52 protein-coding genes, 19 tRNA genes, 2 rRNA genes, 1 pseudogene and 2 riboswitches are annotated in these 57192 nt (G+C 48.7%); of the genes and pseudogenes, 35 read left to right on the top strand and 39 right to left on the bottom strand.

Going from position 1 to position 57192, the window contains the following annotated elements:
- The first annotated feature begins 702 nt into the window (after positions 1–702).
- The 19 genes from ACFSB2_RS18250 to ACFSB2_RS18160 all read left to right on the top strand — a co-directional run bounded on the left by ACFSB2_RS18250 (position 703) and on the right by ACFSB2_RS18160 (position 2406).
- Positions 703–778: transfer RNA gene (locus ACFSB2_RS18250), tRNA-Lys, on the top strand.
- Between the two features lie 8 nt (positions 779–786).
- Positions 787–861 (top strand) — tRNA-Thr (locus ACFSB2_RS18245).
- A 1-nt stretch (position 862) separates the two neighbouring features.
- Positions 863–938 (top strand) — tRNA-Thr (locus ACFSB2_RS18240).
- A gap of 21 nt (positions 939–959) precedes the next feature.
- Positions 960–1035: transfer RNA gene (locus tag ACFSB2_RS18235), tRNA-Trp, on the top strand.
- An 8-nt stretch (positions 1036–1043) separates the two neighbouring features.
- Positions 1044–1118: transfer RNA gene (locus ACFSB2_RS18230), tRNA-Gln, on the top strand.
- A gap of 2 nt (positions 1119–1120) precedes the next feature.
- Positions 1121–1197: transfer RNA gene (locus ACFSB2_RS18225), tRNA-Arg, on the top strand.
- A 12-nt stretch (positions 1198–1209) separates the two neighbouring features.
- Positions 1210–1286: transfer RNA gene (locus ACFSB2_RS18220), tRNA-Pro, on the top strand.
- Positions 1287–1312: 26 nt separating this feature from the next.
- Positions 1313–1395 (top strand) — tRNA-Leu (locus ACFSB2_RS18215).
- A gap of 6 nt (positions 1396–1401) precedes the next feature.
- Positions 1402–1477 (top strand) — tRNA-Ala (locus ACFSB2_RS18210).
- A gap of 3 nt (positions 1478–1480) precedes the next feature.
- A tRNA-Asn gene (locus ACFSB2_RS18205) sits at positions 1481–1555 on the top strand.
- 5 nt (positions 1556–1560) lie between these two features.
- Positions 1561–1636: transfer RNA gene (locus tag ACFSB2_RS18200), tRNA-Thr, on the top strand.
- A gap of 3 nt (positions 1637–1639) precedes the next feature.
- Positions 1640–1714: transfer RNA gene (locus ACFSB2_RS18195), tRNA-Glu, on the top strand.
- Between the two features lie 73 nt (positions 1715–1787).
- Positions 1788–1862 (top strand) — tRNA-Gly (locus tag ACFSB2_RS18190).
- Positions 1863–1866: 4 nt separating this feature from the next.
- Positions 1867–1940: transfer RNA gene (locus ACFSB2_RS18185), tRNA-Gly, on the top strand.
- Position 1941: 1 nt separating this feature from the next.
- Positions 1942–2016: transfer RNA gene (locus ACFSB2_RS18180), tRNA-Val, on the top strand.
- Positions 2017–2065: 49 nt separating this feature from the next.
- A tRNA-Glu gene (locus ACFSB2_RS18175) sits at positions 2066–2140 on the top strand.
- A 7-nt stretch (positions 2141–2147) separates the two neighbouring features.
- Positions 2148–2241: transfer RNA gene (locus ACFSB2_RS18170), tRNA-Ser, on the top strand.
- A gap of 3 nt (positions 2242–2244) precedes the next feature.
- Positions 2245–2321 (top strand) — tRNA-Asp (locus ACFSB2_RS18165).
- 8 nt (positions 2322–2329) lie between these two features.
- Positions 2330–2406, top strand: a tRNA-Ile gene (locus tag ACFSB2_RS18160).
- Between the two features lie 343 nt (positions 2407–2749).
- Here ACFSB2_RS18160 and ACFSB2_RS18155 read toward each other — a convergent pair.
- Positions 2750–3514, bottom strand: a complete 765-nt coding sequence (locus ACFSB2_RS18155; protein WP_377944521.1) for an SDR family oxidoreductase — start codon at positions 3512–3514, stop codon at positions 2750–2752.
- 215 nt (positions 3515–3729) lie between these two features.
- On the opposite strand from ACFSB2_RS18155, the gene ACFSB2_RS18150 reads away from it, so the two are divergent.
- Positions 3730–4284, top strand: a complete 555-nt coding sequence (locus ACFSB2_RS18150) for a TetR/AcrR family transcriptional regulator (protein WP_377944520.1) — start codon at positions 3730–3732, stop codon at positions 4282–4284.
- A gap of 336 nt (positions 4285–4620) precedes the next feature.
- On the opposite strand, the gene ACFSB2_RS18145 is transcribed toward ACFSB2_RS18150, so the two are convergent.
- Together ACFSB2_RS18145 and ACFSB2_RS18140 are read right to left on the bottom strand one after the other, a co-directional pair.
- Complete coding sequence (locus tag ACFSB2_RS18145; RefSeq protein WP_377944519.1) at positions 4621–5307, bottom strand: class I SAM-dependent methyltransferase; 687 nt, start codon at positions 5305–5307, stop codon at positions 4621–4623.
- 85 nt (positions 5308–5392) lie between these two features.
- Positions 5393–6499 carry a MerR family transcriptional regulator gene (locus ACFSB2_RS18140; protein ID WP_377944518.1) on the bottom strand — a complete coding sequence of 369 codons (1107 nt, stop codon included), beginning with the start codon at positions 6497–6499 and terminating at the stop codon, positions 5393–5395.
- Positions 6500–6612: 113 nt separating this feature from the next.
- Here ACFSB2_RS18140 and ACFSB2_RS18135 point away from each other — a divergent pair, with 113 nt between their 5' ends.
- Positions 6613–6774 carry a hypothetical protein gene (locus ACFSB2_RS18135; RefSeq protein ID WP_377944517.1) on the top strand — a complete coding sequence of 54 codons (162 nt, stop codon included), beginning with the start codon at positions 6613–6615 and terminating at the stop codon, positions 6772–6774.
- Between the two features lie 27 nt (positions 6775–6801).
- On the opposite strand, the gene ACFSB2_RS18130 is transcribed toward ACFSB2_RS18135, so the two are convergent.
- Both ACFSB2_RS18130 and ACFSB2_RS18125 read right to left on the bottom strand, forming a co-directional pair.
- Positions 6802–8016 carry a Ger(x)C family spore germination protein gene (locus tag ACFSB2_RS18130; RefSeq protein WP_377944516.1) on the bottom strand — a complete coding sequence of 405 codons (1215 nt, stop codon included), beginning with the start codon at positions 8014–8016 and terminating at the stop codon, positions 6802–6804.
- 259 nt (positions 8017–8275) lie between these two features.
- Positions 8276–8527, bottom strand: coding sequence for a DUF2164 domain-containing protein (locus ACFSB2_RS18125; RefSeq protein WP_377944515.1), 252 nt, complete (start codon positions 8525–8527; stop codon positions 8276–8278).
- Between the two features lie 264 nt (positions 8528–8791).
- On the opposite strand from ACFSB2_RS18125, the gene ACFSB2_RS18120 reads away from it, so the two are divergent.
- The gene (locus tag ACFSB2_RS18120) at positions 8792–10162 is read left to right on the top strand and encodes a sugar porter family MFS transporter (RefSeq protein ID WP_377944514.1); all 1371 of its coding nucleotides are present in this window, start codon (positions 8792–8794) and stop codon (positions 10160–10162) included.
- A 76-nt stretch (positions 10163–10238) separates the two neighbouring features.
- On the opposite strand, the gene ACFSB2_RS18115 is transcribed toward ACFSB2_RS18120, so the two are convergent.
- The 10 genes from ACFSB2_RS18115 to ACFSB2_RS18070 all read right to left on the bottom strand — a co-directional run bounded on the left by ACFSB2_RS18115 (position 10239) and on the right by ACFSB2_RS18070 (position 19629).
- Positions 10239–11807 carry a HAMP domain-containing protein gene (locus ACFSB2_RS18115; protein WP_377944513.1) on the bottom strand — a complete coding sequence of 523 codons (1569 nt, stop codon included), beginning with the start codon at positions 11805–11807 and terminating at the stop codon, positions 10239–10241.
- 23 nt (positions 11808–11830) lie between these two features.
- Positions 11831–12871, bottom strand: a complete 1041-nt coding sequence (locus ACFSB2_RS18110; RefSeq protein ID WP_377944512.1) for an alpha/beta hydrolase — start codon at positions 12869–12871, stop codon at positions 11831–11833.
- Between the two features lie 8 nt (positions 12872–12879).
- Positions 12880–13848: an ATP-binding protein gene (locus ACFSB2_RS18105; protein ID WP_377944511.1), complete on the bottom strand. Its 969-nt coding sequence runs from the start codon at positions 13846–13848 to the stop codon at positions 12880–12882.
- Between the two features lie 16 nt (positions 13849–13864).
- Entirely contained in the window at positions 13865–14590 is a 726-nt protein-coding gene (locus ACFSB2_RS18100) for an SDR family oxidoreductase (protein WP_377944510.1), read from the bottom strand.
- The gene (locus ACFSB2_RS18095) at positions 14580–15416 is read right to left on the bottom strand and encodes a 6-carboxytetrahydropterin synthase (RefSeq protein WP_377944509.1); all 837 of its coding nucleotides are present in this window, start codon (positions 15414–15416) and stop codon (positions 14580–14582) included. The genes ACFSB2_RS18100 and ACFSB2_RS18095 overlap by 11 nt, the downstream gene beginning before the upstream one ends.
- Before the next feature lie 16 nt (positions 15417–15432).
- On the bottom strand, positions 15433–15993 hold the full coding sequence (gene folE / locus ACFSB2_RS18090) for a GTP cyclohydrolase I FolE (RefSeq protein WP_377944524.1): 561 nt from the start codon (positions 15991–15993) through the stop codon (positions 15433–15435).
- Between the two features lie 75 nt (positions 15994–16068).
- A riboswitch (cyclic di-GMP riboswitch) is annotated at positions 16069–16151 on the bottom strand.
- Positions 16152–16181: 30 nt separating this feature from the next.
- The gene (locus ACFSB2_RS18085; protein WP_377944508.1) at positions 16182–16481 is read right to left on the bottom strand and encodes an STAS domain-containing protein; all 300 of its coding nucleotides are present in this window, start codon (positions 16479–16481) and stop codon (positions 16182–16184) included.
- 16 nt (positions 16482–16497) lie between these two features.
- Positions 16498–18513: a flagellar assembly protein A gene (locus tag ACFSB2_RS18080; RefSeq protein WP_377944507.1), complete on the bottom strand. Its 2016-nt coding sequence runs from the start codon at positions 18511–18513 to the stop codon at positions 16498–16500.
- Between the two features lie 15 nt (positions 18514–18528).
- Positions 18529–19314 (bottom strand): PP2C family protein-serine/threonine phosphatase, encoded by a 786-nt coding sequence (locus ACFSB2_RS18075; protein ID WP_377944506.1) that lies wholly within the window; start codon positions 19312–19314, stop codon positions 18529–18531.
- A 3-nt stretch (positions 19315–19317) separates the two neighbouring features.
- Positions 19318–19629, bottom strand: a complete 312-nt coding sequence (locus ACFSB2_RS18070) for an STAS domain-containing protein (RefSeq protein ID WP_377944505.1) — start codon at positions 19627–19629, stop codon at positions 19318–19320.
- 142 nt (positions 19630–19771) lie between these two features.
- Positions 19772–19855, bottom strand: a riboswitch (cyclic di-GMP riboswitch).
- Positions 19856–20141: 286 nt separating this feature from the next.
- Between ACFSB2_RS18070 and ACFSB2_RS18065 the strand changes: the two genes are divergently transcribed.
- A complete protein-coding gene (locus tag ACFSB2_RS18065; RefSeq protein WP_377944504.1) occupies positions 20142–20927 on the top strand; it encodes a hypothetical protein in 786 nt (261 codons plus the stop codon).
- A gap of 217 nt (positions 20928–21144) precedes the next feature.
- Here the strand turns inward: ACFSB2_RS18065 and ACFSB2_RS18060 are convergent, their stop codons facing one another.
- Positions 21145–21438 (bottom strand): hypothetical protein, encoded by a 294-nt coding sequence (locus tag ACFSB2_RS18060; protein ID WP_377944503.1) that lies wholly within the window; start codon positions 21436–21438, stop codon positions 21145–21147.
- Between the two features lie 448 nt (positions 21439–21886).
- Here ACFSB2_RS18060 and ACFSB2_RS18055 point away from each other — a divergent pair, with 448 nt between their 5' ends.
- The 3 genes and pseudogenes from ACFSB2_RS18055 to ACFSB2_RS18045 form a co-directional block, all read left to right on the top strand.
- Positions 21887–22075, top strand: a complete 189-nt coding sequence (locus ACFSB2_RS18055; RefSeq protein WP_377944502.1) for a DUF5131 family protein — start codon at positions 21887–21889, stop codon at positions 22073–22075.
- A 112-nt stretch (positions 22076–22187) separates the two neighbouring features.
- A complete protein-coding gene (locus tag ACFSB2_RS18050) occupies positions 22188–22409 on the top strand; it encodes a DUF5131 family protein (protein WP_377944501.1) in 222 nt (73 codons plus the stop codon).
- A gap of 35 nt (positions 22410–22444) precedes the next feature.
- A pseudogene (locus ACFSB2_RS18045) lies at positions 22445–22561 on the top strand (ATP-binding protein); the annotation flags it as partial.
- 93 nt (positions 22562–22654) lie between these two features.
- On the opposite strand, the gene ACFSB2_RS18040 reads toward ACFSB2_RS18045, so the two are convergent.
- A complete protein-coding gene (locus tag ACFSB2_RS18040; protein ID WP_377944500.1) occupies positions 22655–23128 on the bottom strand; it encodes a hypothetical protein in 474 nt (157 codons plus the stop codon).
- A 300-nt stretch (positions 23129–23428) separates the two neighbouring features.
- Here ACFSB2_RS18040 and ACFSB2_RS18035 point away from each other — a divergent pair, with 300 nt between their 5' ends.
- The gene (locus ACFSB2_RS18035; protein ID WP_377944499.1) at positions 23429–23602 is read left to right on the top strand and encodes a hypothetical protein; all 174 of its coding nucleotides are present in this window, start codon (positions 23429–23431) and stop codon (positions 23600–23602) included.
- Between the two features lie 66 nt (positions 23603–23668).
- On the opposite strand, the gene ACFSB2_RS18030 is transcribed toward ACFSB2_RS18035, so the two are convergent.
- The 4 genes from ACFSB2_RS18030 to ACFSB2_RS18015 all read right to left on the bottom strand — a co-directional run bounded on the left by ACFSB2_RS18030 (position 23669) and on the right by ACFSB2_RS18015 (position 28311).
- Positions 23669–24688, bottom strand: a complete 1020-nt coding sequence (locus ACFSB2_RS18030; protein WP_377944498.1) for a zinc-dependent alcohol dehydrogenase — start codon at positions 24686–24688, stop codon at positions 23669–23671.
- 159 nt (positions 24689–24847) lie between these two features.
- Positions 24848–26176 (bottom strand): MFS transporter, encoded by a 1329-nt coding sequence (locus tag ACFSB2_RS18025; RefSeq protein ID WP_377944497.1) that lies wholly within the window; start codon positions 26174–26176, stop codon positions 24848–24850.
- A gap of 220 nt (positions 26177–26396) precedes the next feature.
- Positions 26397–27389 carry a hydroxyacid dehydrogenase gene (locus ACFSB2_RS18020; RefSeq protein WP_377944495.1) on the bottom strand — a complete coding sequence of 331 codons (993 nt, stop codon included), beginning with the start codon at positions 27387–27389 and terminating at the stop codon, positions 26397–26399.
- Between the two features lie 313 nt (positions 27390–27702).
- Positions 27703–28311, bottom strand: coding sequence for a biotin transporter BioY (locus tag ACFSB2_RS18015; protein ID WP_377944494.1), 609 nt, complete (start codon positions 28309–28311; stop codon positions 27703–27705).
- A 208-nt stretch (positions 28312–28519) separates the two neighbouring features.
- Between ACFSB2_RS18015 and ACFSB2_RS18010 the strand changes: the two genes are divergently transcribed.
- Positions 28520–29353: an energy-coupling factor ABC transporter ATP-binding protein gene (locus ACFSB2_RS18010; RefSeq protein ID WP_377944493.1), complete on the top strand. Its 834-nt coding sequence runs from the start codon at positions 28520–28522 to the stop codon at positions 29351–29353.
- A complete protein-coding gene (locus tag ACFSB2_RS18005; protein WP_377944492.1) occupies positions 29337–31007 on the top strand; it encodes an ATP-binding cassette domain-containing protein in 1671 nt (556 codons plus the stop codon). Before ACFSB2_RS18010 ends, ACFSB2_RS18005 begins: the two co-directional genes overlap by 17 nt.
- Positions 31008–31044: 37 nt before the next feature.
- On the opposite strand, the gene ACFSB2_RS18000 is transcribed toward ACFSB2_RS18005, so the two are convergent.
- The 5 genes from ACFSB2_RS18000 to ACFSB2_RS17980 all read right to left on the bottom strand — a co-directional run bounded on the left by ACFSB2_RS18000 (position 31045) and on the right by ACFSB2_RS17980 (position 35550).
- On the bottom strand, positions 31045–32031 hold the full coding sequence (locus tag ACFSB2_RS18000; RefSeq protein WP_377944491.1) for an NAD(P)H-quinone oxidoreductase: 987 nt from the start codon (positions 32029–32031) through the stop codon (positions 31045–31047).
- Positions 32032–32214: 183 nt separating this feature from the next.
- Positions 32215–32898, bottom strand: coding sequence for a phosphoadenylyl-sulfate reductase (locus ACFSB2_RS17995; RefSeq protein WP_377944523.1), 684 nt, complete (start codon positions 32896–32898; stop codon positions 32215–32217).
- Positions 32899–33056: 158 nt separating this feature from the next.
- Positions 33057–33659, bottom strand: a complete 603-nt coding sequence (gene purN, locus ACFSB2_RS17990) for a phosphoribosylglycinamide formyltransferase (RefSeq protein WP_377944522.1) — start codon at positions 33657–33659, stop codon at positions 33057–33059.
- 67 nt (positions 33660–33726) lie between these two features.
- Positions 33727–34920: an MFS transporter gene (locus ACFSB2_RS17985; protein ID WP_377944490.1), complete on the bottom strand. Its 1194-nt coding sequence runs from the start codon at positions 34918–34920 to the stop codon at positions 33727–33729.
- A 48-nt stretch (positions 34921–34968) separates the two neighbouring features.
- Positions 34969–35550, bottom strand: a complete 582-nt coding sequence (locus ACFSB2_RS17980; RefSeq protein WP_377944489.1) for an NADPH-dependent FMN reductase — start codon at positions 35548–35550, stop codon at positions 34969–34971.
- A gap of 252 nt (positions 35551–35802) precedes the next feature.
- Between ACFSB2_RS17980 and ACFSB2_RS17975 the strand changes: the two genes are divergently transcribed.
- Complete coding sequence (locus tag ACFSB2_RS17975; RefSeq protein WP_377944488.1) at positions 35803–36933, top strand: glycosyltransferase; 1131 nt, start codon at positions 35803–35805, stop codon at positions 36931–36933.
- 46 nt (positions 36934–36979) lie between these two features.
- Here the strand turns inward: ACFSB2_RS17975 and ACFSB2_RS17970 are convergent, their stop codons facing one another.
- Together ACFSB2_RS17970 and ACFSB2_RS17965 are read right to left on the bottom strand one after the other, a co-directional pair.
- Positions 36980–38506, bottom strand: a complete 1527-nt coding sequence (locus ACFSB2_RS17970; protein ID WP_377944487.1) for a glycosyltransferase — start codon at positions 38504–38506, stop codon at positions 36980–36982.
- Positions 38507–38595: 89 nt separating this feature from the next.
- Complete coding sequence (locus tag ACFSB2_RS17965; protein ID WP_377944485.1) at positions 38596–39429, bottom strand: undecaprenyl-diphosphate phosphatase; 834 nt, start codon at positions 39427–39429, stop codon at positions 38596–38598.
- Between the two features lie 137 nt (positions 39430–39566).
- Here ACFSB2_RS17965 and ACFSB2_RS17960 point away from each other — a divergent pair, with 137 nt between their 5' ends.
- Positions 39567–40034 carry a DinB family protein gene (locus ACFSB2_RS17960; RefSeq protein ID WP_377944484.1) on the top strand — a complete coding sequence of 156 codons (468 nt, stop codon included), beginning with the start codon at positions 39567–39569 and terminating at the stop codon, positions 40032–40034.
- 359 nt (positions 40035–40393) lie between these two features.
- The gene (locus ACFSB2_RS17955; protein ID WP_377944483.1) at positions 40394–41068 is read left to right on the top strand and encodes an HAD family hydrolase; all 675 of its coding nucleotides are present in this window, start codon (positions 40394–40396) and stop codon (positions 41066–41068) included.
- A gap of 55 nt (positions 41069–41123) precedes the next feature.
- On the opposite strand, the gene ACFSB2_RS17950 is transcribed toward ACFSB2_RS17955, so the two are convergent.
- Together ACFSB2_RS17950 and ACFSB2_RS17945 are read right to left on the bottom strand one after the other, a co-directional pair.
- Positions 41124–41900, bottom strand: coding sequence for a class I SAM-dependent methyltransferase (locus tag ACFSB2_RS17950; RefSeq protein ID WP_377944482.1), 777 nt, complete (start codon positions 41898–41900; stop codon positions 41124–41126).
- Positions 41901–41919: 19 nt separating this feature from the next.
- A complete protein-coding gene (locus tag ACFSB2_RS17945) occupies positions 41920–43134 on the bottom strand; it encodes an ABC transporter substrate-binding protein (protein ID WP_377944481.1) in 1215 nt (404 codons plus the stop codon).
- A gap of 186 nt (positions 43135–43320) precedes the next feature.
- Here ACFSB2_RS17945 and ACFSB2_RS17940 point away from each other — a divergent pair, with 186 nt between their 5' ends.
- Complete coding sequence (locus ACFSB2_RS17940) at positions 43321–43812, top strand: hypothetical protein (protein ID WP_377944480.1); 492 nt, start codon at positions 43321–43323, stop codon at positions 43810–43812.
- Between the two features lie 4 nt (positions 43813–43816).
- Here the strand turns inward: ACFSB2_RS17940 and ACFSB2_RS17935 are convergent, their stop codons facing one another.
- Positions 43817–44839 carry an aminoglycoside phosphotransferase family protein gene (locus ACFSB2_RS17935; protein ID WP_377944479.1) on the bottom strand — a complete coding sequence of 341 codons (1023 nt, stop codon included), beginning with the start codon at positions 44837–44839 and terminating at the stop codon, positions 43817–43819.
- 114 nt (positions 44840–44953) lie between these two features.
- Between ACFSB2_RS17935 and ACFSB2_RS17930 the strand changes: the two genes are divergently transcribed.
- On the top strand, positions 44954–45367 hold the full coding sequence (locus tag ACFSB2_RS17930; RefSeq protein ID WP_377944477.1) for a VOC family protein: 414 nt from the start codon (positions 44954–44956) through the stop codon (positions 45365–45367).
- A 116-nt stretch (positions 45368–45483) separates the two neighbouring features.
- Here the strand turns inward: ACFSB2_RS17930 and ACFSB2_RS17925 are convergent, their stop codons facing one another.
- From ACFSB2_RS17925 to ACFSB2_RS17905, 5 genes are all read right to left on the bottom strand, one after another.
- A complete protein-coding gene (locus tag ACFSB2_RS17925) occupies positions 45484–47121 on the bottom strand; it encodes a type 2 periplasmic-binding domain-containing protein (protein ID WP_377944476.1) in 1638 nt (545 codons plus the stop codon).
- Between the two features lie 95 nt (positions 47122–47216).
- A complete protein-coding gene (locus ACFSB2_RS17920; RefSeq protein WP_377944475.1) occupies positions 47217–48110 on the bottom strand; it encodes a carbohydrate ABC transporter permease in 894 nt (297 codons plus the stop codon).
- A 21-nt stretch (positions 48111–48131) separates the two neighbouring features.
- Positions 48132–49091 (bottom strand): ABC transporter permease, encoded by a 960-nt coding sequence (locus tag ACFSB2_RS17915; protein ID WP_377944474.1) that lies wholly within the window; start codon positions 49089–49091, stop codon positions 48132–48134.
- Positions 49092–49785: 694 nt separating this feature from the next.
- A complete protein-coding gene (locus ACFSB2_RS17910; RefSeq protein ID WP_377944473.1) occupies positions 49786–52215 on the bottom strand; it encodes a glycoside hydrolase family 95 protein in 2430 nt (809 codons plus the stop codon).
- A 41-nt stretch (positions 52216–52256) separates the two neighbouring features.
- A complete protein-coding gene (locus tag ACFSB2_RS17905; RefSeq protein WP_377944472.1) occupies positions 52257–54920 on the bottom strand; it encodes a glycoside hydrolase family 2 protein in 2664 nt (887 codons plus the stop codon).
- A gap of 324 nt (positions 54921–55244) precedes the next feature.
- On the opposite strand from ACFSB2_RS17905, the gene ACFSB2_RS17900 reads away from it, so the two are divergent.
- On the top strand, positions 55245–56090 hold the full coding sequence (locus ACFSB2_RS17900) for an AraC family transcriptional regulator (RefSeq protein WP_377944471.1): 846 nt from the start codon (positions 55245–55247) through the stop codon (positions 56088–56090).
- A 129-nt stretch (positions 56091–56219) separates the two neighbouring features.
- Here ACFSB2_RS17900 and ACFSB2_RS17895 read toward each other — a convergent pair whose 3' ends face one another.
- From ACFSB2_RS17895 to ACFSB2_RS17885, 3 genes are all read right to left on the bottom strand, one after another.
- Positions 56220–56603 (bottom strand): VOC family protein, encoded by a 384-nt coding sequence (locus ACFSB2_RS17895; protein WP_377944470.1) that lies wholly within the window; start codon positions 56601–56603, stop codon positions 56220–56222.
- A gap of 175 nt (positions 56604–56778) precedes the next feature.
- Positions 56779–56895: ribosomal RNA gene (rrf, locus tag ACFSB2_RS17890) — 5S ribosomal RNA — on the bottom strand.
- Between the two features lie 204 nt (positions 56896–57099).
- Positions 57100–57192, bottom strand: a 23S ribosomal RNA gene (locus ACFSB2_RS17885); the annotation flags it as partial.

The raw sequence follows: 57192 nt of genomic DNA, 5'->3' as shown, positions 1-57192 counted from the left end.
CCTCGCCGCTCTAAAGGAGCACAATTCCTAGGGTCAATGCGATCACGTTATACCATCCTCATAGCCGCTTCGGCAAGGTTCCTGCTGCAGTGCACCTCTTGTACCACTCACTTCAAAGCTGATCCGAGCGCGATCCCACCGCTCCCTATAATACGTTCAACTCCCTTGCTTACATCAGCTTGTTCCGAAACCACCATCGCGTGGTTTTGCTAATAGGTGGTCGATGTTTTGTCTGTAAAACATCGATAATAAGCATTGGGATGCGAGCGTGTATGCGTTACACGCCAACCGGACTTTTTCCCAGATCACTGCTATTTCTACTGTTTGGATGGTTTACACTTGAATCGTTGTAAGCGCTTTATAAACCTATTATACTTTGGTCAACGAATGATAACAACGATTAATCCCCTAGAGGGGGACACCATCATTGAAGATACACGTTCATTGACAGGGGCTTGTCGCATTCCTAATCAGTCGGTTCCTTCCGCTATTGGAGTATCTAAACCTAAAATCACGGTCGCCCCTGATCAAAGAGCTCGGTGCTCAAAACATAAAAAGCACCTGCATTAGATGTAGAGAAATGTATTTCTGTACTTGTCATTCATCATAATTCACTGCAATAAAAAAGTTTTTTTGTTTATTTTCTTGACTTGTGTTTCTAGACATGATAAATTGCTATCTGCCTCACTCAAGAGGCAATGCGAGCCATTAGCTCAGCTGGTAGAGCACCTGACTTTTAATCAGGGTGTCGCTGGTTCGAATCCAGCATGGCTCACCAAGTTTCACGCCACCTTGGCTCAGGGGTAGAGCGGCTCACTCGTAATGAGCAGGTCGTCGGTTCAAATCCGACAGGTGGCTCCAGGCCAGCGTAGCTCAGCAGGTAGAGCAACTGACTTGTAATCAGTAGGTCGCAGGTTCGATTCCTGTCGCTGGCTCCATTGGTGACCGACGAGTACTATAGGGGCGTAGTTCAGCTGGTAGAACGGCGGTCTCCAAAACCGCATGTCGTGGGTTCAAGTCCTGCCGCCCCTGCCATATACCTTTGGGGAATAGCCAAGCGGTAAGGCAACGGTTTTTGGTACCGTCATGCGAAGGTTCGAATCCTTCTTCCCCAGCCATTGTGCCCGTAGCTCAGCTGGATAGAGCGCTTGACTACGAATCAAGAGGTCGGGAGTTCGAATCTCTCCGGGCACGCCAGTAAAATAACATCGGAGCATAGCGCAGCTTGGTAGCGCGCCTGCCTTGGGAGCAGGAGGTCGTGGGTTCGAATCCCGCTGCTCCGACCAGTTTCACCTCATCAACTTTATAACGTCCCGGAGTGGCGGAATTGGCAGACGCACACGACTCAAAATCGTGCGGGAAACCGTGCCGGTTCGAGTCCGGCCTCCGGGACCATGCCGTGGGGGTATAGCTCAGCTGGGAGAGCACCTGCCTTGCAAGCAGGGGGTCATCGGTTCGAATCCGTTTACCTCCACCACTTTCCTCGATAGCTCAGCGGTAGAGCATCCGGCTGTTAACCGGAGGGTCGTAGGTTCGAATCCTACTCGGGGAGCCAACTTTGCTCCTATAGCTCAGTCGGTAGAGCGCATCCATGGTAAGGATGAGGTCACCAGTTCAAGTCTGGTTGGGAGCTCCATTCGGCCCCATGGTCAAGCGGTTAAGACACCGCCCTTTCACGGCGGTAACGCGGGTTCGAATCCCGCTGGGGTCACCACTGTTCTTGATTTGCAGAACAGAGTTTTTCTTGACAAACTATGGATTATCCCGTAACATTTTGAACGTTCCATGCGGAAGTGGCTCAGGGGTAGAGCATCGCCTTGCCAAGGCGAGGGTCGCGGGTTCGAATCCCGTCTTCCGCTCCAATTTGCGGGTGTAGTTTAATGGTAGAACGTCAGCTTCCCAAGCTGAGAGCGAGGGTTCGATTCCCTTCACCCGCTCCAGGCGGCTATAGCTCAGAGGGAGAGCACCACCTTGACACGGTGGGGGTCATAGGTTCAATTCCTATTAGCCGCACCATTTGTCTGACGCGTCGTTTTATCTGCAACAAACTGCCCGCAACGCGTCAGGCCCTATCGTCTAATGGTTAGGACGCCGCCCTCTCACGGCGGTAATAGGGGTTCGAATCCCCTTAGGGTCACCAATATCATGGAGTGATGGCCGAGTAGGTCGAAGGCGCTCGCCTGCTAAGCGAGTATACGTCTTAACAACGTATCGAGGGTTCGAATCCCTCTCACTCCGCCATGTGGAACTGTGGTGTAGAGGCCTAACATGCCTGCCTGTCACGCAGGAGACCGCGGGTTCGAATCCCGTCAGTTCCGCCAAAATATAGGGGCCCATAGCTCAGCTGGCTAGAGCGCACGACTGATAATCGTGAGGTCGGAGGTTCGAGTCCTCCTGGGCCCACCAGCACATAAAAGCAACCACTTGAAAATGAGGTGGTTGCTTTTTTTCATGAACGGTTCGGACCACGTAACCGCAGATGGTACCGTGTCCCCCGCGTAATGTAGATAGATAAGTGGACGGCCCATTGAAGCGCAACAATTCTTCAACAGCCGAAGGCACCAAACTGAGGTCAGCTTCAAGATCCAGTCCACCTACCGGAAACGGCACCTTAACAACCAGGTCGGCCAACCTCATCTATGTAAATAACTCAAATACATTTTCCGTTAAGTTGCCGTTGTCACCACATACAGATTGAACGCTGACGTATTATGTCCTGGAGTGTTCATCAGTATCATCCTTCCTCGAATTAATAAGCTGTCCAGCCCGCATCTGCGGTGATTACTGTCCCATTTACAAAACTGGATTCGTCTGACGCAAGGAAAAGCGCTACCTTCGCAATTTCACTAGGTTGTCCCGTACGTGGGTTAATGTTCATACCGAGCATGGCCTGCTGTACACCAAGCGCTGACATGTCAATGTTCGCCAAATCGGCCGAGATGTTCGTTTCGACTCCACCTGGTGCAATTGCATTGCAACGAATCCCCATTTTTGCATATTGATATCCCACGTTTTTCGTGAGACCTACAACCGCATGTTTAGACGCAGTATAAGCAACTCCTGCACGAGAACCGAACAAACCTCCCACTGAAGCGGTATTGACGATCACACCCTTGCCTTGCTGAATCATAATAGGGAGCGCCTTGCGAATTGCACGCATTGGCCCAGTTACGTTAACTGCGAAGACGCGTTCCCACAGATCATCCGTCACGTCTGCTGCAGCTGTCATTTTGTCCATAATACCTGCGTTATTAATCAAGACATCAAGAGAACCGAATGTATTGACAGCCGTATCAATGAGGTTTTGAATATCTTCCTCTTTGGCTACGTTCGTAACCACGTCGATTGCCGTTCCCCCAGACGCCTTAATCTGTGCTACCACCTGATTCAAGGAGTCTGCAACTATATCAGCTAGAACAACCCTTGCACCTTCCTGAGCAAATAACTTTGCGATCTCTTTTCCCATTCCAGAACCTGCACCTGTTACAACAGCAACTTTATCTTGAAGTTTCATTCCAAGTCATCCTTTCGATTTTAACGTATCTAAAATTGGTTCCATGACAATCCTGCGAAGTGAAACAAACGGCCAAATTACAGGACACAATGTCTATAATTACTGTACGGCTGGAACGAGATCACCTCAATCGGTAACGTAGTGCCCGAATGTTGTTTAGTGAACAAAAATCAGACACAATGTTGAAAAAGTATCAAGTTTTCGGGGGGATGAGTATGAAAAAAGTTGACCCGCGTGTGAAACGAACAAACAGGCTGCTTATAGATGCGCTAATCGAATTGGTCGCTGAGCAAGGATATGATGCGGTAACCGTTCGCGAAATTGTAAAGAGAGCGGAGGTCAATCGTTCTACATTTTACCTTCATTTTCGTGACAAACAAGACATTCTCAACTGCATGGAGGATCATATATTGAATGAGTTAGGGGAATCAGTGAGAAACCCAACATTTACGTACGAATCGGCATTGCGTAATTATGAAGCGTCAAAAACACCAATCTATTCGACCATTGCATTGTTCAAACATGTTGAGAAATACGCGACACTATACCGAAAAATGCTCGTTGAACGGGATTTCCGCGCAAGAGTGACGCAAGTGATTCGGAAAGAGGTGCTTCCTCTTACTCCGGGAGATTTAGAAGCTGCCTTCGCATCTCACGGCATCATCGGAGTGATTTTGTACTGGTTAGAGGGCGGTATGAAGGAATCGGTCCAGGAGATGAGTTTATGGCTCACTCGGTTCAGCTTGTATCCATTACGCCATTTTGAGTGACCAAACATCGAATCCACGAATTCGGGCGACCAATTGAATACAACGCCAAAAAGGAATATTTCGGGCGAATCATACACCAAAATACCACCGTTGGAGAAACGGTAATATCGCAGTCAGAAGAATTAGGTGAAACTCCCCCGCCTACTCTTCTGATTTCAAACCTGAAACCACCATGGAATGTACAAGGGGCGTCCCTCGGCCGTTTTCACCACTTTTGGAAAGCCCCCTGCACTTGAGAATGGAGTTTCTAGCCGCCACTACTTGACAGCATGCACCTTGACTTGGCTGTTCGACGAAACCCAAATGTGGTTTTTGCTTACGCTTCAGATATCACTCCTATTTTTTCAACCACCAAATTCCTGCGCATTCAGGCAAATGAACTAAGTTTTCCGCGACTACTCTATCCGCTAATGCGTCCCCAAAGAAAAACCGTGTCAGTGCATCCGCCTCTTGCAAATCCTTGAAATCATAATCCAACCGCACCCATTTATATGAAAATCCATATGTATTTTCAAGTAATGAATAATAGCGCTTTAAATAAATTGGCGGTGTAGGTGCCTCATAGCCAGTACCCATTGTTTCAAAGATAATAATGGTCCCATCTTTACGAAGAACGCGATGCATCTCCTGCATGACCTGTTCAATGTTTTGCTCGTTGTTTGGGACATTTGAACTCCCCAAATAAGAAATACTCCATCCAGCTATCACAAGGTCTGCACCGTGATCGACCGCTGGTATCTTGCGATGATCCGCGACTTGCAATCTATAATTGGACAATTGGGCAGCCTGTAACTTACGTTGATTAATTTTTAGCATCTGAGGCGAAGTATCCGTTGCAAGAATTGAATTCGCATATGGAGCCAATATTGTAGTCAGTCGGCCTGAACCTGCCCCCATGTCGATCACGTCAAGTCCTTGAGTCGGTATGATTTCTCGTATCACGCTCCATAAACCTGGCTGTTTAGAAACCAACTGATCATATCGCTCCGCCTGTTCTCGATAAACCTCCATAGAATCTGACACTTTAAACCCTCCATGTAATTCGTTATCGGCAAGTCAATCTTGCCTTACGAGGAGTCTAAAGTATGACGTCACGAGAAGGTCAACATCACATTGGTTTATATGCCAACAACAAATATACCGACTCATGAACTCGAATCAATTGAGTGGTATAGAACTGTTGCGTGAACCACTCTGTCAAGCTTGTAATGTACGCAAAGCTATGTGATTCTACGGATCGAATCCCCTTTTCGTCCTTTTCAGTTTTTAATCGCTCCAATACTGCGATTCGCTCTACTTCGTTTACAAACATGTGATCAGCAATACACACCCTACCACCATTGACAAGCAACCTGTCCATTTCCCGGAGTGATAAGAACTGTTGCTCGAAAGTAAGTAGATGAAATGCGTAACTGGAGACAATAAAGTCAAACTGATGATCAAAGAATGGGGCTGCCATCATGTTGCCCAGTTTCGTATGAATTCCTGGATATTTGCTGCGGCACTGCCTCAGCATTTCAAATGATTGATCGACCCCATACATCTTTGCGCCTTGTGCAACACATTTTGCCGATAAGTTTCCTGTTCCAATCGCAAGTTCCAAGCCGCGCTCGTTTTTGCTCGGACAAAGGTAACCGATAATACTGTCCAACACGGCCTCGTATCCCGAATATGGAATCCAAGGTTCTGTCACGGTCAACACATGTTCATCGAAAGAGGCTGCATTTGCATTAAAGTCCCAATAAGTGTGGGTCGACTCCCTGATCCTTCGGAGTTGTTTCAATCCATTCGATAGGGTCATCATCCCTTCATCGGCCAATTCCCTGCCTTCATAAAACCTTTCGACAAGTTGTTCGGTGGACCGTATCGTGCGGGATAATTCAATCCACTTTGCATATAGGGCTGACCGCTGCATTTCCAAATAATTGGCCACTATATCTTTATGGTTACTTTCCATTTCATCTAGAAGTGTACCGATATCCGCTAGAGACATGCCGATTTCCCGTAAAAGCAAGATGGTTTGAAGACGCAATATGTCACTTTCAGTGAAAAGACGATAGTCATTATTCGGGTCTTTCGCTGGATGAATTAACCCTTGTTCCTCATAAAAGCGTATTGCCCTCGCAGATATGGACAACCGCTTCGCGAGTTCTGCGATATATATGTATTGTTTTTGCGGCACTTGCCCCACAGGTCTCATTTCACCTCTTTTCACTAACATGATAATCCCAGGGACACGGATCAGCCACTTCACTTTTTCATTCTCTGGTCATTTGCCCAAGCTATTCCTACATATGGATTATCAACATGATTTAACGAGGTGACATCATGAAAACGTACGACTTTAGAGCTTTCATCAACGGACAACTGGTGCCGATAAAGAAGCGTAGGCCTCTCTTCTCTGTCTTCCAGTATTCTTCGCCCACTTTTATCGTCTTTACGATGGATCCAGCCATCCAGAATGCAGTGTTCGCGGTCACATCGACCTAGTCCACTGCATTCGTCCCTCCGTAACGCCTATTTTGCAGCCATACCAATGCGTTTAATATAGACTTTCACATGTGCTTGGAATGGTGTTCTTGCGAATTGATCATCCCATTTTTCGTGTGAATTACCCATCTCATGCAACCAGTAACCAGGCGCTTCTCCACGTACAATTTCGCCAAAACCAATAGGATCAGAATGAAGCTTTTGTAGTTTCTCTACAACCTTCATCTGACCATCTGTAAGTACTTTTGAACCTTCGTCTGCAATTTCGTTAATCACTTTCATTTGATCAAGCGTTTGATTTCCCGTCTTTTCTTCGATCTTTGACATCACAACCGTGTAAGCTTCGAACGCCGGATGCCCGTTTACCATGTGATATTTAAGCGTTGTTCGCCGATCCAGTCCACTGATGATCGCGCTATGTTGTGGATCCCCTGGCATTGGAAGCGCCAAGCCATACCCAGATTTATGCTCATTTTTAATCTCCATATAGACGGCCGTCTCAATTGAATCAAGTGTACCCACCATTCGCTCACCTTTAAAAATCGCCAATCCTTCTGTCTCTACTTGATCTTTAGCTGACCCAATGACCTTGATGAATGGAAGAACTGGATCCTGCCCTTTTGACGACAGTGTGCTCCAATAGTTTCCCAGAAAGACATTCGGCATTTTACCAAGCGTTGCTGCGTGTTCCATCGTGCTAACCAAATACAAAGTCGGCACCCGTTCCAATTTTGGAGCGGCCTCCATCGCATTACTTGCATCGCCATATGATATGAGCATCCAGCAAAGCCGTCTAATTTCCGCATTTCTGCGGAAAAAGTCCTGAATATCGTGCATACCTACGGAGCGCGCAATTTTTTGATTGACAGTGATCACACGTAGTTGACCCAGAAAGATCTTGTCAGCAAGCTGCTGTTGCAACTTGTTCATCGCATCGTCTATGGTTTTGCCTGTTGTACTCACCACCCAAACCGGGCGCTGTGAGCTCCCGCCAGTGCCACTTTCTCCCGGCCCCAATGTAATGCGCCCAGGTATCGCAATTTGAGCGGTGAGCCGATAACCACGCAAATCACTTTTCGCATTCGGCCCTGTAATGCCCAAAGGAGGTTCCCCATCCATCGGATCAATGGCCAAACCAAGAATCGTGCCTCTGTCCTCAATCTCTAACCGATCCCAACAGCCGGTGATCAACGGAAACATGATCACACAAACACTTCCGAGTATCCATCTTTGTTTTTTCATCATGAAACGCCTGAAGAATTTCAAGAATCCGGTTACATCCATACGGCACACCACATGACCACTACCTATAAGAAAATTGATGTGGATATGATGACCTTTACATCAGTAAAAAATCCTCGAAAAGAAAATAATCAAAACAATGGTGCGCCCTAAAAAACACAGACTTGGAATTTGCTTTGAAGTCCTACTTTCCATGCGTCTGATAAGATGACGGGTGAGGAGTACCTCCTTTGAGCACAGGGCACATTGCAACATGGTGTCAAAGGCGTTCTACCGGTTGTTCAAGCGCATATATCTCCTCATCGACGCGTTCCATCTGTTGCATCACAACACTTCTTGCATCACTGATCGCCTGATTATAAATGACGGGCCCCAGTTGCTTGAGCATAAAATCCAAGAGGTTTTCTGCAGCAAGTGTGCCTATTCGCTCGGATTTTTCAGTTTCAAAATACGCCTGAATATTGTTGATGAACAATTCCTTCTGTTCCCTAGGGATTCGCAGTACCAACATGTTTACCACCTCCGACTGAAGTTACTATTTCATCAATTTTTCTCAATATTCCTTCTTCCACTTGGTAATCAAATTGAGTTGAATTACTTGATAGCATCTGATACCATCGTTAGTATGTTGATCAAATAAACTAATGTATGCGCGTTCTTAGGTGAAGACGATTTCATGCTGGTCGCGGCTCTTTGTTATCTTCGGGCGGCTGACGGGCAATGATAAATCAGAGTAAACCGCATTCATTACGCAAGGCAAAGGAGTTGACATACGATGAATCGCGGCATCAGTAACGGTATGATTTATTTTTTTGGAGCACTGGGCGGATTGTTGTTTGGCTATGATACCGGGGTCATTTCAGGTGCCATTCTCTTTATCGAGAAATCGCTTCACCTCAATTCCTTTACAGAGGGGCTCGTGGTCAGCGGTATTCTCGTTGGCGCCATCATCGGTTCTGCCATCAGTGGGCCTTTAACGGATAGGATAGGGCGCAAAAAAATCGTCATGATTTCCGCTGTTATTTTTTGCATTGGCGCGATTGGCTCGGCGCTCTCCAGTGACATGATTTCATTGGTCTTGTTCCGAGTCGTGCTCGGACTGGCGGTTGGCGGGGCCTCTACAATGGTGCCCATGTATCTGTCTGAAATGGCACCGACAAAAATCCGCGGCGCACTGTCGAGCCTAAACCAGTTGATGATTGTCATCGGCATATTGCTGGCCTATATCGTCAACTACATCTTCAGTCCCATCTCTGGCTGGCGCTGGATGCTCGGTTTGGCCTTCGTGCCAGGCGCGATTCTGTTTATTGGCATGTGGTTTATGCCTGAGAGTCCGCGTTGGCTTTTGAAACAAGGGCGAGAACAAGACGCGCGCAGCATTTTGACGCATCTGCGCAAGGGAATTGGGGTAGAAGCGGAAGTTCGCGAAATCAAAGAGGCCAACCAGAAGGAAGCTGGCGGCTGGAAGGATCTCAAGGCGCCGTGGGTACGGCCTGCTGTTTGGGTTGCCATTGGTCTAGCGGTTTTTCAACAGTTCATCGGTTGTAATACAGTCATTTATTATGCGCCGACAACCTTTACGGATGTTGGACTAGGTGTATCAGCCGCCATTTTGGGCACAATCGGCATCGGGTCCGCCGAAGTCATCATGACCATCATCGCAGTCCGACTGATTGATCGCGTTGGACGCAAGCGGTTACTTGTGATTGGCAGTGTCGGTATGGCTGCATCATTGTTTGTCCTTGGGATAGTCAACATGCTGTTTCATTCGTCAGCAGGCGCCGGATGGACGACGTTGGTATGCCTCGCGGCCTACATCTCCTTCTTCTCGATTAGTTGGGGTCCCGTAATGTGGGTGATGCTGTCCGAAATTTTCCCGCTCAGCGTCCGCGGCATGGGCATGGGGATTGGCGCGGTGTTCAACTGGGCTTCGAATCTTGTTGTATCCTTGACATTCCCGTGGCTGCTCGCCAAGTTAGGCATCAGCGTCCTGTTTATCAGTTATGGCGTGATGGGTATCTTGGCGCTCATTTTCGTCATTGGCGCCGTGACGGAGACGAAAGGTCGGAGTCTCGAACAAATTGAGCTTGACTTGAGAAACAGAAATGAGCTGAAAAACAGGTACCAGACAGCCGTTGGAAAATAATCGGCGTGATCGTGCAAAATGCCCCTTGTGAGGACAGTTGGGTTCCTCACGAGGGGCTTTCGCTTGATAATGTGGTTTAGAGTTTGAATTTGGACAGTTCTCGTTGCAACTTGTTCGCAATGCCTGACAGTTGACTTGAATCATCATGCAGTGATTTTAACAGATCAGATAATGTCAGCGTCATATCCGTGGTGGCCTCTGTTCGCTTCTTAATTAGATTCCTGATGCGCTCCATCTCATCAAGTAATCCCCCGTTGTCATGTTGAGCATGATTCGCCAACTCAGATTCAACGCGCTCCAAGAAATACAGTACATCATCCGTCGCCGCTCTTCCCTCTGTCGTTTCTTGCATGGACATCGTATACATCTGCTCGACTGATTTGCCGGTGTCGGCTTCCAACATAATTGAAAGGCGTTGCGTCTTTGTAGCTTGTTCGCCAGTGTCCTTTAACACCGCCTGTAAAGTTTCAACCATGCGGTTCGCGCTTTCTGACAACTCACTTAACTCCCCGCCATTCTTCACTTCGCTCCTGGCTGTAAAATCTTTGGTCTCCAACCGCTTAATTTGCGCTTTAATTATCTGAATGTTTTCATAGATCCGATTAAAATATCTCACCGTGATCATAAAGAGTGCAATCAATCCGATAAGCCCTAAAACAATAAGAATGACTGAAAGACGATAAATCGATTGACTCAATTTATCATAGTTCAAAGCCACATACAGAACTTGCCCATTCTGAATCGGGATGAACATTTTATAGACCTTGTGTCCATCTTCTCGGTTGGTATAAGTGATTTTCTCCGGATTAGTGGACATTTGCTTGAGCGTCTTGATGTCCTGTGCGTCCTTATATGTAAAATGACCATAAACCACCTGTTTTTGCGGCGGATATATTTTAGTCTGCAAGCTTGGGTCCGCAAATACTTTCGGATTCAACACGGCCATCTCTTCTATGTCCGGATTGGATTGCTCCATCTTGTCGATCCAGACATTTGTCCCCACACTTTTGGTAAACTGATAAATTTCATTTGCCTGAATATATGGATCAATGATATAGGAACTTCCTGGCGCATGATAATACGCATACTTGAAGAAAGTCGGTTTATCTTTATGTGAGGCCGATTGTGCGATGGGCAGCACAACGAGATTCGGCACCGAATACGTCGCACCAGGCATATTCACTTTTTCTCCATGAAGTAAGGCTTCCCCCACTGGCAAATAGCCAACTTTCTTAAAGCTGAATCCCATCTCAGCGGGATCCGTAGACTGTACGCCGACGATGTCGCCGCCGTGCTGCGCAAATAGCGTGATACCCGACAGTCCCAATTGATCACAGATGTTCTTCAATTCATTCTCAGAAATATCAGCCAACGACTGCCCTTCCAGCAGAGAAGCAATCTGCTTACTCGATTGGGCCATTCTCAGATCGATTTGGTGTTCAATGGCATCGGAGGCCGAATTGGTTTCCGATATTTGGGCCTGAATCCCCTTGGAGACCAAATTCGCCTGATCATTAATTTCAAGATGAATGTGTTGGTTCATGAAATACAATTCGATCACGCCGGACAATAACCCAATGATAAGCAGCACCGACAGTGTGCTTCGCAAAAAATATCGGCGCAATGAGACACCAGATTTGAACATCCTACAAAACCCCCCGTGCTTGTCTAGTTGTCCATATACCACTGAATTGCTATCTCTCTGATTTCTCTGAGCTTGTAATTGCAACAATGCATCTCGTCTTCATATTCAATCAAGCGCTTGCCCGCAGGCAGTATGTCGTACAGGTGATATATATCCGAGCGCTTCACCATCCGATCCCGACCGCCGTGAAAAAGAAATACCGGATTGCGATAACGCAATTGCTCGAAATCAGGAAACGGATCTTTGTCATCACCGTGTATACAATCCATGCGCACGTTAAAGTAATCCGGCATCGACATCTGTTGTCTATCAAATGCAGGACTCACCGCCACAGCTTTCGCCACGTTGGGATGACAACTGGCGTAGACCACCCAGGAAGCGCCAAAACTGGTGCCGAAAATAAATACAGGTAGCCGAGGGAACTGTTCCAACGTATATTCGATAAGCGCATCCACAAATTGTCGCCAGTTTTCAACTGTCGCTTTTAACCCGTTCATCACGTAGGTTTCTCCCTGCCCTGGTCCGTCAAAACTCACCGTCACAAAGTGGGCATTAAGAAAATCTCTTTCATAGACAAACAATTCTTCCTTTGAAGAGTCGATGGGGTTGATGATGATAACGCACCCCTTCGGGCTCTGCGGCACGCGCACACGCCCCAGACACGTGTTGTTGTCCACTTGGATGGATACATACCTCGTCTCGACGGCGGATAGGTCATCTGCTTGCTGAAAGGCCTGCCGGCTCAAAGCAAATAAGCGCTCCTTTTGTCCACATCGCTCCGGAAATATCCACTGCCCAAGGTTATAAAACAGTGCCGCTGTGCGATACGCCAATTCGGCCTCTTCAAATGATTTCCCCCGCCGCAGCTCCTCCGCCAGACTGATTTTTTGTTCGGCCATACGACTCCAGTTTCCTACCCACGCTTCCAGGTCAGTCAGACGAGGTCGGATATCCGAAAGTTCGTTGGCATCGACCCCATGAACGAGCCATCGCTCCCAAAATCCGTCGATGAGCAATGCAGTCCGAATGGACTTATCAATTGCCCCACTGATTCTGTCACCCATCATCTTCCTCATTCCTTACCCTGGCTCTTGTTAAAAATAAGAATCACCGTTGATCCCTGTGGACTTGTCGACAATAGGACTTGATCGCTCATCTTCATCATTAAAGTGAATCCTTGTCCCAGAGATTTCTTGGTGGAGTAACCGGCAAGCAAGGTGGCATTCGGCAGATCATCCATCGAAAAACCGGGTCCTTTATCCTGAATGATGGCCCGTATACTCTGCCCGTCCTCAACCAAGGTCATTTTTCCATATTCAGCATGTTTTAAGATATTGGTAACTGCTTCACTGATGACCAACAACCGACTCATGATGAGTGATGGATTGGGCTCCAACGCTGAAAATACCTGATTCGCATGCTCGCGACATTTGGTAATATCAGTCCGTTCCTTTATCTCCATCTCAAGGTAAATGTTTCCCATCAAGTATTGCTGGACTTCTTGGTCAGTAATGAGCAGGAATTTCTTTTGCGATGCCGCATAGATGACGTCGCGATACACTTGCCAAACTCTTTGATCCCATCCATCCCCCATCGTGTCCGAAGGAGCGTATGCACCAACATCATTCTGCCGTGTGGCATTTTGGGATTTAGCATCTTGTGACAAATCTCTATGATATTCCTCCGCCACCCTCGTCAAACACGTCTCCAGCCGCGATGTCAGCATCATGTCCGAAACTTGTTCGATCACATTCCCATCTGACGGCCCTTGATGAACCAAATGCTCCGCAAAATATAAAATGGTATCAAATTCGCTCTCTTGTTTGTCGCCAAACGGGTATGAAAAAGCCGTATAAAACAATAAATCCATTTCTTCGGCGTCTAATGGGAGAAGTTGCCCAATACGTCTTGCTATCCAGCCAATCACCGCTTTTTCCTGTGCTTCATGCCTAGTTAAATAAGCAGGGAGCGGCGGGAGCACGGCCAGTGTTTCATTGTTCTTGAGCGGCGGACGAAACATTTTATCAAAAAAATGCTTCACAACATTCAGTTCCCTTCTACAAGATACCTAAAGGAGGCATGATGGTAATTTCGTCAACAAACGCTCCCACATGGGCAGATAATAAATAGACGATGTGCTCTGCCAGCGTCGGTAACGGAATCATCGACGTCAAATCCGGTTTAGGTTCAATTTCATCCCAAAACGGACTATTTACAGCTCCCGGCAAAACAGATGTGACTTGAACCCCGCTTCTTCTAAGTTCCACCTGTAAAACGCGAGAAAGTCCCAGCACACCGAACTTCGACGCCGAATACCCTCCACCGCCAGGCAATGCAGTGGATCCGGCGATAGAAACGATGTTTACGATATGACCAGACTGATTTTGCGCCATGTGATTGCCAAAATACTTACAGCATAGAAACGTCCCTTTTAGATTGACCGCAATCATGTGGTCGAAGTCTTCAGAGGACAAATCCAGGACATGCGCAAAAGTTCCAGTTCCCGCACTGTTGACGAGCGCATCTACCCTATCGAATCGCTTGATGGCCTCATCACAAAATTGATGGACGGACACCTCGTTCGCCACATCAAGCGGGACAGCCAACGCCTGCCCTCCTGCTGTTTCAACTTGCTGCGCCAACTGGTCTAATTCGCCCTCATTCCGACTGCCGAGGATGACGTTTGCCCCTAGCGCCCCCAACAACAAAGCCGTTTCCCGTCCAATTCCCCGACTGGCGCCCGTAATTGCGAAGGTTCGTCCCTTACATGAATCAAACTGCATCGTCGTAATCCTCATCTGCTGAGCCGCAGTATTCAAAGTAATTTTTTTCCGTCTCCCAGAGTCCAATCTTATATATATTTGGCACATGTTCATAAAGGAGATTCCAAATGACCATCGCAACCATCTCGGAAGTCGGATTTGAATCTTTAAATTCATCCACATCCAAATTCAAGTGTTTATGATCAAATCGATTCAAGACGATACGCTCAACCACTGCGTCCAACTCTGCTAAATTTACAATCATCCCCGTGACTGGATTGATTTTGCCCCTGACTGTCACCTCCAGCCGATAGTTATGACCATGCCCATTCGGATTGTTGCATTTTCCAAAGATCTTGATATTCTCTTCATCGGACAATCGGTCGCTGTGCAGTCGGTGTGCTGCACTGAAATGGTATTTTCTCGTCAACTGAATCATTGAACCAAGCTCCTTTTCCGAATATAAGAAGGGATTCTCATGCAAGCGAACCTTATATAACTCGCAATCAGGAAATGCCTTGTCCAATGATTCCCAAATATATGACACTAGGTTTTCAGTGGTCGGCATGTGGTTTTGGAAATAGTCGTTTTCGCGATTCAAGAACTTCCCATCGATTTTGGCGCTGATAAACTTTTTCGCGATTCTATCGACATCCACGATGTTCACCACAATCCCCGATTGCGCATTTAGTTCTCCACGCACCGTTACTTCCAGCGCGTAATCGTGACCATGTCCGTTTAGGTTGCTACAGGCGCCGAATACTCGGCGATTTTCCTCGTCGCTCCATGTATTGACCCAATACATATGGGCAGCGGAAAACTCGATCCGTCGGGAAATATAAATCATGCTGTTCCCACCTTCCTCAATTTCGAACGAGGGCCTGTTCAAATTCGCGGACCAACGAATCACGCTCGGCAAAGCTCCCCTGTTTCACAGTTGTCACCGTTCGACTGCCAGGTTTTTTCACACCGCGCGCGCACATGCACAAGTGCGTGCCCTCCAATGTCACAATCACGCCTCGCGGTTTGAGCACATTCATCACTGCGGTTGCAATCTGCTGTGTCATACGTTCCTGCACCTGTGGACGTTTGGAGACAAGCTCAACCAATCGAGCAAATTTGCTCAATCCAACCACACGCCCATCCGGGATATAACCAATGTGGGCCTTTCCATAGAAAGGAATGAGATGGTGCTCACAAAACGTGTAGTAATCAATGTCTTTGACGACGACCATGCCCTCATACACTTCTTCAAAAGTGGTCGTCAGTGCAGTTTCGGGCTCTATCCCAACGCCCGAAAATACTTCGGCGTACATCTTCGCGACACGTTTTGGCGTTTCCAGCAACCCTTCACGTTCCGGATTTTCACCGATCAACGCAAGGATTGAACGAATGTTTTCTATTAGCGCTTCTTGCTGACTCATTATCGTTGACAATATCCATCTCTCCCACCCAATGTAAAAAATCCACCCCGGAAAGGTGGATTGACTCCGTCCCTTTTCGGCAACCCGGCTGCCATAGCGTGTGCTTTAGGCCCGTGGCTTTGTGTCCCCGCCTTTCAACGGGTTTACGATTGAACAAAAGGTCTATATTTATTTAGCTCAAAATTGATTTAGCTTAGAATATCTTCCAAACCGATGATGGCAAACACCTCTTGAATTTCATCGCTGACGTGTAAAAGTTCGTAATCTACGCCTTGACGCCCAAACAAATGAAGTGAGTTCACAATCGAACCAATGCCCGTGGAATCAATAAAATCAACACCTGTAAAATCAATGTAAACTTTTCGCACATTCTGGAACTCAATTTTGGACATTTCATCTTCGAAAATATCCACGCCGTTCATATCCAAGGCGCCCACCAACATCAGTTTTATCGTTTCGTCTTCCAAATTCGTCCGAAGTTCAAACATCCCGCTATTCTCCTTTTTACCTTAGGATCAAATCACCGTGATCATCGACCCTGATACGCACATCCATCTCTTCATTGATCAGCTTTTTGGCTAGCTTCGATATCTTAATCACCGTATCCGTACCTATCGTATCCGCTTGAATGTATCCTTCATCATTGGTTAGCCAAACCTCTGTCCTGCTCCCGCTATTCGATCCAATCTCCTTTGCCTCTATGAAATTGCCCGCTTGCACGCGCCCGCCTCGCAAAATGCCCTGGACTTGAAACCCACCCTTGCAATAGATGTCAGAACCATAGCAAAAGCGCTCGACGTTCACATCCCAAGCCGACTTGATGGTGCTGTTGGTCAAGCTCTGCACTCGAATATTCATCTTCTTATTCGCATCTTGCTCGATGGAAACGATAATCGTGCCCATGTACTCAACAAGTGACTCCAGTTGAATCAATTTAGATACCAAAGGATGAAAATAGCAGAAGCTCTTCTCCAAAAAATCCATGATCTTATGCACATCAGGGTCAAAGCTTTGTCGTTCATTCTTGATTGGACGGCTCAATTCACGAATGCGGACGGGCAAATCTTTGAACTTCACCTCTGTCAACAATTTCAACAGCGGCTGCAATCCTTTTTTGGCGATATCCCCCTTCGTGAACGCCTGATTTGCCTCAAGTTGCTTTAGCGCCGTGATCACGCCGATGAGATCCCTGTGAATCAAACGAAAACTCGGAAGCATATTGTCCCAAAACAAATTTGCGTGACCACAAATGATGTCTGCGCCAATCACAGGCCCTTGTATGACCGTGTCCCCTCGTGTTCTGATGGTGGCTTTTGCCACAGCGCCCGTCACATGCAAATTACCGCCAACTTCAACCGTCATTCCTTCTTCGATATTGCCCAACACGTAAACATCCCCATGAAAACGAATGTTTCCTGTCTGGATGTTCACATTTCCGTTGTGTACAAGTTGCGGCAATATGCTGAAGTGCATCGTATGATTCGCGCGTCTTTGGATCCGCACCCGCCCTGAAGCAGTGGCAACCACTTTTTGCTCCCCGCGCAGCGCCGTACCTTCCTCAGCCACAATGGTGAGATCCCTCACTTTAGCAACTGGGATTTCTTGATTAAAAACGTCTCTCCCGTTCACTCCGGGTGTAGCGGGAGTGGCTTGTCCAATGAGTTCCCCCGCCCTGACATTGTGCAGACTAAACCGCTCTTTCCAATCGATGATATCCGATAGCGTAAATCTGTCTTTCTGTTCAGTCTTGCTCTTCGACGCCAGCTCAAATTCCCCGTCGGTTCCACATATCGGCTCAATCCCTTTGGCCACTACGTATGTAGCAGGCGTTTGCGCTTGGCACGCAAGACGAATTTGATCACGATCAATGCCAAATTGAACACCGATCTCAGACAAAGCCTCATCGATGTACTGTTCAGTAAGATGATTCACCACTTGTTTGTCTTCCGTCACTTCAAGTAAAAGCTCCCGGCTTGGTGGGTGATCTCTGATGCGCCGAACTATGTTGTAGCCAGGTTCAAATGTCAGCGTAACCTGCATTTTATCCGGCGAAACCGTCAGACTCATCCTCGGCTCTACTCGCTCATTCAGCAATTCAACGTCAATGACATCCTCTTCAATGACCAAGGTTGTTCCCTTGACGGCTTCTCCATTGACGCGTAAAACAAGTCCGTCGCACGGCGTTACCAATGCATAATGGAAAATGCCATTCTTACAAGCAATTTGGCCATTTTTCACCCACGCGGTCCCTTCTGGCACCAGCTCTTCGGATTGAAAATACGTTGTGGATGTATCTTCCGCATTCTCTTCAAGGCCTGCTTCATGCGCTTGGCTTCCAACATCACCGGAAGTTCGTCTTTTCAATGCGGCCTGAATCACTGCAGAGCGGCCAAAAAATCCGCGACTTCCCCTATCCACGATTTCGTACTCTATTTCATCTTCCGAAACCTTGAATTGTCTCGCCGCATTGCGAACCGCCTCCGCCACCGTTTTGCCACGTGTGATGATTACGCCTAACATTCCGGGTACACCTCCTCACATTCGGCGAACAGCGACGATGGTGACGTCATCTCTCCTATATGACCGCGAGAAACATCGCACATCATCTGTAATATGTTGGATTAACTCCAGCAAACTTTGGCCTTTTTTTTCTTCAATCGCTTGCTTCAAGTTGTGGTATCCGTATTGGTTCTTGTTGGTGTCCATCGCCTCAAGAACGCCGTCGGTACATAAAACCAACACGTCCCCTGTTGAAAAAGGCACCGTAAAATCTCGATATTGCCGATTCTTTAACAGACCGATGACGGTTCCCTTCGCCTCTAGTTTTATCGACCTTTCCTCATTTGCCCGCATTAAAATTGGATTGGGATGTCCAGCGGAAGTATAAGTGAACTCCCCAGATCCGACATGGAACACACCGCAGAATAACGTGGAAAAAGCGTGGAGGCGCGTCATATCTTTCTGCAGCGAGTTATTCAATTGCCACACCAGTTCACTAGGTGTTCGACTAAAATTAGTCAGAATGCGCACTGTAGACCGCACCATCACCATCAATAGTGAAGCAGGGATCCCTTTTCCCATCACATCGCCAATCAATATCCAGTACCGTCCATTGCGCTCATCATAGATAAAATCGTAATAATCACCACTCAGACGATAAGCCGGAATAGACAGACCCAAGCACGACAGTTCACTGCAAGCTGGAATCTCATCATCTAACAGCATTTTTTGAATCGTCTCAGCCGCCTTTACTTCGTCTGATGAGTGTTCTATCGATTCCAGATACTTCTCAAACTGGTGCTGCAGTTCGTTCGTTCTCAATGGCTATCCTCCATTCAAGCCATGCAGAATATCAGAGATACCCATCTCATCTAATATTTCCATAATATAAGGTGGAATGGTTTCGACCGTAATGTTGCCCCCGTCTTCCCTCAGTTCCATTACAGAGCGCAATAGAAGTCCGATGCCTGTAGAATCGATAAAATGAACCCCGCTAAAATCCAGTGATATGGTTTGATCACGATGCTGTGCAATCTGCACCAAAACCTCATCAACTGTTGAAAAATCCACTTCACCGACCATTTCGATGACTATCGAATCTGCAGAACGATTTTTTATCTTTACCGACAAACTCAAGTGCCTAACCCCCCCGTGCAACTCACTAACCAACCCTCTTTAAATCTGTACAGAAAATGAGATTGCCGTTTCACAATTCCCTCGGGGCACATAAATAAAAGCAACCCCTAATCAATGAGGTTGCTTTACCAGAATTGTATTTGGTAGCAACCCGGCGATCGTAGACAATGTCCTTAGACCCGTAGCTTTGCGTCTCAGCGTTTCCACTGATTTGCCAAATGACGATTTATAAATTGTCTTCCTTGCGTAAATCTCCACTGTGATTTGAGCATTCCACAATTGAAAACATCGAGGCAGAGGATCTGTGAGGCAAGAAGATACAGTCATATACTGTCTTTCATCACTGAATCCTTAACACGACACCATTTCATTCGACAAAATGAGACACAATCCTCCACATGTTCAAAGATATCGCTAGAAAATACAGGAGAGGCACCACTTTACAAATGAATAATATTTCTAGATAATTTGTACAAAAGTAGACGTCTCGTTACAATAATGGTGTATTAGCGTTGAATGAACGGGACGTTCGAGCCGTGTTGGAACGACTTTTATCAGATGTCTTGGGATATGAACCGGATCAAATTGACCGTGAACCGGACCACGCAGACTTTCTCCTTTTGTATCGCGGCGTGAAATTGATGGTCATTGAGACGAAGGATTGGGACGTCTTTCACAAACAAGAAGCGTTGGACGCTGCACTCCTGCAAGCCTGCACGTACGCCGAACGTCATCGGGTTCAATACATCGCCGCGTTTGACGGAGTGCGTCTAGTGTTAGGTGAACGCGCTGGAAATGAAATACGCCTCAAAATCGAATTATGTATCGATGAAGATGAACCACACGAAAACCTGTTTTTCTTCTCTCACTATGGCTTGTCTAAGTTGCCAAAAGACGTGATGCGCGCATTGCCCATCTCCCCGAATGAAGTCGCGGCTGTCGATATGAATTTATCAGAATACAAAACACATCATGGCGTCAAACTGCACTACTCCTGTTTTGCCTACATTGGAGATCTGCGCGCGAAATCGACATGGAAAATGCCCTATCGAAATGAAGATGGGTCCGTGGATACGCGGCGGATCGACAAAGCCGTAAACTATTTATTTAGTCCTGGTGGATATCGCGGCGCAACGGCGCGCGAGAGCAGTGTGCCTCAAGCGGCACAGCCGGAAGTGGCGCGCAAACTTGCTATCGCCTATCAGGAAATCGGAAAATGGGAAGCTGATTCTGCTTCCAAGTCGGTTCAAACACTCTGGAATTATTTATCCAGCCGCGGAGAGACTCAACTGAACTAGATATCTTGCCGATCCGGCTAGCCTGAACGTACGCCAAACGCGCAAGGGATTACCAAGACGGCAAGATGCACAACAGCCCCGTCCCACATTGGCGACCAGGCTGCTGTCATATCAACAAGTTCTAGCGAGTGTTTATCTACTTCGAGCAGGCGCCAGAACTGGTGAATCATGGCGCTGTAGATAAAGCGTCGTTTTCCCGTGCGAAGCTGCCTATTATCTAGAATCCATGATTGGGATCATTCACGAAGTCGATAGATCCACACTGCCGACAAACGAACACATGAACGGCCACATTGCGCTCCATTGCGGTATTGAGGAATTCTTCGTCCCGACCGCCAAACAACAGATCAGTGACCAGCCCTGCCCCACGACTCAATCCACCTGTGCGAATCGCGTGCGCGCCATGATACTGCATGGTGATATGGCAGCGCGCGCACTCATGGTCTTCATTGTATTGACCATCTTGGCTGATGCCTTCCGCTGCGCGGCGAAGCGAATCAAAAAAGCCCATTTCATCTTACCTCCTCGGCATTTCCTGTACTCATTATTCGTCGTCGATTTCGCAACTCCTGTCCGGGTCACCGCGTTGGCGCCGCATGTGGCAGATTCCATCTTCCCTCCACACAAAATTCTCCCTGCCGCGACTTTGAACATGCAAAAACATGCCTATCAAACCATACTACGCCCTCGCTTTGTTTCTTGTGACGGTATTTAACCGCTATGTCATCTCAAACACAGAATTTATACTATCGGCGAAATGACCAGTACGCTAGCTTAAAGATCCTACTTCAAGTATTTCCTCGTTTAACTTCAAAGACAATCTCTGACGACCTAGAATCTCGTATTATTTTTCACAAAGTTGGCGTTGAAACCCTTGATGGTACACCAATTGACTTCACTCAATATCGGAATGCCATCGGAACTGGGGCGATGCTTGTAAACAATAAAAAAATCGTCAAATGCTGCCTGGAACCCGACCACGGGATGTACCAAAGTCAGTGAGAGATGCAGGAGCGAGTGGTTTTTCGTTAACCCTTCAACATGATTTGCTTGAACTACCGCTCCGCTGGAAGAATCCAAAGAAAATTTTCGTGAATAGTATGTCAAACTTGTTTCATAAAGATGTGCCCGGCGATTACATTCAGTAGGTATTCTCCACCATGAATAAAGCCCAACAACATACCTTTCAAGTTCTCACAAAGCGCCCAGAACGGATAGCTGAACTATCACTTTTTCTCAATTAGAAACCGAACATCTGGCTTGGAACAAACGTTAGACTTTTCAGAAATATATTGGGTTATCGTAGGTGGGGAATCCGGACCAAGGTCGCGCCCTATAGCTCCATGTTGGCCACGTGAGATTCGAGATTTATGTATCTCTCATCACATACGGTTCTTTTTTAAACAATGGGGCGGTGTGCAGAAGCATCGTACTGGGCGTTTACTTGATCGTCGTACATGGGACGAATTTCCTAGCATTTAAACGATTCTAAGATGCTCTAGCGGAATTCAGTGTTTGGGGACACATGCCTAACTGCAGTATTGCTCGACAGATTAGTACACCACGCGCACATTCTCGCCTTTACGAAAGAGAGTTTCCGATTGCGCAATGCGCTTTCGACGGTTTCATCTTAATCTACCGTCAATGATTTGGCAGTACCATGCACAAATTGGCCGCAATTGTCTCTGCACTTTCTACTTGCGAAACAAAAGAAACCTAAACCTTGCTTAAATCTTCACTTTGGCATATGCAGATGAAAGTTGATTTATTAGCTGCTTGATATCGTTTATCGTTGGATTCCGCTTCTGAATGAATTGCTTTACTTCTGGCGAAACATCATCTAAGTATTGAACCACAGTCTTGTTATGTACATTATTATATTCAAGTAAGTACAGCATGATACTATGAACGCTGCTTACATTATTCACGCCATAATAGTTAAATAAAGGTTCAGCCGCTCCCATCGTAATATCTGCTTTGTCGATTTCAGTCGCTACATCCTTGCGACTTTGTATATCGTTGGGATGCTTTATCGAGTAATTTTCATCATCAATAGCGATGGATAAATACGATGAAAAACTACTCATGCTTTCTACCGCAGCTTTCTTGTTAACCATGGTTAATCGGTCGAAATAATGCACAGCCAAACACAATAATAATACACCGAAAACAATAAGAATGATGGAACGTCCCCTATTCATAAATTACCCCCTTTCAAAATTTTGAGAGATCGGTTAAATGATAACCGATCTCTCACGAAAATATTATCTCTGGATTGAATTTTGCCACTAGAATACATAGATCCTCGGACGAATACCCATCTTTATATGTTGCATCACTAGCATTGCATAAATAAATTTTGAGTTTGTCAAGCGTGTTCGTCGTCGAAACATGCCGTCCAATGTTTGGCGTATTCGATTTGCTGTCACCTATAGACATGAAAAAACGCCTTAGAACGAGAGGTGCAGGTAGTCCTGTCCAACTGCTAACGAAGAATACACATGGATAAGGGTGCCATGAAAACCGCACTGGCGGAATATCTCGTTCCGCTTACCGCTGATTCCATTTTGCAGGAATTGAATACACTCAAGTTAGATCGGTATGTCAAAAGACTTAGCACGGGACGTACACTGTCTTTCGTCAATGTGTGCAAATCATCTGTCAAATCGGTATGAAACGCGCTGTCGGCACCCATGGGTATGGTCCTCCTTCGCTTGAGATTGGACTGGCGAAACTCTTTCTCAATCTTGTGGCCGAAGCAACACTTTCGTGACTTCTCCTGCCTGTCCAAGCAACCGTTTGAACCATTGTTCCCCTTCACTTAGGGGAGCGCTTACAACACCCCCTTGAAAACCCACGCGGCCCTCGGAAAGATAACGGAGCGCGAGTTCGAAATTCAAAGTGCTGTAGGCAAACGCGCCCATGGTGCGAATTTCCTTGCGTATCATGTCGTTGATGGGCAGATTTGACACAGCTTCGTGCAACCCAGTAAACACGACAGCGCCCCCTGAAGTGACAGCAGATATACAGCATTCACGCGTGATGTTGTTGCCAACTGCATCAAATGCAGCATCAACGCCCATGCCATCAGAAAACGCCTGCAGCTCAGCAAGGATATCCTGCTCTGATGGATTCACAGCATATGCGCCGAGACGTCTCGCCTGTTCTAGACGAAGCGGATTTGTATCTGCAACCATGACCTGATTTACGCCATGGAGGCGGAGAACCTGAAGAATCAATTGCCCAATCGGCCCCATGCCCATCACCAGCACGGTATGATTCGGTGAAACACCGGCAGATTCCACGGCCCGCACAGCGCATGCAACCGGCTCGGTCAAAGCGCCTTGTTCAAACGTCAACGATGGAGGCAACGCATAGACGAAGCGCTCATTCACTTTTACATATTGCGCATTGCTGCCAGGTAATGATGCGCTCAACAGTCTGCGGTTGGCGCACAGTTGCTGTCTACCGCCTTTGCAATAGCGACACGCCCCGCAAGTCGCGAGTGGATTGGCAGTGACTCTATCCCCCACTTTGAACCTCGTCACCCCATCTCCCACTTCCGTCACCGTACCAGCAAACTCGTGCCCAAAGATCACCGGAGGGACCCGCAACGAGTTTTGCCCGAGGTATCCACTCAACTCTGAACCACAGATGCCGGAACAAGCAACTTCCACCAAAACATCCGTGCGCTCCAGCGACGGCACTTCGACGTCGCGCAAATTCATCTGCCGTGGCCCTTCGTAAACCAGTGCTTTCATCATCCATCCCTCACATCACTCGATACTTGTTTAAAACAGATTCGTCAATGGATATCCCAAGTCCTGGCCGATCCGGCACCTCACCACATGAAAATAGACCGCGGCAGAGCATCGTCTGCAGCGGTCAAACATGGTATCCAAAACAACATCAATCGCGCCTTACGATGAAGTCTGCGGCGCCATCCCGTCCATCTTTTCCACGTCACCGTTCCGCTCACGCAACCCCTGTGGCAACAGCAAGCTGCCGACCACCCCGACGATGGAAAACCCGGCTGGCAGGACAAACGCGATGGTGTACGCATGACGCGCCGCTGCAAAATTCGCCCCGGTCGCGCCGCCAGCGGCATCGATGATAGCGCCAAACAACACCGGCAACAGCACGGCGCTCAGAAATCCACCTGTGTTCGCAAAACCGGAAGCCACCCCAGAACGCTCTGCCGGAACTTGGTCGCGAATGACCGCAAATGTCAACAAGGTGCTGCCACAGCCAAAACCGACAATGAACATGATGAGACCTGCCACAAACAGCGGTGGCTCCCCCCGCCAGAGGACAATCGCCAACCAGGCGATGGTGGACAGCGTCTGTGTCACGATATATGGCCGACGCCTATCGTGTATCCTCTCGCTCAACCATCCCATCAGCGGACTCGCCACGAGCGCCCCAATGAACGAAGTCAGTGTGAACCATGCAGCCTCTGCCCGTGGCAAGCGGTAGACATCCATAAAATACGGGACGACCCAGAGACTTACCATCGACAGATACGTGCCCATCGCGCCGAAGTGACAGCAGAATGTCGTCCAAGCCAGCCTACTCCGGACGACATCGGCCAACATCTGTCCAATGGGCACTCGTTCAACGCGCACACTGCCCGCTTGTGCAACAGCGGCCGCACGCGCTGGTCTTGCGCCAATCAGAACGATAAAATCGACGACGCCCGCAGCCACCAGCAGGATGCCAATGACCATAAAGGGTATGTGCCAGCCCGCGACCGCAATCCAGGCCGCCAATGGGATGCTTGTCACCAGCGCCCCCAGATTGCCAGCCGTATTGACCATTGCCAACACAACCGCAAACCGGCCCTTGGCAAACCATTTGGCGAGAATCAATACAATGTTCACCCAGATCAGAGAATCGCCGAGCCCAACGATGGCCCGTCCTACCAGCAGCCAGCCAAAGCTGTGCGCAGACGTAAACACCAAGGTGCCGACACCGTCGCACAACACGCCGATAACCAACAGACGTTCTGGACCCGACTTGTCTCCGTAGAGACCCACAGGAATTTGTATCAGCATATATAAGAGATACTGAATGCTCGTGATGGTTCCGAGCATAGCGGCAGAAACATGAAACTCAGCTTGCAGTTGATCGGAAATCACACCTGGGCCCGTCCGCTGCGTAAATACCAGCAGATACGACACCCCGATGCTTGCGAGCACCAGCCAACGCCACTCTGTCACAAGACCCGTTCCGATTTTTGCGTCTCGCATATTCCTTGATACCTCACCGATGTTGGATTCAATGATGACGACATCTGACTCTAGTACAGTGAGGCAACAATGTCAAAAGGCACATCATGCCACTATTTCTCTTTATGATGTTAGAAGTGGTGGGAAAGTTGCGTGATGGCGTTTTAGCTATAGTGATTGAGGTACCTAAAGACAAAGCAAGTGCCCATCAACATGCGCACCGTTTGCGTGAACAGACCCCTCAGGCCAAAATCGCCCATTTACTCGCATCTACGGCATACTTAGGTTGCGCACCGCCAAGATAACCAAACACGTCACTCAGCACTTCATACATCAACGCCTGATGACCCTCGACCGTATCGCCAGCGATATGCGGTGTCAAAAGGACATTATCCATCGATAGAAATGGATGATCCGCCCGCAACGGTTCTGCGTGAAACACATCGAAGGCAGCCAAAAACCTGCCTGACTGCAATTGGGCAATCAGTTCGTGTTCCTCGACGACAGCGGCGCGAGATGAGTTGATGAGAATGCCTCCATCGGGTATGAGACTGAGCAATTCAGCGCCTATCATATGTTTCGTCTCTGGAATAGAGGGGATATGCAAGGAGATGATCTCACACTGCATGACTTCTTCCAACGTAGCTTTTTGGACGCCAAGACGCGCCATCTGCGCGGCTTCAAGATAGGGATCATAGACCAGCACTTCGCAGTTGAACGGTTCAAGCAGACGAATAAATGCCCGTGCGGTGGAACTCGCCGACACGATGCCGACCCGCTTCTTGGTCAGTTCGCGCCGCCGCAAATCGCCGCTTTTCCACCCGCTCTCCCGCACATTTGCGTCCCATTCCGCCAAGCGGTTCAGCATGGTGAGCAGTGCCGTCAGGCAATACTCGCCCACAGACCAAGCAATCCGTGGCGCTGCGGAAAACACGGCAATATCGCGATCAAAAATGGATTCCGGCACCAGGCTTTTGACCGATCCCGCTGCATGCGCGACGACGCGCAGACGACCTGCCCTTGCCAGCATTTCCGCGGTGATGGCTGGCGATCCCCAACTGGTCAAAAGGATTTCAGCGTCCCCGATGAGATCGGACAATTCCGCCGCTGTGAGATCGCGGTCCAGTTCGTTCCAAATGGGATCACAATGCTGTTCAATCAGCTTTCTGCACGCTACAGAGCAGACATCGTCAAGTCTGTGCCGCGTAGGCAGCACCAGTGTCTTATATTTCATTGTCATAACACTCCTCGTCTTTGTGAAAAAGCACGCTTGAACGGTACATCCACATACCATCAATCGCCGATGACAGAGCTACTCAAATTGTAATGACCACATCGTTTATTAAAATTCCAGCGCTCACTTATGTCAATATTCAAACAAATCAACCGTTAGTCACGCAATTTGCAGCTCAACTGTACTGCGCCCTTTCCTGACGCTCACCAAACCCTACAAAAAATCGCAGCTTCCGCCATTTGTGACTTAGCGGAAGCTGCAAATTATCGTTATGATATCTGTCGACCTACTGAACACGCAGCGAAAACGCCTACTACATCCCCTTGGATGACTTCGCTTTGGCAGGTGTATCCTCGGCCGAGACATACTGCTGGCCATGGATGATGCGCGCTTGGGAGTAGTACTTGCGCACGCGCTGCAATATTCCCCCGGCGATCACGGCTTTGGCGGCATCCCCTAGAATAAAAGGCGCACACCCTTGCAGCAACGCGCGGCCCAAGGACTCATTACCCACAACGTGACGCAGCCACAAGACGCCGGGGATGTATACCGGCAAGTCGCCCAGCACGAACGCTGCAAGGCACAAGAGTAGGAATTCGCCGCGCGCGCCGGATCGAATGCGTCGTGTTGCCATACCCATCAGCCATGCGCAAAGCGGGTAGGCCCAGATATAGCCTGCCGTCGGGCCAATCAAAACCCCTAGACCCGCGCGACCGTCGATGAGGGGCAAGCCAATGACATCCAGCCCAATCACCAACAGATATGTAAACCCGCCATACCAAGCGCCCAACAAACCGCCCGTCAGCATCACAACCAAGTTTTCCAAAGTGATGGGTACGACGCCCACCGGAATGTTCACGAGACTAAGCACCGCAAACAATGCGGCAAATAGTGCAGAAAATACGAATCCTCGCAACCGCACAAAAAATCCTCCTTTGCGAACCAATCATTGTTAACTTAATATATAATCACAGTTAACAATTGATACATTAACATAGAATGGCGAGTCTCGCCATGCGTGATATGCCTCGTTCCAGCAAGAGTAGACAAATGCCAGTCTATCAGAGTAGCGCGGATGGCCTACGCAATGATCAATATTTATTGATAAATATAGAAGAGGGAATGATTTGATGCCAACTGCAATTCATATGGAAGATGTCAGCGTGCTTCGCCATGGACAAACGAAACCAATACTGCGACAGCTCAGCCTGAACGTGCAGAGTGGACAGTGGGTGGCCCTGTGCGGGCAAAATGGCGCGGGGAAAACGACACTTGCGCGGACGCTGCTTGGTTTATGCCCAATTGCCGCAGGGCGCATCCGCATTCACGGCCACGACGTCAAAGAGGCCACTGCACAGCAAATTCAAATGGTGTTCCAGCCGCCGATGGCACAACTTGTCGGCAGCACCCTCTATGAGGAGTTGGCCCTTACTTTGGTGCAAAGATTTCCGGCCATCAACACGGCTGACTTGCTCCACCAAATCTCGGACATTTGCCAGCTTGTCGGTTTGAACGTGCCCATCGATGCATCGGTTCACGCTTTGTCAGGCGGCCAACTGCAACGACTGTGTATTGCGCAAGCCCTGCTGTCCGGTGCTGAAGTTCTTTTGTTGGATGAAGCATCCGCAGCGCTCGATGCGGATGCGCGCAACCAACTGCGTCATTTGTTGCGGGAACTTGTCAAACAGGGGAAAACCATCCTGTTCATCTCACACGACATGGAGGACGTGCTGGCTGCCGACAGGGTCGTCTTGCTGGCAGACGGCGGGATTGTGCAGGATTGCCACCCGGCTGATTTTTTCTACGATGCACAAGGGACCGATTGTCCCGCGCGAGATTTTGGCTTTGCCCCTCCATTTCTAGTGGAGACAGCGCTGATGTACAACCGACTGGAGCGTCAGCATATCAAGCCTTGTTCCGAATCTGCTTTTGTGGAGGCGTTGGCACATGTTGTTAGAACTTGATGATATCCATGTGCAGACACAATCGAACACACGCCTTACAGCGGTGAGCACGACGGTGTCAGAAGGTGAATACCTCCTGATTGTCGGCCGCAATGGCGCCGGCAAATCCAGTCTCCTCGATGTGATGAACGGCTTGTTGCGGCCAACATCCGGTACGGTGCGCGTCAACGGCCAAGTCCTATGGGGAGGACGACATTCGCGTGGGGATCGACATCAAATCGGTTATTTAGATCAATCTGCAGAGTTCAGTTTGTTTGCGGGAACCGTTGTCGAGGAGTTTGCCTTCACTTATGGCGTAAAACCGCACCAACTGATGCAGGATCTGACGCCAGTGCAAGCGGCCTTGGCAGCCGTCGGGCTTGATGATGTCGATGTCACATCGTCGCCAGCGGAATGGAGTTTAGGGATGCAGCGGCGCTTCGCCCTCGCCTTGATCCTGGCTAGCCCTTTGGCGTGCCTGATGCTTGACGAACCGACCGCTGGCCTAGACGCCTGCAGCGAACAGGCACTGTTGCGTCAAATTGACCAAGTGTATCAGTCAGGGCGGACTGTCGTCATTGCAAGTCATGATCTCGACACATTCTTGCCGCGCGCCACGCGCGTCTGGGTTGTGGAAGAGGGGCAAATTGTATTTGACGGCCCAGCGGCGACCTTTCGCGAACACCCGTCGGTATGGGCAAATCGACATGTGCCCACACCCGCCTCGCTGCGGCTGTGCCAAGCTCTGACGGCAAGCGGTCTTCCGCTTGCGCTCACGTCCAGTCCTGCGCCAGAGGATTTGGCCCGGCAATTGGCACAAATCCAAAGAGAACATGGCTCCAACTCGATGACGCCCACCAAAGTGACATCGACACAAACAAAAGAAGAAGTGGAACAGACCACCTCGACACCAGAACGAAAAAAGCGCGCCAATGGACCGGATCCGCGCGCGCGCTGGTTAGGGGTCACATGTATCACAATCTCCCTGGCGCTGACCAGTGGCGCGCGCGCCGCAGAGTTGGGCGTGGCGGCCACCATCTTCTTTCTTATCCTGTTTCGCGCTTCGTTGCGGCGCGTTGGGCAGTGGACCATCGTTTGGGCCATATTTGCCACCATGACCACGCTCTTCTCGGCTGGCCAATTGGGCTATCCATTTCAGCCACAGCAAGCGTACGGGATACAATTCGAAGTGGCGCGTGCAACCCTGGTCCAATTGCTCCCCTACTGGTGTTTTCTCCAAATTGGCCAGTTGTTGGTTTCACGCACCACCGCATTGCAAGTGCACAGCATGGTGGCCTGGGTCTTGCGCAGCCTTCGCCTGCCCCCGCGCGTCTGTCACGGCGCTGGTCTGTTGGCAGGCATGATCTTTCGCTTTATCCCGGCTATTGGCGCGATGTATCAGGCACAGTTGCGCGCCTATCACGTGCGGACCCATCGCTTACAAAAAAGTTGGGGTGCGACTTTCCGCGTCAATGCCGTCCTCGCGCCTTTGATGATTCGGCTCATCCACTTTGGGGAGACGACGACAGACGCCATGCAGGCGAGGCGCATTTTTGCCACCCCGCTCAATCTGCGCGCCATCCTCAATGAGCGATTAACGCTGCGCGACTGGCTGACGGGCGGACTTGGCGTCTCACTGGCCCTGCTCATCCTCATCGCAGCGCGATTCGGCTAGCACTGGCGGGATCAGAATCAGAGGTCGAATGGCTTCTTTAGTGGCCGATGTTCAAGACAATCTTGCCGATGTTCTGATTCGATTCCATATGGCGATGGGCGTCCGCCACCTTTGTCCAATCAAAGACCGAATCAATCACCGGCTCGATCTCGCCTGTTGCCAGCGCCGCACCAGCAAACGCTTGAAACGCTGCTGTGAGCTCAATCTTTGTGGCCAGCGATCTGCTTCTCAACGCGGTGCCAATGATATGTATGCGACGCGCCAGCAACATGCCGAGATTGACCTCTTCCACCTTTGTGCCACCCATTGTCCCGATCAGCAGGAGACGACCATCCACGCCAAGCGACGCCAAGTTGTCGGCAAAGTACGACGCGCCGATGAAATCCATGATGATGTCGGCACCTTGATGGTTCGTCTGCTCCTTTACAAATTCGACAAAGGAACCGTCGTGATAATTCCAACCCGCTTGCGCGCCAAGCGAGCGGCAACGTTCCAATTTCAGTTCAGAACCGGCAGTGACCAGCGCCTTCGCCCCAGCCAACCGAATCAATTGCAAAGCCGCTGTGCCTACACCACTTGCCCCTGCATGGACGAGCACCGTTTCATCAGGCGCCAATTGCCCCAAGACAAACAGATTCAAATATGCGGTGAGAAATACTTCGGGCACAGCTGCACCTTCTGCATAGGTCATTTCCGAAGGCAATGGCATCAACATGCCAGCTGGCACGGTGACATATTGCGCATAGCCACCGCCAGGCAGCAATGCGTACACCCTGTCCCCGACTGCCCAAGATGAGACACCGTCCCCTAGCGCGATGACATCCCCTGCCATCTCCAGACCAAGAATCTCACTGGCTCCCTTTGGTGCAGGATACTGTCCCCGCCGCTGCAACAGATCCGCTCGGTTCAGGGCCGTTGCGCGCACACGCACAAGCACTTCCCCCGCCTGTGGTTTTGGTGTTTCCGCTTCACCGATATACAACATTTCAGGGCCGCCATGCGCGCGAAGCAAGACCGCTTCCATAGACCATTTCCCCTTCTGCTAACTGTGATATCACATCTGCTACAACAACCTTAACATATTTTCCCTAAAAGCGTTCTCCCTTATAAAAGAAATGTTGCACAAATGGAGCCATTCCGCTCACTTGTGCAACATTTCTTCATTCGCGTCTTATCGGCGCTCCACTATATTTTTTGCTGTCATCCCCTACCTGTGCAGGCCACATTCCGTCTTGCTGAAACCAGCCCAGCGTCCGCTGCGCGGATCCTCTCCTGGTCGGACAGGCCGCGTGCAATGCGTACAGCCGATACTGGGGTAGCCTTGGTCATGCAACGGATTATACGGGACATTGTGATCCCTGATGTAATTCCATACATCTTTTTCTGTCCATAAAATGAGCGGATTGACCTTGACCAAATTAAATTTCTTATCCAACTCAAACGCTTGTGCGTGGGCACGTGTTGCAGCTTGATCGCGGCGTATGCCCGTGATCCAACCGTCGTACTGTTTCAAATGGCGAATCAGCGGTTCAACTTTGCGGATATTGCAACATGCGGTGGGATCCTTCGCCCAGAGCGCTGCTCCATGCTTTTTGGCTTGAGCGGCCAATGTCAATTTGGGACGAACGCGCGTCAGATTGGGGATTTCGTACCGATTCATCACCTGATCAATCAAAGCGTATGTCTCTGGGAACAGCACATCCGTATCTAAGTAAAACACGTTCACATCTTCTTTGACCTTCATCAACATATCCAATATGACCATGTCCTCTGCCCCAAAGCTGCAAGCAAATGTGAGGTTGGGGATCAGGTCCACAGCCTTCGCCAGGATTTTCTCTGGTGACAATGTCTCAAAATCTGCGGCCAAGCGTTTGCACATCTGCTCGTTCATGATGGAATTCGCCAACAACAGCACCCCGTATCCCTATCATTTTCCAGTTGATACATTGTTCGCACCATACGTATTCGCGAAGGTCATCAACTGTGCGGCGCACATCAGGCAACCGACCAAAATGAGCGAAAATTTGGCAGAGGCCGTTGCGAACGGATTTATTTTGGGAACGTCGATCTCGCTTGTGTTTGACTCCACTGGCGCAATACCTGAACGTAAAGTGGGCCTTCCTCTTTTGCCACGCGCGCCTGCAGCACATCCGGTGTATCTCCCGCCAAAACAGGCACACGGACTTGGCCAAGTATCTCCCCCTTGTCGTACACCTCATTGACCAGATGCACGGTCGCGCCGGTTTCCTTTACCCCAGCAGCTAATACGGCAGTATGTACATGAATCCCATACATCCCCTCACCACCAAACTGCGGCAGGAGACTGGGGTGAATATTTAAAATGCGCTGATGATACGCATGAAGTGTTTTCGGACCAATCCGCTTCATGTAGCCGGAGAGAATCACCGTATCCACCTGATGTTTTTGCAACGTGGAAACAATGGCTTCGTCTACTGCAGCCTCACTGCCACAGCGAGCTTTGTTGAAACAAAACGCAGGTATGCCAGCATCCATTGCCGCCTTGATTGCGCCAGATTGCGGATTATTACTGATGAGCACGGCGCCGTTCGCCTGTAGCGCTTGCCGCTCAATGGCTGTTAAAATCGCCCGCATACTGCTGCCATTGTGCGACGCGAGAAAACCAAGTTGCACTGTCAAACCCCCACCTCCTTGTATCATCTTTGCTGCATGACTTTGGTTGTGACACACACGTGGCAGGTTACTTCGCGAAATCAGCAACACCGTCGTTCGGCAGGAAGAAACAGAGCGCACTGCCGATGATGGGCAGTATCATCAAGGTATAAAATACAGTTGTCAGACCAAGCGCGTCTGACAGCGCGCCAAAAAAGGTCGCGCCAATGCCGCCTGCGCCCACACCGACGCCAATGGTCAAACCAGAGGCCAAACTGATGCTGCGCGGCAGGAGCTGTTGGGCGTAAACCACCGTCACTGCAAAGGATGACAGAATAAAAAAGCCAAAGGGAATCAACACGCAGAGCGCTGGCGCGCCATGCACAAACGGGAGCCCGAGCGCAAACGGGATGGAAAACAACATCGAAAACAACAAAATGCGTTGTTTCGCCAACTTATCCGACAGCGACCCGCCGACAAAAGTGCCGACCGCGCCCGCAGCCAGAAAGATAAACGTAAATTCATCCGACTGCCCGAGCTTCATGTGAAAGTGGTTCATGTAATAAAACGGCATAAACAGTGAAATCCCGATTTGACACCAAGATCTCAAAACAATCACGACGACAAGCAAACTGACAGCGCCGACTCGGTTTCTCCCTTCCATCTGACGCATGCGCTTCCCCTTGGCCGTCAGGGTGTTGCGGTACCAAGGATAGACGCGCCCCGTCAAAAAGAGCCCGCCAACAGCCAGCAGCATAAACCACAATAAGCCATGCACGCCAGTCGCGATCAAAAAAAACGGCAACATCAGCGGCCCCAAGGCCTGTCCACCGTTGCCGCCCACTTGAAACACCGCCTGCGCCAACCCTTTTGCTTTGCCTGCAGCCAATGACACGCCCCGCGCAGCTTCTGGATGGAACGCGCCAGAGCCAAGCCCACTTAGTGAAATCAGCAGCAACAATACCGCATAATTTGGCGCAATGCCTGTCAGCGAGAGGCCAAGTCCCGATGTGAACAACCCTAAGGGTAAAAACCAGGCTTGCGGATGTTTATCCGTCAACATGCCAAACAACGGTTGGGAAACGGACGATGTGAGATAAGAACAAAGCACAATCAGACTCGTTTCCGTGTAGTTCAGATGGTATGCTGACATGTATATCGGCGCCAATGCGGGGACAACCCCAGTGGTCGCCAAATCGTTGAACAAGTGCGATCCACATAATGACCAGACCACGCCCCGCTTCATCGCCCCATCTGCAAGCTGTGTATCTACGTTCGACATCGTACCTGACCGCCCTTCATGATGTAGACATACGACCCAAGCAACCCTTTAGCTTGGACGCAGTCGCTTCGCGAGATCTATCACCTGCTCTACCATGCTGGTCAACCGATTCGTGACACCCACATCCGCGATTTCACCTGTTTTCTGGTCAATCACCTGTCCAGGCACCAGCACGGTTCTCGGCGCCGAAAGACCATTGAGGCCTCGTGCAGAGTGATGCAGGTCGTTTAAGACGTTGCCTGAGTTGGCGCCCAGCGCCATCAGACCAACCACTTTGCCACCAAAGTAGCGCGGCTCATCCTGATTCAAAAAATTTAAAGCGTCGAGCACGTTCTTCAATACGCCCGTGATGGTCCCATGATACGAAGGAGAGCACAGGATAATCCCATCCGCCTTTCTCACCTCGTCCATTAACCAAGGCAAAGTCGGCGGATAGGATTCCAATGCCCTTTCAGGGTTGTACATGGGCAAATCCAGTTCACGAACGTCCGCCAAAACCGTTTGGGCTCCTCTGTCCGCAGCCAAGCTAAGCGCCGCCTGCAGGGCCTTTAAACTTAACGATCCAGCGCGCATCGTCCCACCAATGCCTAAAATACGGACTTCTCTCGATGATGTGCTTTTTTCTTCCATCTTATAAAGAGGCCTCCCTGAAAAGCTCGGATAAACCCCATTCTATATCAAATCCCTGCAAAGCACCCACCTTTGATGAATGGAGATGGACACGTTGTCTTTGCGTAACTACCGTTCTCAAGCGTTCCAGGCAAGCCGAAATCGGGCAGCTTGCCACACAGGAGGCTAGTTCTTTGCCGTGGATGAGCTCCCGCTACATGCATAGGGTGTAAAGCAGTTGGACGTTACATCCTATGTATGAGGTGATACACGATGTCTACGGTGCAACCGAGAGTTTTAATGGTCTTAGACGCGCTTCTAGTCGGCGGCACAGAGACGCATGTATTGACATTAACGCGTTCCCTCCTCGCCCGAGGCGTTTATGTCTCCATATGCGCTGGCCATGGCGCACTTGAATCTGAGTTCGAAAAACTTGGCTGTAACATTCACTACGTCCCTTTTTTTGGCGCATGGTCACGTCGCGAGCGAGCCAGCATCCGACGCACATTGACATCCATCATCCTGGAGGAGCGGATCACTCATATACATGTGCACCAACTACACTCTGGCCAAATGGCACTCACTTGCGCCCGCAACCAAAAGCTCGCCGTGATTGCAACCGTACACGGAAAATATTACGATTTGAAAACCATGCGTTCAATGCAGGAAAAAGGGGTGCAGATGATTGCAGTCAGTCCACCTGTGCGCAAATGGATGAAAGCACAGGGCGTGGATGCAAGTGTCATTCCCAATGGCATCTCGCTCCAGCATTTCCGGCCCAAAAAATACGGACTGTCCATCATCCGCAAAAAATTAAACATTCCGCAAGCGGCGCAAGTTGTGGTATACGCTGGTCGACTCGCAGGAGAAAAAGCGGATGTTTGCCGCAGGGTTATCGACGCTTGCAGTCAACTGCAAGCAAACGGCCATTCGAACCTGCTTTTGATCATCGTTGGCGGCGGTATACACGCTGACGCAGTCAAAGCGTATGCCAGACAAGTGGAAAAGCGCACAGGACGCTCGTATGTCCGTTTTCTCGGCACCCACAAAGCCATGCGACCGCTTTATGCCGTGAGCAATTGCGTCGTCGGCACCGGACGCGTTGCACTGGAGGCGATGTCTTGCGCACGGCCCGTGGTCGCCATTGGCTCTGCCGGCCTGTACGGGCGCATCCGACCGCAAAAATTGCATAGCGCATGGCATTATTACTTTGGCGATCACGCCGCACCTTACCCTCACAACAGCCATAAATTGTCCCAACAGATTCAACGCATTCTTGCTTCAGAACATCGCCAGGCGCGCTACGGTGATGCAGGCCGCGCCTTTGTCGCTGAAAAATTTGACAGCAACAAAATCGTACACCGGATTCTGCAGATTTATCGGCATGCACGGCCCATCCATTAGACGGGTCGTGCATTTTGTTGCCGATTCTCCCCAAAGTGAAACGACCCTATGAGCGAGCAGCCATGGGAAAATGGTTGACGATATATTGTTCGGCAATCGTCCGACGGCGGACATTGTCTGGGAAGGCGCCTCTGTCACCAAGGGTTTGCTGCAGACAGTGAATGGCTTCTACATAATCGCCGATGATGAGTTTCTGCAGCGGTCGACCGACCGACTTATCATGCAGATGCGGCCTTGCGGCATTCGTGTGAATCACATCGACAGGATGCACGGCCATGACTTTTAACCCTGCCAGAATGGCTTTCACTTGGGCCACCGGCGGCACGGCAAATGCCTCTGCGCCAATCTGTTCGACTGTCCGCCTAGATACGGCGTGTGGCACTGCAGTGAGCGAGGCCACGCCCAAATCAGGCCGCTCACAGGCGATATTTAAAAAGCGTTTGACAATGGAGGGAGGGTCTATTTGCCGTCTTTTGGCGAGAATGGCATCCAAATGGTTCAATGCAATGTCGACCCCTTCATCAAGGGCCGCCAAAAACGGTTGTACTTGTGCTTTGGGCAAAATGATATCTGCATCCGTAAAGAAATACTTAGCGGCATCCACTTGCATGCAACCAATTGCCCGACCGACATCGTGTCCTACAGGATCGCGATAGTGATCGACCTGGACTGAAAGACCTTTCACGTCCGGCAAAGTCGTATCGGATGTCCCATTTAACACCAGCCGGACTTGATCCAAATGCAGCCTGCGCAATTCTTTCAATACCTGCCGCAGGGTTTCTTCACCTTGCGTCGGCACGATGACTGCAGTATCAACACTGGATCTGGGCAGAACGGGCATTTGCGTGACGAGATGGCGCTTGCGGCTGAGATCCGTAAATCCACCGCGCGAGCCGCGCTCTTGGATGATGACCGACATTCCTTCCAGGCAGTCGCCGATGATGAGCCGCCTCATGGTCAATTCATGGTGAGGGCCACGTCGGCGGTTCAGCCGTCCAACTGGGACATGCGCCGCAACTTCCACTTTCAAGTTATTCGAACAAAGCGCACGCGCTTGCGCCACCGGCGGCACGCAAAATGCAAGTGGGCCCAACTGCAACGCTGCACGACGCGAGATGGCGTGCGGGATTGCTGTGAGACTTGCAGCCAGCAAATCCGGCCTGTCGGCAAATACGTTGAGCGCATGTTTGGCAACGGCCGTTGGGTGGTGAAACTGCTTTGTGCCAAACAAAGGATATCGGTTTAAGGCAATATCGGCGCCGCGCTCCACCGCCCTGACGAACGGCTCCAATTGCGCGATGGTCACAGCGACATCTGCATCCAGCACCAAAAGAATATCACCATGCGCCAAGGATATCCCAATGGCCCGGCCAATGTCCGGCCCCAGCCTGGTGCGAAAACGAACCACACGCGCACCGGCCATTTTCGCAATGTTCCCAGTCCCATCTGTACAGCCATTGGCGATGACGATGACCTCAGGACGTCGATGCCAACGCAATAAACGCCGCACCAGCGGGCCAATGGTTTTGGCCTCGTTGTGTGCAGCGATGACAATGCTTAATTTACGATTCATGATTGGCCCTCCCTGTCACGATGCAGCAAAACATACTCTGCTTCAGAGTATGCGCGTACAAGGCACAAGGCCATGACATCCGCCTCTGATTAAAAATAGAGGTGGAACAACGCCATCAGGGCGACCACAATGCCGACAATAATACAGTAGAAGCCAAACGGACGCAGTGCTTTGACCTCTGTGGAACGAAAGTACCGCATCAAGAACGCTGTGCTCAACAGTGCCACGATGCCTGCCACCGCGCCGCCAATCAACCCATAGTGAATCATCTGAGCACTGCCCTGGTGCAGAAGCTTCGGCACCTCAAGTACGCCAGCGCCAAGAATGACCGGCGTCGCCAGTAAGAAGCTGAAGCGCGCCGAATCCTCGTAGGACAATCCACTGCCAAGCCCAGCCGTCATGGTGATACCGGATCTCGAAAAGCCCGGCACCAGCGCGAACGCCTGTACGATGCCAATCAAAAAACTGCGGCCATACTTCATTTGATACAGTTCCACTTGCGCGCGGCGCCGCCGACGCATGCGGTCGGCTACAAACAACACCAAACCGTTGACAATCAGGAAAATCGAAGCGGAGAAGGCGGATGAGAATAAATCTTCTAGTGGTTGTTGCAGCAACTTGCCGATAATTGCGGCAGGGATCGTTGCGACAATGACCAAAAACAATTGTTTGCGCTCATGGCGCATTTCACGAATAAACAGCGACGCAATCAGCCTTAGCCAATCCCGCCAGAAGTAGATGAGTAATGCAAGTCCGGTCCCTAGGTGTAACATGACGACAAAGGGGAGAAACACATCAGATTCGGAAAACTGGGTCCAGTGGAACAAATACGGCAAAATGACCGCATGACCCACACTGCTGATAGGAAACAACTCTGTGATGCCTTGCATGATGGCGTACACAATGACTTGCAGAATGTGCATTTAACGGCCTTCCTTTCGAGGTCTTTCACCCACCTCCCCCATTTTAACGGATGTCGCAGGCTTGGCAATCCGTTTTTGTACAATTGATAGATTGCTATATACTAAATTTCGTAGGAAAAGTTGAAGGAGGCGTTGATATGGCAAAGGCAGAACAATTCTTGCAGAGCTATCTCATGCACCGAAATGTGCTTGGCGAACTTGTGGCGACACTCAAGGACGAGGATGTGCAATTTTCTCCTTGGGACAAAGCCATGTCCACAGGAGACCTCATCTGGCACATGTTGTCATCGAGCTACTCATTTTCCGCTGCCGCAGCTACTGGTCAATTTGAACGCGTGACCGATAAACCAGCATTGACGACCATTGCAGAGGTTCAGAGCGCCATCGCAGCATGGACGGATAAGACCGTAAACAACATTCGTTCAATGACCGATGAAAAGTTTGATGAACTGGTCGACATGACGAAAGTGTTCGGCACCCAAATCCCTGCAGGCGCATTGTTGCAATCCATGCGGGATCACGAGATTCATCACAAAGGGCAGTTGTTCGTTTACGCACGCCTTTGCGGCGCTGACGGCTTACCCTTGTTTATCAAGCGAGGTTAACGAAAGCTGCATCTCGGCATCGCTTGCGTCACGAGATCCTAAAGCAGTTTGGCAAACATGCAACAACGCGATTTTTCGTCCTCCAAGCGCAGGCGCCATTCATCCAGCTGCGCTTGGAGTACATCTAGTGCAACAAAATCAATCGCCCCTAAAAAACTGTATCAACCGCTGCAATTCCACTTTTCTTGCTTTATCCTGGAGAAGACTTGATCCCATCTATAGCAAAGATGCCTGCCCTGAAATTGAGCGCTAACGACGGAATCGAAAACACAGGAATGAGGTGCTGGGTTGAGCAAAGAGACTTTTCGTGTCACCCTATCGCCAAAAGAGGCCGCTCGGCTGGAGAGGGGGCATTTCGAATGATGGATGCGGTGTTTTTTGATTTGTACGAAACATTGATCACAGAGTGGCGAGACGGCAAGAAAAAAGCCGATTTCGGTTCGCCAGCCAAATCTTTGGGTATCGAAGAAAAGCAGTTCAAAACGGAATGGAGCGCCCGGCGCGATCAACGAATGACCGGCCATTTTCACGATTATCAGCATGTGCTAGAAGATATCTGCCAGGTTTTTGGCGTCACCATAACAACGGATGCCTTGCAGGATCTTTGCCGTGAACGAACTCGGGCAAAATCCGTTCCGTTTGCGGAGATTGAAGAGGGCATCCTGAATACCCTCAATCAGTTGAAGGAAATGGGTATCAAAATTGGCTTAATCAGCAATTGTTCCTCAGAGGAAATCACAGCATGGGCTGCCAGCCCGCTCGCCCCGCTATTTGATGATGTCATCTTCTCCTATGAGGTAAAACTCGCCAAGCCGGATCCCGAAATATATGCGCTGGCGTGTAACAGAATGGGTTGCTTACCAGAACACGCCGCCTTTGTCGGAGACGGTGGCTCTGATGAACTGGCAGGTGCCGAAAGATACGGACTCCGCCCATATCACGCAACGTGGTTTGTGCCCGAGTGGATCAGTGAAAGAATAACGGCTTACCCCAAACTGCGCGCGCCAGGCGAGCTGGTGGATGCCTTGTCCTGAGCGATGAGAAGACATTGGGGGCGGAATCGGCACTGGAAGAACGACGCCCCCTGTTTTACGGTGTCAACGGCTCCAATTCAACCGACACTTTATCAGCCACGATGTTGAAAAATCGGGGGATTTTTGGGTTTTCTTTATCTGGCTCTTCATCGAAAAGACGGACATACATCCCGTTTTTCGCCAAAGCATTCAGGATCTCACCAACGGTCCACTTGCGTAAAAGCACTTTGGGCAACAATGCTTGCTCATGTGTTGGGAGGAGACTCGTGTAGGCAACGGTTTCTTCGACAAATGAGCTGTCGAAGTAGTCTCCCTTTTCACTATGCAGCAACTTCCCTGCCACCGGATGGAAGTCGGTCAGCAGTAACCGTCCTTTGTCGTGGAGAAAGCGATTGATGATGGTAAAGAGGAGATCTAGATCAGTAAAGTAATGAAGAATGCCCAATTCCATGAGGATTACGTCAAAATTCATCAATTCCGGTGATACTGGGGCCTTCAGAAAATCAGAGCAGATGTAGCGAATGGAAACCCCAGCAGCGGCGGCGACCTGTTCCGCATAGCGCTTGTTCGCTTCCGAGATGTCGATCACGGTGACATCCGCCCCAAGTATGGCCAACGGAACAGCTCTGCCGCCATGCGATCCCAAAGGATTCAGAATGCGCTTCCCTGCCGGATCGCCAATGTATTTGAGATGACGCCGCAAAGGATACCTTGGATCAGCTTGGAATTTCGTTGCCTGCTCGACTGGGTTCCCCATTTCACTTACCCAGGCCTCGTACGCCCGAGCACTCCATGCGCTCTGGTTGCGCGCGCTCTGTGTCGTTTGATCCATTCTTTCACCTCCTAGTTATTCACAGAGAAGCGACGGCGTTCGCTTTTTCACTTTCGATGATTTTGTTGATGTTTTGCTGCAATTCTTCCAGCACCAGTTCGATATCCTTGTCTTTTTGTACCATTTCCACAAATGCATTCACGACACAATTCGTTACAGCCGGAAGCGTCTCATATTTACTTCGCTCAAGTATCGGCTCGGCTAACGTATTCACGGCGAGCGCCTCGGTGTTCTTGTGCTCATAGACAGATATGTTTTGCGCGAATTGGCGATACATTTCTCTATCCTTCAGACAAGATACAAAGCCATTGCGCGACTTGTGCAATTGAAATTCATCTGAAACGAGATAGGACATCACTTCAAATGCCGCGTCCGATTCACGACAGGTTGAACTCATCGCAATTGATTCGGAGATCCAGGGAAAGTTCGGACCAATGCCTGGTGCATCGCTAAAAACAGGCAGTGATACCATGTCCCAATTGAACGAGTTGAAAGTATCCTCGAGACACTTGGCACAGATGATTCCCATCGCAACAACCTTATCCCGCCCAAAGTGCCCATTGAAGCGGAACATATTTCTCGGGTCCACGGGCATATTGCCGGGAATGGAATATATCCGTTTAAACACATCGGCGATTTTTCTCCAGCCATCTGTCATGACGTTCGCGTTGTCGGTATGCGGAGCCACAGTATTCTCAGACAATTGACTTTTCAATATTGCTAGCGTGTCAGCGGTGTTCAAGCCTTGATATGCACTGCCATCGACAACACCCGTCACCCGCTGCGCCAGCTCGATGACCTCGTCCCAAGTCATGCCATCTCGTGGATAGGGCATGCCAAACCAATCAAATATGTCCTTGTTGTAAAATAGCGGGAATGCTTGTCGTTCATATGGAAATACGTACAACACACCATCGCCCTGCGCGAGGCTGGTGCTCAAGCAACCTGGTTCGAAACGGGATAGATCGGTTCCATGTCGGTTCACGAGCACATCAAGGTTTTGTAGCAACCCTTCCTTCGCCAAAGACCTACTGCGCATAGAATCAATCACCAGGATATCAGGGACGTTGTTTGACGCTATCCACATTTGAACATGCTCAGACGTTGGATTTTCCTGCCGAAACTCGAATTCGATATGCGGGAATGCTACAACAAGTTTTTCTTTCACTTGAATGACCTGCTCGAACCGCACATCTGAAACCCTTGAATTGAAATTTACGGATAATTTGATCACGACAGCTCCCCCTTAAAGCGCTTTCATGAACATCCGATTATATCTTCTGTACACAACATGAATCCCCTGCCAAAAGAAACCACTTCCTTACGCCACAAAAGGCTTATTTCATTTGTTGCAACCATAGCTCCAAATCATCTACGATAATCTGTAGTACGGTACCTTAGAAAGGAACAGAGTACTGACATGATCACATTGAAATCCAGTGTAAGTGATGAAATACACAAACAATTGGCGATTGAACTATTTAATTTCACATGGGACTTGATTGAAAAGCCGGATCGAAATGAAACAGAAGACGAGACAATGGTGAACGCAGCCCACGCGTCTCGCTTTCATTGGGACATGGTAGGGACCGCCCAGCACTTTGCGACAGGTGAATGGCAAATTTCTCGTGTGTATTCTCTTGTAGGGAGACCTGAACCTGCGCTGTTTCATGCACAAAAGTCCCTAGCTCTTTGTCAAAACAATCAACTCGGTGATTTTAACACAGGTTTCGCATACGAAGCACTGGCACGCGCATATGCAACACAAGGAGACACCAAGCAACGTGACGAAAACATTGCGCTAGCCAATCGATCCGCTGAAAAAGTGGACAAGGAAAGCGACAGGGTGTGGCTCTTAAAGAACGTGAATACTATTGCATCGCTTTCTTTGCCAATATGGGAAGGTAACTGATGGATTATTCCTTATATAACTGACCGACCATCTCTTCAACAGACGCCCAGCGGTCAAGACAGTGAAATTCTATCATTTCAAGATCGTTTTGCTTTTGCTCGTCACCAAAGTTTTCGTTTAAAATATTGTGAAGCCATTGGTTCAAATTTCTCAATTGATGACGGTAAGCGTAGAAAGCGACCATGTCGGGATTGAGCGAGAGATCTATCTGCCTCTCTTCTGCATAAGCCAGACGGAAAGTCGCGTATTCTGAGCCAATGTACGAGAAAAAGTCGCGTTCTATGGGGGCAACGATTGTATTTTCCCAATCGAGAAAAACAAGTTGACGATTGGTCTGATGCATGATGTTGCCGCCCCAAAGATCACCATGGCATAGTACAAGTTCATGTGAAGACTGTAATACACGTTCTCGCTGTTCACAGAGCTGTTGCCAAAAACGATGGATCAACTTCAATCTTGGGAGAACGATGGATTGAAGTTCCAGGATAAATGGATCATTGTCTTTGTAAGACGCTAAGCATTCGAGGTTGGCCTGTAAACGCTCTCCAAAGTCAACGCCGTACGTCTCACTGGCAACCTGTGCGTGCAAGCTCTTTAGCGGTACGGTGTGAAGCTTCGCGAGCCCAATCGCCATACTCGTTTGGATCTCGTCGGAAAAAGGATAGGCATCCGCCAACGTCTCACCATCAATATATTCGAACAAAACACAGACAAAGCGCCCTATACTACACTGCATATCACCACTGACGGTATAGTGTGGTTGAGGGAGATAGGGAAATAAGTTGGATTCTTTGAGCTCTATCATCAAGGGGATATACCCACGAAGTTGCTCAACACCCAAAATTCCCTTTTGTGTGGAAGTATCGAATACTTTGAGATATCTGCGTTCAAATGCTGTACTGACAACAATATAGGAAAATGCCGAATCTCCAACAGGGATGAATTCATACGAGGACACGTCAAAAGCGTAACTTTGCTTGATGAACGCACATATTATTCTTTCGAATTCCGGGATACCTTGTTTCATAGCTGAATTTCTCCCCTGACCAAAGGAATCATTTGTTTAGGAAATTGTACTACGAACTTGTGTGAATTAACGCAAGGAAATACCAGTAGAACTGAATTCACTGGAGGAATATCAATGGCAAACCAGATGTGGATTAATCTCCCTGTAAGCGATCTCGAAAAGTCCAAAGCCTTTTTCGCACAAATTGGGTTTTCTTTAAGTGCTGGCCCCGGGAATATCAGTGATAACGCGTGCCTCGTCATTGGCGATGAAAATGTGGGCGTGATGCTTTTCCCCGAATCGACTTTCAAGAAATTCACGGGAAAGGAGATTGCAAATACAGCAAAAGGGACCGAAGTGCTGTTTACCATTGGGGCAGACAGTAGAGAAGAAGTAGATGAGATGGTAAACAAGGTGGTAAAAGCCGGCGGGAGGATTTATGGCAAGCCACATGACCAAGGCTGGATGTATGGCGCCGGATTCGCTGATCTGGATGGCCATCTATGGAATGTCTTGTACATGGATATGGACAAGATGACTACAGGATAAAATGGGTAGACTGCACTTATGTTCAATTCGTGATCGCGCATGAAATGCTGTGCACTCCTAAGAACACACAGCATTTCATGCGGGCCCATATTGAATTTCATCTTTTACAATTCGCCTTATTTCACAGTTTGATCATATGCATTTTGATATATTTGTAGATATTTCGAAAGACCTAAACCGTTGAACCCTGCCACATAAGCGTTCCAATCCTTATTGATGTTCTTTGCACCAGTGATAAATTGGTACATATTCTGCTGCACATAGTTCGTGATATTCGTCTGTAGCAAGGATGCCTCGTCTGCCTGAGATGGATCAATCCAGAGACTTTGTGGAACCACTTCTGGCCGTTGGTGACCCATGTAATCTTCTTCCGTTGCGTCAAACAATTTCCGTTCATAACCAGATCCATCAGCAGCATTGGCATTTGTATTGTACGCCCAAGATTTCCGCATACCAGTGGGCTTGTACCATTCAAGGCCCCAGGTATTGTTTGTCGGTTTTGCATTCGCTGGTCGTGTAATCATTTTGTACAACGCTTTATGACCGCCCAGTGCAACATCCTTAGCACCCGCTGTCTCCCAGTCAGTCCCCTCCACCCCATACTGTGAGCGAATCATGCCTTGCGGAGAATAGATATAGTCCATCAATTTAATGGCTGCAATTGCTTCTTGTTTACTCGCTTTGTTTGTGATGACAAAGTCCGCCGGTGCATTCCAAGGCACATAATTCGCATATGACTTACCGTTTGGCCCAGTAAGCGGTGGAACAGCCACATAATCTTTATATCTGGTGCTGTCTGTAAATTCCGCCGGATGCTCTGCGGCGCCTGCTCCTAAAATTTCTACGCCCGCATGTTCACCCTCCTTCTGATAGGCGGTGCCATCCTGAGTGATAGCGGCCGGATCAATAAGTCCTTTTGCATACAGAGAATGCAGGTACTCAAGCCCCTCTTTCCATTGTGGTTGATTTGCGGCAAAGCCCAATTTGTCGTTGTTCACAGTGAAGTAATAATCGTCATCATCGGCGATGAAGGCGTTCATCAAGAATACGTCAATATGCGTTCCGCTAAGCGTATTCGCTCCACTCAGCGGAATCTCGTCCTTCTTGCCATCGCCATTCGGATCATCGTTTTTGAACGCTTCCAACACCTGCTCAAACTGGGCTGGCGTTTTCGGCATCTTCAATCCCAGCTTCTTTAACCAAGTCTGGTTGATCCACATCTTATCCGGGAACTGACAGTGATAACATTCATTGATTTCACCTAAGGAGTAGATATTTCCATCTGGCGCTGTAACGTCCTCTTTAAAGTATTTGTTTGTTTGTAATAATTTTTTAATATGTGGCGCATATTGGTCGATTAATTGATTGAGTGGAATAAAGACGCCTTCCTGTCCGTATTTCAAGACGTCCGTTTGCGAAATGGGATCATTCCACGTAATCGGCATAATGACATCTGGATAATCGCCACTGGAGAGTAACAACTGTTGCTTCTCTGTCGCAGCATCCTGTGAAGCTACTTGAAACTGGATGTTGACATTCAGCTTCTTGTCCATGAGCTTGGTAAACGAACTCGACTGAAGGAGACTCTTGGTGCCAGGTGTGAAAATACTTAAGGTGACAGGCTGGTCACTCCCAGAAGACGAACTTCCTGACTGCGATCCGCCACTGGCGCACCCCGTCAGCAACAGACCTGAACCGAGCGCGACTGCCGCGGTTGTCAACATCGATTTTCTCATCTTTTTCCTTTGGCCCATTTCATTTAACCTCCCCGTGTTTAAATACCGAAACATCAAATCATTAAAAAACTAGCCTCTCCTGCTTTCATCACCACCCTTCCCAGCTTTGCAGATTAGCCCTTCACAGAACCAATAAACATCCCCTTCACGAAGTGCTTTTGAATGAACGGATACATCGCCAGCACCGGGATGCTCCCGATTACCATCAGCGAGTACTTCATCAAATCCGCCAAGTTCTGCCGCTTCAACATCTCTTCCACGTTCTCCATTCCCGACGACTGCGTGTTCAATATCAAAATATTGCGCAATACCAACTGCAGCGGGAACAGGTTGTCCGACGACAGGTAAATCAGCGCGTTGAAGTACGAGTTCCACTGCCCTACCGCAAAAATCAGCACCAACACCGCGATGATCGGCTTCGACAGCGGCAACACCACCCGCAACAAAAACCCGAAGTCGCTGCACCCGTCCATTTCCGCCGCCTCTGCCAACTCATCCGGTATCGTGCTCTGGAAGAACGACCTCGCCACGATGATCAAAAACACGTTCATCGCCGCCGGAAATACCATCGCCCAACGCGTATCCAACAGCCCGACGCCCTTCACAATCAAATACGTCGGGATCAATCCCCCAGAGAAAATCATCGTGAACAACAACATCGACGTCAGGATATTGCGCCCCACAAATGTCTTGCGCGACAAGGGAAACGCCATCAATATCGTCAGCGACACCCCCACCAATGTGCCGAAAAACGCATAAAACAATGAGTTCAGGAATCCAACCACGATTTGAATATTGCTCAAGGCCACTCTGTACCCATCCAGTGTAAAGTGCACGGGATAGAGCCAAACTTGCCCTGAGTTCACTGCCTGCGCACTACTAAACGAAGCGCTTACAATGTATACAAGCGGGTACAGCACCACCACCAGACAAATCACCAGCAACACATAAATCGCCGCCATAAAAATCCGGTCGCCCGTCGTATCTTTCACTGCCGTTCTTGCCACTTCTTCTCCCCCCGTCTCTCCTCACCAAAGCCCGACTTTCGACACGCGCTTGGCCACTGTGTTCACTATCAAAATCAGCACCAAATTCACCGCCGAGTTAAACAGCCCAATGGCCGCCGCGAAACTCACATCATCGTTGATGAGCCCCATCTTGTACACGTACGTCGAGATCACTTCGCTCGTACTCAAATTCAACGGGTTTTGCAACAGCAAGATCTTGTCCACCGCAACCCCCATGATGTTCCCCGCGCTCAAAATCAGCAGAATCACCACAGTCGGCAGGATCCCCGGCAAGTCCACGTGGATGATCTTCTGCCACTTCGATGCGCCGTCAATTTTCGCCGCCTCGTACAGACTCGGGTCAATGCCCGCCAGCGCCGCCAGGAAGATCACCGCGCTGTACCCTGCCGTTTGCCAGATGTCCGTCACCACATAGACAGGAACGAATAAATCGGGTCGACCGAGGAAGTTAATCGATTTCATGCCAAAGAAATTGAGAATCTCGTTGACCAATCCCGAGTTGGGATCCAACAACATGATGATCATGGAGCCCATAACCACCGTCGAAATAAAGTAGGGCGCATAGGTCACCATTTGCACCGTGCGCTTGAATGGCCGAATCCGCACCTCGTTCAACGCCAGCGCCAGAATGAGCGGCGCTGGGAAGCCGAAGATCAACAGCGACAGACTGATCTCCAACGTGTTCCGGAGAATGATGGGGAACTCTGGGTCGGTAAACAGCATGTTGAAGTATTTCAGTCCGGCCCATGGACTGCCGAGGATCCCCTTGACGACGTTGTAATTCTTAAACGCGAGGACGGCGCCGAACATCGGCGCATAGTTGAAGACAATCAGGAAAGCGACTGGAAACAGCACCATCACATAGAATTGCCAATGTCGCTTCATGCGCTTGAACAGTTTTTTCTGAGCCGGTTTGTTCAAAACACCTTGTTTACTGTTCACGAAATCGTTTACAACCATTGTGACACCCCTTTCATCAATGCAGTGAATATCAACTTTTGAGTGGACGGCTCCATTTTTTGAGACTGGATATTTACGCCGCTTATCAATTGATAACATTAGAGAATTTCCGTCCTGTTAGAATTCTCCAAAACACCACCACTTGGGGAGAAATTTCGACTGAAATACCGCCTATTTCAATACCTTCCCAAGTACCCGCCTCTATTCATAGAATAAATTTACTCTATGAATAAAATTATAATCTATGATTTTCACCGAAAAAATAACAAAATTATATTATCGATAAAACTATATTAAGAATTACACAGATGTAACTTTGAAATAAATTCATCTATGAGGCAAACCTAATAGATAACGAGTTTACCCATCTGGGCTCGCCCAAATTCACGAAGTGATGCTAGATTACTGGAGGTTAGCAATTGATCAGATTAACATTTCCTCTTGTGGGGGCGTGTAACTCGCCCGTGGATTTCAGATTCTGCTTCGTGGGTGACGCGCTCACTCGCTACACAACGTCGAAATGGCCCCCAACTGACGATGTGGGCCATTTCGAACCATGAGCAAGAATCAACTCAGTTTTTTCATCCAGGGGAACGATCCATTTGGATAATCGCTGCAAGATCAGCTTCTGGTTAAGGGGAGTTTGTCATCGTCTTCCTAAAACTAAAACGCAAGGTATGCGACTTTCGTCATTTTAATCTGATAGATTTCCACCGTCACTTATAGAACCTCTTTCAAGTTTTATACTAAAAAAAACGTCATACTTCATACCGGCTTGCATTGAAAATTGATATTTTCCGTCGCCAACTTCCGTAAAAACAACCTCGTACATGTCTTGTGCAATCCGTATCGGCTTGCTATCCGCCGCAAACACGCAATCTTGCGTTGTACCTGACTGAATCGTAGCTTCGATGATATGGCCATCCGCCCATTTTAATCTCACCTCATAGCCGCCCCGGGCTCTCAGCCCCATCACTTCACCGTTTTTCCATTTCTTCGGCAAAGATGGCAGCAAATCAAGAAATCCCTGATGCGATTGAAGCAGCATTTCCGCAATACCTGCTGTCGCTGCAAAATTACCATCAATTTGGAACGGCGGATGGGCGTCAAACAAATTAGCATAAACGCCGCCACGTTCCATATTGAGTGGTTCATCGCTTTTGACAAGGCTCAACAAATTGGATATGAGCCTCTCCGCCCTGTCTCCATCCTTGAATCTTGCCCATAAACCAATTTTCCACCCAAGACTCCAGCCAGTCCCTCCATCGCCTCTGCGCTCTAGCGATCTTTGCGCCGCCTTGAACAACACAGGTTTCGACTGCTCTGTAATGAGTTTTCCTGGATAGATCCCCACAAGATGCGATATATGACGATGATGCTTATCTTCATCCTCGAAGTCTTTATACCACTCTTGAAGCTGCCCGTGCTTCCCAATCTGAAAGGGTAGCAGCCTGTTTTTAGCCCTTACTAGTTCTTTTGCAAATACCTCATCTTCTCCCAGTATTCTTGCAGCTTCGATGCAATTTTCGAAAAGCTCAGCGATTAACGATATATCCATCGTTGTGGCTGCGCTCACGGCATAGAGACCGTCTCCAGTTTTGAACTTCTGCTCTGGAGACGTGGAAGGACCCGTAATCCAATACCCATCGTCATCCTCATAAATCCAATCTAAACAAAACAACGCTGCTTCTTTCATAATCGGATAAGCGCGCGTTCGAAGAAACACCTCATCTCCCCCAAAGGCGTAATGTTCCCATAGATGTTGAGTCAACCAGACACCGCCCATCGGCCACAGGGCCCAGACGGGATCTCCGTCGCCATAACCTCCCACAGGAGCAGTCTGCGCCCACAAGTCAGAGTTGTGATGCGCAACCCACCCCTTCGCGCCATAGTTTACTCTAGCCGTCTCCTTACCGTTTTTCGCAAGTCGCTCTATAAATATCAGCAGTGGTTCATGCATCTCAGCCAAATTGCAGGTTTCAGCAGGCCAATAGTTCATCTCTGTATTGATGTTCAACGTATAGTTGCTGCTCCAAGGGGCACGTGTCTCCTCGTTCCAAATCCCTTGAAGATTGGCGGGTTGCGTGCCCGGTCGTGAACTGGCAATCATCAAATATCGGCCGTAGTTGAACAGTAACTCCACCAAGCCTAGATCTTTGCTGCCATATTCGGCAATTCTTCGGTCAGTGGTCATATCCGTTTGAGCGACGCTTTCTTCCAAATGCAAAGACACCCTTGAGTACAGCCTACCGTGATCCACGATATGGGATGTCCGAATGTTCGAATACTTTTTTTGTATGTTTGATTCGATCACGTCAGCCGTTACGTCTTCGGGGTTGCATAAGCTGTTACGAGCGCCCAAAGCGGCGTCAAAAGAAGTCGCAGCGCTGAAATACAGAACTACCGTCGTCGCTCCTTCTACACAAATACCATCATGGGAAGATGACAAACTGCCGCCATGATTTGCCACGGCCATTCTTCCATGAAACTTCAGTGCTGTAGAAGTCTTGGCCTCTCCGTAATAGATAGGTAGTTCGGCATTGTAATAACTCGGCCACACCTGTTCAGGAGCGGTTCCACTAATGGTATATTGTCCCTCGCTTGATTTGGTGGTACAACGAAGTAAACTCGTCAGTCTGGCGCGAAAACTTAGGCTTCCAGGAGTGTCGGACTCCATACGAATGACAACCGCCTGATCAGGGTAAGAAGCAAATATCTCCCGCTTGTAGCCAATCCCGCCTATACTGTAAGAGACAGCAGCAATGCCAGAAGCCAAGTCTAGACTTCTCTTATAGTTACTGTACTGATTGCCATGCTCCATTGTGATGAACAAATCAGCGAACGGTAAATACGACTGCGTATACGGACCCATCATTTGCTTGCCGATGCTGTCAGCCTCGGCATAATTCTCACGAGCGATGCTTTCCCTAATTGAGGTAAGTACATCCTGCGATTTAGGGTTATTCCAATCCGTGAGTCCACCCGACCATAACGTATCTTCATTAAGCTGTATTCGTTCCAATTCTACACCACCAAAAACCATCGCACCGAGGTTGCCGTTACCGACAGGCAGCGCTTCGGTCCAAAACATTGCAGGTTTGTTAAACTGAATCAAGTCTCGCATCTCTCTACTCCCCACTAATCGCTTTTTTCCTCATTTTGTTTTCATGCATGGTTCGTCCCAAATAACCCAAACCACTTCAAATTCGCCGCTGTCCCTGTGGGTAAAGATGTAAAAAAAATTCTCACATATCGATAAGCCAACGGCTCTAGCAAAGCTTTTAAAGCATCGATCTCTGCCCGATTGTGTCGATAATCAAGCAATGGTCTCCACAAACTTCCGTCCATCGAGCCCTCTAAAACAAATTGATATACTCCCTTGCAGTCAAACTCGAGTTCGATACGCTTCGGATATTTGACTCCTTCCAGATCAAGGAGCCACCATTCCTCTGAATTTGCGCTACTAGCTCTCCATGAAATACTTCGATCAGCATTGTTGGCGTTACTCATTTCATAGCCCTTCGCCTCACTACTCGCTCGATTTGGCCGATAAGTAGACAGATCCATGATTTCCGAGTTGGCCCAATCGGTAAGACATGCTTTGCTCGGAACCCTAGGTATCATCAAATCTGGTTCACGTAAGATTTCGTCACCGACTGTAGTGATGGTTAAGAGTGCTCCCTCCAAACCGGGTGAAGTCGCGGATAGTACAGTCTCTCCTGCGTAATAGGACCGAAACGCAATGGCCCCTAAACCTTCAATGATCTCGAGTCCGGAGTCTGAAGCAATCAGTTTCGGATTGTAAGATGGGAATTGCCCAGGGCCATTCAAAACCTTAAGTTGAATATCCGCAGTGGCATTCACACGACGTCCAGTTTCATCCACAAGTTCCACAATCAGCTGTGTATCGTCAGTGCCGTCGTTTTTTATTGTGGTTTTACTACCTACTCCTGGGTATAATTTAATTCTTTTAGGTTCACCTGTTTTTGGCCAATTCGGTTCTGATCGGCCAGCAGCAGGTGCCCGAATTCCTAAATAATCAATCTCACTTGAGACTGCGCCGACCTGATTGGCGAAATAATTGAATCGATACCAGTACCAACTGCGCAAAGGAAGACGATAATAGTCGATGATCCCCATGTGTCCCATGTCATTTACCTGACTTCCATGATGAAAACCTGCCCATAGAGCTTGTCCACAGCGCCATTTTGGCGCATAAAAGCGGAACGGGTCTGTCTTGCTTGCCGATACGTGATCATAGAACGGCCGATATTCCCCCGGGCGATCCATGACTACACTTCCGTATTCAGAGATTAGCTGTGGACACTCTGGACGATTTGACTCTGGATCATCGCACCGCTCGTCACCTTCCCATTTCAGATAAAAACTCCCTCCATCTCCGTTCAACCCTGCTACATCTGCAATTTCTGGATTGTCCAACTGCCATCTTTGCGCGCCGCCAATGGCCGCTTTGCGTGTTGGATCTTCCTCGTGTGACACTTTCACCATTTTCTGAATAAGTTCAATCGCTTTGTCTTTCACGGATTCATGGCTGAAAAACGGTTCATTGCCCATGCTCCAAGCAATAATGCTTGGACGATTTCGATTGATTCGAATCATTTCGCGCAATTGTTGAGTAGCACTTTGCTCAAAGCCTAGTTGTTCCTTCTCCAACACAGGATAACCGCTTGTCTGCCAATTTTTTCTCTCCCCTGTATCGTCAGACCCTCCCATTCCCCAGAATGTGGCTTCTGACCAAAAGAGAATACCGTAATGATCACAAGCCTTGGCGAAAACTGGATGGTGTGGATAGTGACTGCCTCGAATGAAATTCATACCTGCGTCCTTGATCATTTTGACGTCTCGGTAGATCGCTGCTTGGGTAACTGCATCTCCCCAGCCAGCTTGATCTTGGTGAACGTTCGCACCATTCAAATACAGATGCCTTCCATTCAAATAAAATCCTTCATCAGCGGTCCACTCCATCCACCTAAACCCCATCAGGTCCTCATAAATGTCCGTAATAGCACCTTCTGCAATCACTTCACTGGAGATACGATAAAGATATGGATCTTCCGGGCACCAGAGACGCGGATTGAAAACTGATTCACTTAAAGTATCGAATTGATATGTACCGCCAGCTGGCACCACATGCGCACCTTCAATACTGGTCAAGATATTCCCCTGCTCATCCCAGACAATTGTGCGGACTGTGGCCAGTTTATTTGTGCTTGATTGGTTGGTTACTTCAGTTTGCATCCGCACCTGCATCTGTATATTCTCCCCAAAAGTCGAGAGAAGAGGTGTAGAAACAAATGTCCCATTCCAAGCAATATGTAAAGGCTCCGTAACCGTTAAACTCACATCTCGGTAAATCCCCCCTGAGAAGATGTGCTCACCGGAACGTGGCGCGATTTTCCCGTTCCATTCGTTGTTCACTCGAACTGCAATGACATTGTCACCAAGCTGTAGTAATTCATCGATCCTGATGTTAAAACCGGTGTATCCACCTTCGTGCTTACCGGCCAGCTTCCCATTTACATAAACCTCTGCCACTTGGAAAACACCATCGAATTCTAAGTAGATTATCTTGTTTTCCCAGTCTGAAAGACATTCCAAATGCTTCCGATACCAGCCGACTCCAATATACCAATTGTTCTCCATAAAATAAGGAATGCTGAAAGAGTGTGGCAATCCAATGTGACTCCATTCTGAATCGTCATAGTCGATTTGTTCAGGACCATTGGCATTAAACACTTTCCAGTCTCCTCGTACAAAACGCCATTCTCTGTTCAAATTGATTTTTTCCCGGAGACTTTTGTGTCTCATCCCGATCAACTCCAAAATAAATTATGGATATCTGGTCCTCTGCAAAAAAGTACGATACACAATTGTGAATTCGGATATTATTACACAATTAGCCAATATCGAACCTTGTTCCATACGAATAATCAAAGTCATTCTCTATTAAAGTTGACGAAGTTCCCCTAAAATCCACCACACAATCCATGACACAATACACACAGACACAGCATTCACACTTAAAACAAAATTACTTTTTGTTGATATTATATTTCATTGGTATTACAATAAAAAATGAAAACATTTTATCATCGATATAACTAAATTACTTTTATAATACGGAGGATTTCAATGTACCGTAATTATTTTTTGCCCAACTTCGAAGAATATAATTTTTTTTGTTTCCCTCATTCCGTCGGAAAATACACACATCCCCTTGATCACAATGTGGACCGTGAAGCAGGAGTGAGAGACTTTAGCTTGCACTTCGTAATAGGCGGTAAAGGATATATTGAGTTACACGATACTGTCTACACATTAAAAAAGGGTGATGTTTTTCTTCATACTCCGTTTCAGAAAATGCGCTACTACACATCTGAAGATGACCGCTGGGTCATTTATTGGTTACAATTTAATGGAAAAAGACTTGGTGATTTTTTATTAGAAAGTGGATTTCACGAATCATCCGTTTGGTTTATGAAAGATACAGATGTATTAGAGCAGACCTATCAGGATTTGCTTGCAGAAATTGAGCAGAATAATTTTGCGCGTCTCTCCAAAGTATCCGCGCTGACCTATTCTATACTCATAGAATTTATGTGCAACGCAATTCCGTTTTCCGGAAAAGGAGGAGCTAAAAGAGGGGCAAAAAATGTAGACCAAATTATCAACCTTATTCCTATCATGGAAAAAAACGCACATCTTCCTTATGTACTGGAGGAATGGGCGGATAAAGTAAAGCTTACACCAAATTATTTTTGCAATCTTTTCAAAAAAGTTACGAAGATGACCCCAGTAGCCTTCATCACGAAATGCCGAATCCAACACAGTAAACAAATGTTGTTAAGCGATCCTGATACACCGATCAAAGTCATTGCAATTGACTGTGGTTACCAAAGTGTAAGCTATTTCAACAAAATATTTATGGAAATGGAAGGCGTCACCCCAAGTGAGTTCCGGCAGTTGCATTTAAAGTAATATAGAGCACTTAAACGATAGCATTGCTCTTCATGCACAAGCGTGACACAACCGTGCTTGCTCACGCCGCATTCGCTGCTGGTAAAACCAATTCTAAAGTGAGCAGCTTGGAAGAGGCGCAACCTTGGTCTACACCTCGTATGAACGAGCAATTTCCCAATGAAAACCGAATGGGTCTGCCAATCGTCCCACACGCCAACCATGAGCATCTGCCATCGGATAAACTTCCGAGGCACCTGCATTCAGTGCCTGTGCGAAAACCTCATCTGGATTTTCCACTTGCAAAATCATTCGCACTGAATTGCCGTTTTCTGCTCCTGGGTCATCGCTTACCCAAAATTCTGCACCATGTACGGAAAGCCTCGATACGATAGCACCCTCTGGATCTTCTATATGGTACACTTCCTGTGCCTGAAAGGCAGTTTGATAAAACTCGACTGCTCTCTTGCCATCGCGCACGGATAGCCACGGGGCAATCGTATATGCAGAAACGTTACCATCTGCTGTTGACACATCAACCGACCTCCGCATTTACATATATTTTTTAATCCTATATTCAATCTATTGTGAATATTATAGCTTCTATTATTCCCGGATAATATATTTCTGCGTTAAAAAGGTCACCCCAATCACAAAAAGCCCCCTGCCACCACATCATCGTGGCGCACAGGGGGCTTTCTTCTCTCTCGCCTGGCAACGTCCTACTTTCCCAGGAAGTCTCCCTCCAAGTATCCTCGGCGCTGGAGGTCTTCACGTCCGTGTTCGGTATGGGTACGGGTGTTTCCCCTCCGCTATGGCCGCCAGACTCGGGTGTTCGCTCAAGCGGCTTCGCTTCGCCAAACCCAGGCTCCGCTGCAGATGCTTTCGCTCCCACCACTCGTCTTCGGTTCAGATTACATATTCGCAACCCTTCACCTGACTAAGCGTCTTGCTTTTTGTACCGTAGCTTTCACTACAGTCTGCCCTTGCTTCTGACTATGGAACAACCTCTCTTACTTCTTCCTTACTGCGGGTGAAGCCCTCGACCGATTCGTATCTGTCCGCTCCACATATCACTACGCTTCCACGCCAGACCGATCTACCTTGTCTTCTTCAAGGGGTC

The sequence above is a fragment of the Alicyclobacillus fodiniaquatilis genome (assembly GCF_042678105.1).
Lineage (GTDB): Bacteria > Bacillota > Bacilli > Alicyclobacillales > Alicyclobacillaceae > Alicyclobacillus > Alicyclobacillus fodiniaquatilis.
This window is presented reverse-complemented; position numbering and strand designations above follow the sequence as displayed.

What these genes read in the sequence shown, in the direction of transcription:
- ACFSB2_RS18155 (WP_377944521.1), bottom strand. Translation starts at nt 3,514, where the DNA reads ATGAAACTTCAAGATAAAGTTGCTGTTGTAACAGGTGCAGGTTCTGGA.
- ACFSB2_RS18150 (WP_377944520.1), top strand. Translation starts at nt 3,730, where the DNA reads ATGAAAAAAGTTGACCCGCGTGTGAAACGAACAAACAGGCTGCTTATA.
- ACFSB2_RS18135 (WP_377944517.1), top strand. Translation starts at nt 6,613, where the DNA reads ATGAAAACGTACGACTTTAGAGCTTTCATCAACGGACAACTGGTGCCG.
- ACFSB2_RS18130 (WP_377944516.1), bottom strand. Translation starts at nt 8,016, where the DNA reads ATGAAAAAACAAAGATGGATACTCGGAAGTGTTTGTGTGATCATGTTT.
- ACFSB2_RS18125 (WP_377944515.1), bottom strand. Translation starts at nt 8,527, where the DNA reads ATGTTGGTACTGCGAATCCCTAGGGAACAGAAGGAATTGTTCATCAAC.
- ACFSB2_RS18120 (WP_377944514.1), top strand. Translation starts at nt 8,792, where the DNA reads ATGAATCGCGGCATCAGTAACGGTATGATTTATTTTTTTGGAGCACTG.
- ACFSB2_RS18115 (WP_377944513.1), bottom strand. Translation starts at nt 11,807, where the DNA reads ATGTTCAAATCTGGTGTCTCATTGCGCCGATATTTTTTGCGAAGCACA.
- ACFSB2_RS18110 (WP_377944512.1), bottom strand. Translation starts at nt 12,871, where the DNA reads ATGGGTGACAGAATCAGTGGGGCAATTGATAAGTCCATTCGGACTGCA.
- ACFSB2_RS18100 (WP_377944510.1), bottom strand. Translation starts at nt 14,590, where the DNA reads ATGCAGTTTGATTCATGTAAGGGACGAACCTTCGCAATTACGGGCGCC.
- ACFSB2_RS18095 (WP_377944509.1), bottom strand. Translation starts at nt 15,416, where the DNA reads ATGATTTATATTTCCCGACGGATCGAGTTTTCCGCTGCCCATATGTAT.
- folE (WP_377944524.1), bottom strand. Translation starts at nt 15,993, where the DNA reads ATGAGTCAGCAAGAAGCGCTAATAGAAAACATTCGTTCAATCCTTGCG.
- ACFSB2_RS18085 (WP_377944508.1), bottom strand. Translation starts at nt 16,481, where the DNA reads ATGTTTGAACTTCGGACGAATTTGGAAGACGAAACGATAAAACTGATG.
- ACFSB2_RS18080 (WP_377944507.1), bottom strand. Translation starts at nt 18,513, where the DNA reads ATGTTAGGCGTAATCATCACACGTGGCAAAACGGTGGCGGAGGCGGTT.
- ACFSB2_RS18060 (WP_377944503.1), bottom strand. Translation starts at nt 21,438, where the DNA reads ATGGGCTTTTTTGATTCGCTTCGCCGCGCAGCGGAAGGCATCAGCCAA.
- ACFSB2_RS18055 (WP_377944502.1), top strand. Translation starts at nt 21,887, where the DNA reads ATGCTGCCTGGAACCCGACCACGGGATGTACCAAAGTCAGTGAGAGAT.
- ACFSB2_RS18040 (WP_377944500.1), bottom strand. Translation starts at nt 23,128, where the DNA reads ATGAATAGGGGACGTTCCATCATTCTTATTGTTTTCGGTGTATTATTA.
- ACFSB2_RS18035 (WP_377944499.1), top strand. Translation starts at nt 23,429, where the DNA reads ATGGATAAGGGTGCCATGAAAACCGCACTGGCGGAATATCTCGTTCCG.
- ACFSB2_RS18030 (WP_377944498.1), bottom strand. Translation starts at nt 24,688, where the DNA reads ATGAAAGCACTGGTTTACGAAGGGCCACGGCAGATGAATTTGCGCGAC.
- ACFSB2_RS18025 (WP_377944497.1), bottom strand. Translation starts at nt 26,176, where the DNA reads ATGCGAGACGCAAAAATCGGAACGGGTCTTGTGACAGAGTGGCGTTGG.
- ACFSB2_RS18020 (WP_377944495.1), bottom strand. Translation starts at nt 27,389, where the DNA reads ATGAAATATAAGACACTGGTGCTGCCTACGCGGCACAGACTTGACGAT.
- ACFSB2_RS18010 (WP_377944493.1), top strand. Translation starts at nt 28,520, where the DNA reads ATGCCAACTGCAATTCATATGGAAGATGTCAGCGTGCTTCGCCATGGA.
- ACFSB2_RS18005 (WP_377944492.1), top strand. Translation starts at nt 29,337, where the DNA reads ATGTTGTTAGAACTTGATGATATCCATGTGCAGACACAATCGAACACA.
- ACFSB2_RS18000 (WP_377944491.1), bottom strand. Translation starts at nt 32,031, where the DNA reads ATGGAAGCGGTCTTGCTTCGCGCGCATGGCGGCCCTGAAATGTTGTAT.
- ACFSB2_RS17995 (WP_377944523.1), bottom strand. Translation starts at nt 32,898, where the DNA reads ATGAACGAGCAGATGTGCAAACGCTTGGCCGCAGATTTTGAGACATTG.
- ACFSB2_RS17985 (WP_377944490.1), bottom strand. Translation starts at nt 34,920, where the DNA reads ATGTCGAACGTAGATACACAGCTTGCAGATGGGGCGATGAAGCGGGGC.
- ACFSB2_RS17980 (WP_377944489.1), bottom strand. Translation starts at nt 35,550, where the DNA reads ATGGAAGAAAAAAGCACATCATCGAGAGAAGTCCGTATTTTAGGCATT.
- ACFSB2_RS17975 (WP_377944488.1), top strand. Translation starts at nt 35,803, where the DNA reads ATGTCTACGGTGCAACCGAGAGTTTTAATGGTCTTAGACGCGCTTCTA.
- ACFSB2_RS17970 (WP_377944487.1), bottom strand. Translation starts at nt 38,506, where the DNA reads ATGAATCGTAAATTAAGCATTGTCATCGCTGCACACAACGAGGCCAAA.
- ACFSB2_RS17965 (WP_377944485.1), bottom strand. Translation starts at nt 39,429, where the DNA reads ATGCACATTCTGCAAGTCATTGTGTACGCCATCATGCAAGGCATCACA.
- ACFSB2_RS17960 (WP_377944484.1), top strand. Translation starts at nt 39,567, where the DNA reads ATGGCAAAGGCAGAACAATTCTTGCAGAGCTATCTCATGCACCGAAAT.
- ACFSB2_RS17955 (WP_377944483.1), top strand. Translation starts at nt 40,394, where the DNA reads ATGATGGATGCGGTGTTTTTTGATTTGTACGAAACATTGATCACAGAG.
- ACFSB2_RS17950 (WP_377944482.1), bottom strand. Translation starts at nt 41,900, where the DNA reads ATGGATCAAACGACACAGAGCGCGCGCAACCAGAGCGCATGGAGTGCT.
- ACFSB2_RS17940 (WP_377944480.1), top strand. Translation starts at nt 43,321, where the DNA reads ATGATCACATTGAAATCCAGTGTAAGTGATGAAATACACAAACAATTG.
- ACFSB2_RS17935 (WP_377944479.1), bottom strand. Translation starts at nt 44,839, where the DNA reads ATGAAACAAGGTATCCCGGAATTCGAAAGAATAATATGTGCGTTCATC.
- ACFSB2_RS17930 (WP_377944477.1), top strand. Translation starts at nt 44,954, where the DNA reads ATGGCAAACCAGATGTGGATTAATCTCCCTGTAAGCGATCTCGAAAAG.
- ACFSB2_RS17925 (WP_377944476.1), bottom strand. Translation starts at nt 47,121, where the DNA reads ATGGGCCAAAGGAAAAAGATGAGAAAATCGATGTTGACAACCGCGGCA.
- ACFSB2_RS17915 (WP_377944474.1), bottom strand. Translation starts at nt 49,091, where the DNA reads ATGGTTGTAAACGATTTCGTGAACAGTAAACAAGGTGTTTTGAACAAA.
- ACFSB2_RS17910 (WP_377944473.1), bottom strand. Translation starts at nt 52,215, where the DNA reads ATGCGAGACTTGATTCAGTTTAACAAACCTGCAATGTTTTGGACCGAA.
- ACFSB2_RS17905 (WP_377944472.1), bottom strand. Translation starts at nt 54,920, where the DNA reads ATGAGACACAAAAGTCTCCGGGAAAAAATCAATTTGAACAGAGAATGG.
- ACFSB2_RS17900 (WP_377944471.1), top strand. Translation starts at nt 55,245, where the DNA reads ATGTACCGTAATTATTTTTTGCCCAACTTCGAAGAATATAATTTTTTT.